Source organism: Nocardia sp. CS682, assembly GCF_004634405.1.
Taxonomy (GTDB): domain Bacteria; phylum Actinomycetota; class Actinomycetes; order Mycobacteriales; family Mycobacteriaceae; genus Nocardia; species Nocardia ninae.
This window is the reverse complement of sequence record NZ_CP029710.1, coordinates 1,953,573-2,011,243: the sequence shown is the minus strand read 5'-3', so window position 1 is coordinate 2,011,243 and position 57,671 is coordinate 1,953,573. Positions and strand designations below refer to the sequence as shown.

54 protein-coding genes and 1 pseudogene (2 of these 55 cut by a window edge) are annotated in these 57,671 nt (G+C 67.8%); 34 read left to right on the top strand and 21 right to left on the bottom strand.

Annotated elements, in window-relative coordinates:
* The 3 genes from DMB37_RS08835 to DMB37_RS08825 all read left to right on the top strand — a co-directional run.
* Positions 1-804, top strand: partial view of a glycosyltransferase gene (locus tag DMB37_RS08835; protein WP_135232279.1) — the 3' portion only. The gene continues 360 nt to the left of window position 1, outside the view; the window shows 804 of its 1,164 coding nt (coding positions 361-1,164); its start codon lies off the left edge, out of view; its stop codon occupies positions 802-804.
* A gap of 119 nt (positions 805-923) precedes the next feature.
* Entirely contained in the window at positions 924-1,115 is a 192-nt protein-coding gene (locus tag DMB37_RS08830; protein WP_135232278.1) for a DUF3046 domain-containing protein, read from the top strand.
* Entirely contained in the window at positions 1,112-2,356 is a 1,245-nt protein-coding gene (locus DMB37_RS08825; protein WP_240772309.1) for a phosphotransferase, read from the top strand. The genes DMB37_RS08830 and DMB37_RS08825 overlap by 4 nt, the downstream gene beginning before the upstream one ends.
* Before the next feature lie 3 nt (positions 2,357-2,359).
* Here DMB37_RS08825 and DMB37_RS08820 read toward each other — a convergent pair whose 3' ends face one another.
* Positions 2,360-2,878, bottom strand: a complete 519-nt coding sequence (locus tag DMB37_RS08820; RefSeq protein ID WP_135232277.1) for a CGNR zinc finger domain-containing protein — start codon at positions 2,876-2,878, stop codon at positions 2,360-2,362.
* Positions 2,879-3,032: 154 nt separating this feature from the next.
* Here DMB37_RS08820 and DMB37_RS08815 point away from each other — a divergent pair, with 154 nt between their 5' ends.
* The 3 genes from DMB37_RS08815 to DMB37_RS08805 all read left to right on the top strand — a co-directional run bounded on the left by DMB37_RS08815 (position 3,033) and on the right by DMB37_RS08805 (position 4,932).
* On the top strand, positions 3,033-3,494 hold the full coding sequence (locus DMB37_RS08815; RefSeq protein ID WP_135232276.1) for a VOC family protein: 462 nt from the start codon (positions 3,033-3,035) through the stop codon (positions 3,492-3,494).
* 70 nt (positions 3,495-3,564) lie between these two features.
* Entirely contained in the window at positions 3,565-4,452 is an 888-nt protein-coding gene (locus DMB37_RS08810) for a pyridoxamine 5'-phosphate oxidase family protein (RefSeq protein WP_135232275.1), read from the top strand.
* A 30-nt stretch (positions 4,453-4,482) separates the two neighbouring features.
* Entirely contained in the window at positions 4,483-4,932 is a 450-nt protein-coding gene (locus DMB37_RS08805) for a nuclear transport factor 2 family protein (RefSeq protein WP_135232274.1), read from the top strand.
* A 164-nt stretch (positions 4,933-5,096) separates the two neighbouring features.
* On the opposite strand, the gene DMB37_RS08800 is transcribed toward DMB37_RS08805, so the two are convergent.
* On the bottom strand, positions 5,097-6,503 hold the full coding sequence (locus DMB37_RS08800; RefSeq protein ID WP_240772308.1) for an MFS transporter: 1,407 nt from the start codon (positions 6,501-6,503) through the stop codon (positions 5,097-5,099).
* Positions 6,504-6,601: 98 nt separating this feature from the next.
* Between DMB37_RS08800 and DMB37_RS08795 the strand changes: the two genes are divergently transcribed.
* From DMB37_RS08795 to recX, 3 genes are all read left to right on the top strand, one after another.
* Positions 6,602-7,651, top strand: coding sequence for an Lrp/AsnC family transcriptional regulator (locus DMB37_RS08795; protein WP_135232273.1), 1,050 nt, complete (start codon positions 6,602-6,604; stop codon positions 7,649-7,651).
* Positions 7,652-7,948: 297 nt separating this feature from the next.
* Positions 7,949-8,992, top strand: a complete 1,044-nt coding sequence (recA, locus tag DMB37_RS08790) for a recombinase RecA (protein WP_107658191.1) — start codon at positions 7,949-7,951, stop codon at positions 8,990-8,992.
* A gap of 343 nt (positions 8,993-9,335) precedes the next feature.
* The gene (gene recX / locus DMB37_RS08785) at positions 9,336-9,890 is read left to right on the top strand and encodes a recombination regulator RecX (RefSeq protein WP_135232272.1); all 555 of its coding nucleotides are present in this window, start codon (positions 9,336-9,338) and stop codon (positions 9,888-9,890) included.
* A gap of 40 nt (positions 9,891-9,930) precedes the next feature.
* Here recX and DMB37_RS08780 read toward each other — a convergent pair whose 3' ends face one another.
* Positions 9,931-10,260: a hypothetical protein gene (locus DMB37_RS08780; RefSeq protein ID WP_206055216.1), complete on the bottom strand. Its 330-nt coding sequence runs from the start codon at positions 10,258-10,260 to the stop codon at positions 9,931-9,933.
* Between the two features lie 347 nt (positions 10,261-10,607).
* Here DMB37_RS08780 and DMB37_RS08775 point away from each other — a divergent pair, with 347 nt between their 5' ends.
* From DMB37_RS08775 to DMB37_RS08765, 3 genes are read left to right on the top strand one after another with little or no spacing between them, the layout of a single operon-like run.
* The gene (locus tag DMB37_RS08775) at positions 10,608-10,829 is read left to right on the top strand and encodes a hypothetical protein (protein WP_135232271.1); all 222 of its coding nucleotides are present in this window, start codon (positions 10,608-10,610) and stop codon (positions 10,827-10,829) included.
* A 46-nt stretch (positions 10,830-10,875) separates the two neighbouring features.
* Positions 10,876-11,328, top strand: coding sequence for a DUF6879 family protein (locus tag DMB37_RS08770; RefSeq protein ID WP_206055215.1), 453 nt, complete (start codon positions 10,876-10,878; stop codon positions 11,326-11,328).
* Positions 11,309-12,163, top strand: a complete 855-nt coding sequence (locus tag DMB37_RS08765) for a helix-turn-helix transcriptional regulator (protein WP_135232269.1) — start codon at positions 11,309-11,311, stop codon at positions 12,161-12,163. The genes DMB37_RS08770 and DMB37_RS08765 overlap by 20 nt, the downstream gene beginning before the upstream one ends.
* Here DMB37_RS08765 and DMB37_RS08760 read toward each other — a convergent pair.
* The 5 genes from DMB37_RS08760 to DMB37_RS08740 form a co-directional block, all read right to left on the bottom strand.
* A complete protein-coding gene (locus DMB37_RS08760) occupies positions 12,158-14,413 on the bottom strand; it encodes a M20/M25/M40 family metallo-hydrolase (protein ID WP_135232268.1) in 2,256 nt (751 codons plus the stop codon). The genes DMB37_RS08765 and DMB37_RS08760 overlap by 6 nt on opposite strands.
* A gap of 245 nt (positions 14,414-14,658) precedes the next feature.
* The gene (locus DMB37_RS08755; RefSeq protein WP_135232267.1) at positions 14,659-15,549 is read right to left on the bottom strand and encodes an amino acid ABC transporter permease; all 891 of its coding nucleotides are present in this window, start codon (positions 15,547-15,549) and stop codon (positions 14,659-14,661) included.
* On the bottom strand, positions 15,546-16,226 hold the full coding sequence (locus tag DMB37_RS08750; protein WP_107658185.1) for an amino acid ABC transporter permease: 681 nt from the start codon (positions 16,224-16,226) through the stop codon (positions 15,546-15,548). The genes DMB37_RS08755 and DMB37_RS08750 overlap by 4 nt, the downstream gene beginning before the upstream one ends.
* A gap of 95 nt (positions 16,227-16,321) precedes the next feature.
* A complete protein-coding gene (locus tag DMB37_RS08745) occupies positions 16,322-17,158 on the bottom strand; it encodes a glutamate ABC transporter substrate-binding protein (protein WP_135232266.1) in 837 nt (278 codons plus the stop codon).
* A 92-nt stretch (positions 17,159-17,250) separates the two neighbouring features.
* Positions 17,251-17,979, bottom strand: coding sequence for an amino acid ABC transporter ATP-binding protein (locus DMB37_RS08740; protein WP_107660733.1), 729 nt, complete (start codon positions 17,977-17,979; stop codon positions 17,251-17,253).
* A 371-nt stretch (positions 17,980-18,350) separates the two neighbouring features.
* Between DMB37_RS08740 and miaB the strand changes: the two genes are divergently transcribed.
* On the top strand, positions 18,351-19,910 hold the full coding sequence (gene miaB / locus DMB37_RS08735) for a tRNA (N6-isopentenyl adenosine(37)-C2)-methylthiotransferase MiaB (protein ID WP_135232265.1): 1,560 nt from the start codon (positions 18,351-18,353) through the stop codon (positions 19,908-19,910).
* Between the two features lie 440 nt (positions 19,911-20,350).
* Positions 20,351-20,926 carry a hypothetical protein gene (locus DMB37_RS08730; protein WP_240772307.1) on the top strand — a complete coding sequence of 192 codons (576 nt, stop codon included), beginning with the start codon at positions 20,351-20,353 and terminating at the stop codon, positions 20,924-20,926.
* 71 nt (positions 20,927-20,997) lie between these two features.
* Here the strand turns inward: DMB37_RS08730 and DMB37_RS08725 are convergent, their stop codons facing one another.
* On the bottom strand, positions 20,998-22,359 hold the full coding sequence (locus DMB37_RS08725; RefSeq protein WP_135232264.1) for a DUF349 domain-containing protein: 1,362 nt from the start codon (positions 22,357-22,359) through the stop codon (positions 20,998-21,000).
* A 253-nt stretch (positions 22,360-22,612) separates the two neighbouring features.
* Between DMB37_RS08725 and DMB37_RS08720 the strand changes: the two genes are divergently transcribed.
* The 6 genes from DMB37_RS08720 to DMB37_RS08695 all read left to right on the top strand — a co-directional run bounded on the left by DMB37_RS08720 (position 22,613) and on the right by DMB37_RS08695 (position 29,061).
* Complete coding sequence (locus tag DMB37_RS08720; RefSeq protein WP_135232263.1) at positions 22,613-23,368, top strand: hypothetical protein; 756 nt, start codon at positions 22,613-22,615, stop codon at positions 23,366-23,368.
* Positions 23,369-23,438: 70 nt separating this feature from the next.
* A complete protein-coding gene (gene miaA, locus DMB37_RS08715; protein ID WP_135232262.1) occupies positions 23,439-24,371 on the top strand; it encodes a tRNA (adenosine(37)-N6)-dimethylallyltransferase MiaA in 933 nt (310 codons plus the stop codon).
* Positions 24,368-25,204, top strand: a complete 837-nt coding sequence (locus DMB37_RS08710) for an RNA methyltransferase (RefSeq protein WP_135232261.1) — start codon at positions 24,368-24,370, stop codon at positions 25,202-25,204. Before miaA ends, DMB37_RS08710 begins: the two co-directional genes overlap by 4 nt.
* A 33-nt stretch (positions 25,205-25,237) precedes the next feature.
* A complete protein-coding gene (gene dapF, locus DMB37_RS08705; RefSeq protein ID WP_135237440.1) occupies positions 25,238-26,119 on the top strand; it encodes a diaminopimelate epimerase in 882 nt (293 codons plus the stop codon).
* Between the two features lie 226 nt (positions 26,120-26,345).
* Positions 26,346-27,803, top strand: coding sequence for a GTPase HflX (gene hflX / locus DMB37_RS08700; RefSeq protein ID WP_135237439.1), 1,458 nt, complete (start codon positions 26,346-26,348; stop codon positions 27,801-27,803).
* A gap of 352 nt (positions 27,804-28,155) precedes the next feature.
* Positions 28,156-29,061 (top strand): lysophospholipid acyltransferase family protein, encoded by a 906-nt coding sequence (locus DMB37_RS08695; protein ID WP_135232260.1) that lies wholly within the window; start codon positions 28,156-28,158, stop codon positions 29,059-29,061.
* Between the two features lie 4 nt (positions 29,062-29,065).
* Here the strand turns inward: DMB37_RS08695 and DMB37_RS08690 are convergent, their stop codons facing one another.
* Positions 29,066-30,982 (bottom strand): glycosyltransferase family 39 protein, encoded by a 1,917-nt coding sequence (locus DMB37_RS08690; protein WP_240772306.1) that lies wholly within the window; start codon positions 30,980-30,982, stop codon positions 29,066-29,068.
* Between the two features lie 341 nt (positions 30,983-31,323).
* On the opposite strand from DMB37_RS08690, the gene DMB37_RS08685 reads away from it, so the two are divergent.
* Together DMB37_RS08685 and DMB37_RS08680 are read left to right on the top strand one after the other, a co-directional pair.
* Positions 31,324-32,469, top strand: coding sequence for an acyl-CoA dehydrogenase family protein (locus tag DMB37_RS08685; protein ID WP_135232258.1), 1,146 nt, complete (start codon positions 31,324-31,326; stop codon positions 32,467-32,469).
* Positions 32,470-32,598: 129 nt separating this feature from the next.
* Entirely contained in the window at positions 32,599-32,790 is a 192-nt protein-coding gene (locus tag DMB37_RS08680; RefSeq protein ID WP_135237438.1) for a DUF3072 domain-containing protein, read from the top strand.
* A gap of 116 nt (positions 32,791-32,906) precedes the next feature.
* Here the strand turns inward: DMB37_RS08680 and DMB37_RS08675 are convergent, their stop codons facing one another.
* From DMB37_RS08675 to DMB37_RS40945, 4 genes and pseudogenes are all read right to left on the bottom strand, one after another.
* Positions 32,907-33,626 carry an energy-coupling factor ABC transporter ATP-binding protein gene (locus tag DMB37_RS08675; protein WP_135232257.1) on the bottom strand — a complete coding sequence of 240 codons (720 nt, stop codon included), beginning with the start codon at positions 33,624-33,626 and terminating at the stop codon, positions 32,907-32,909.
* Entirely contained in the window at positions 33,623-34,384 is a 762-nt protein-coding gene (cbiQ, locus tag DMB37_RS08670) for a cobalt ECF transporter T component CbiQ (RefSeq protein WP_135232256.1), read from the bottom strand. Before cbiQ ends, DMB37_RS08675 begins: the two co-directional genes overlap by 4 nt.
* Positions 34,385-34,744 carry a PDGLE domain-containing protein gene (locus DMB37_RS40950; RefSeq protein WP_206055322.1) on the bottom strand — a complete coding sequence of 120 codons (360 nt, stop codon included), beginning with the start codon at positions 34,742-34,744 and terminating at the stop codon, positions 34,385-34,387.
* Positions 34,745-34,768: 24 nt separating this feature from the next.
* Positions 34,769-35,461: pseudogene (locus DMB37_RS40945) on the bottom strand (energy-coupling factor ABC transporter permease); the annotation flags it as partial.
* Between the two features lie 115 nt (positions 35,462-35,576).
* Here DMB37_RS40945 and DMB37_RS08660 point away from each other — a divergent pair.
* Both DMB37_RS08660 and DMB37_RS08655 read left to right on the top strand, forming a co-directional pair.
* Entirely contained in the window at positions 35,577-35,927 is a 351-nt protein-coding gene (locus DMB37_RS08660) for a metalloregulator ArsR/SmtB family transcription factor (RefSeq protein WP_240772503.1), read from the top strand.
* Positions 35,928-36,059: 132 nt separating this feature from the next.
* Positions 36,060-36,242 carry a DUF1508 domain-containing protein gene (locus DMB37_RS08655; protein ID WP_135232253.1) on the top strand — a complete coding sequence of 61 codons (183 nt, stop codon included), beginning with the start codon at positions 36,060-36,062 and terminating at the stop codon, positions 36,240-36,242.
* 1 nt (position 36,243) lies between these two features.
* Here DMB37_RS08655 and DMB37_RS08650 read toward each other — a convergent pair whose 3' ends face one another.
* Positions 36,244-36,738 carry an ABC transporter substrate-binding protein gene (locus tag DMB37_RS08650; protein WP_206055213.1) on the bottom strand — a complete coding sequence of 165 codons (495 nt, stop codon included), beginning with the start codon at positions 36,736-36,738 and terminating at the stop codon, positions 36,244-36,246.
* A gap of 180 nt (positions 36,739-36,918) precedes the next feature.
* Positions 36,919-38,400, bottom strand: coding sequence for an FAD-dependent monooxygenase (locus DMB37_RS08645; RefSeq protein WP_135232252.1), 1,482 nt, complete (start codon positions 38,398-38,400; stop codon positions 36,919-36,921).
* 92 nt (positions 38,401-38,492) lie between these two features.
* On the opposite strand from DMB37_RS08645, the gene DMB37_RS08640 reads away from it, so the two are divergent.
* Positions 38,493-39,140 carry a TetR/AcrR family transcriptional regulator C-terminal domain-containing protein gene (locus DMB37_RS08640; RefSeq protein ID WP_135232251.1) on the top strand — a complete coding sequence of 216 codons (648 nt, stop codon included), beginning with the start codon at positions 38,493-38,495 and terminating at the stop codon, positions 39,138-39,140.
* A gap of 112 nt (positions 39,141-39,252) precedes the next feature.
* Here the strand turns inward: DMB37_RS08640 and DMB37_RS08635 are convergent, their stop codons facing one another.
* A complete protein-coding gene (locus tag DMB37_RS08635; protein WP_135237436.1) occupies positions 39,253-41,208 on the bottom strand; it encodes a glycosyltransferase family 39 protein in 1,956 nt (651 codons plus the stop codon).
* Positions 41,209-41,381: 173 nt separating this feature from the next.
* Complete coding sequence (gene lexA / locus DMB37_RS08630) at positions 41,382-42,038, bottom strand: transcriptional repressor LexA (protein WP_107660727.1); 657 nt, start codon at positions 42,036-42,038, stop codon at positions 41,382-41,384.
* Positions 42,039-42,432: 394 nt separating this feature from the next.
* Here lexA and DMB37_RS08625 point away from each other — a divergent pair, with 394 nt between their 5' ends.
* The 3 genes from DMB37_RS08625 to nrdR all read left to right on the top strand — a co-directional run bounded on the left by DMB37_RS08625 (position 42,433) and on the right by nrdR (position 45,175).
* Positions 42,433-42,972 carry a hypothetical protein gene (locus DMB37_RS08625; protein ID WP_135232250.1) on the top strand — a complete coding sequence of 180 codons (540 nt, stop codon included), beginning with the start codon at positions 42,433-42,435 and terminating at the stop codon, positions 42,970-42,972.
* 200 nt (positions 42,973-43,172) lie between these two features.
* Complete coding sequence (locus DMB37_RS08620) at positions 43,173-44,429, top strand: hypothetical protein (protein WP_135232249.1); 1,257 nt, start codon at positions 43,173-43,175, stop codon at positions 44,427-44,429.
* Between the two features lie 275 nt (positions 44,430-44,704).
* A complete protein-coding gene (gene nrdR, locus DMB37_RS08615) occupies positions 44,705-45,175 on the top strand; it encodes a transcriptional regulator NrdR (RefSeq protein ID WP_135232248.1) in 471 nt (156 codons plus the stop codon).
* A 15-nt stretch (positions 45,176-45,190) separates the two neighbouring features.
* Here the strand turns inward: nrdR and hrpA are convergent, their stop codons facing one another.
* A complete protein-coding gene (hrpA, locus tag DMB37_RS08610) occupies positions 45,191-49,504 on the bottom strand; it encodes an ATP-dependent RNA helicase HrpA (protein WP_135232247.1) in 4,314 nt (1,437 codons plus the stop codon).
* 127 nt (positions 49,505-49,631) lie between these two features.
* Between hrpA and DMB37_RS08605 the strand changes: the two genes are divergently transcribed.
* Both DMB37_RS08605 and DMB37_RS08600 read left to right on the top strand, forming a co-directional pair.
* Positions 49,632-50,258: a Pr6Pr family membrane protein gene (locus DMB37_RS08605; RefSeq protein WP_135232246.1), complete on the top strand. Its 627-nt coding sequence runs from the start codon at positions 49,632-49,634 to the stop codon at positions 50,256-50,258.
* Positions 50,259-50,417: 159 nt separating this feature from the next.
* Positions 50,418-51,641 carry an aspartate aminotransferase family protein gene (locus DMB37_RS08600; RefSeq protein ID WP_135232245.1) on the top strand — a complete coding sequence of 408 codons (1,224 nt, stop codon included), beginning with the start codon at positions 50,418-50,420 and terminating at the stop codon, positions 51,639-51,641.
* A 129-nt stretch (positions 51,642-51,770) separates the two neighbouring features.
* Here the strand turns inward: DMB37_RS08600 and DMB37_RS08595 are convergent, their stop codons facing one another.
* The gene (locus DMB37_RS08595; protein ID WP_240772305.1) at positions 51,771-52,286 is read right to left on the bottom strand and encodes a GNAT family N-acetyltransferase; all 516 of its coding nucleotides are present in this window, start codon (positions 52,284-52,286) and stop codon (positions 51,771-51,773) included.
* 128 nt (positions 52,287-52,414) lie between these two features.
* On the opposite strand from DMB37_RS08595, the gene DMB37_RS08590 reads away from it, so the two are divergent.
* The gene (locus DMB37_RS08590; RefSeq protein WP_135237434.1) at positions 52,415-54,046 is read left to right on the top strand and encodes an acyl-CoA synthetase; all 1,632 of its coding nucleotides are present in this window, start codon (positions 52,415-52,417) and stop codon (positions 54,044-54,046) included.
* Positions 54,047-54,049: 3 nt separating this feature from the next.
* On the opposite strand, the gene DMB37_RS08585 is transcribed toward DMB37_RS08590, so the two are convergent.
* Complete coding sequence (locus DMB37_RS08585; protein WP_167768781.1) at positions 54,050-54,772, bottom strand: SDR family NAD(P)-dependent oxidoreductase; 723 nt, start codon at positions 54,770-54,772, stop codon at positions 54,050-54,052.
* A gap of 292 nt (positions 54,773-55,064) precedes the next feature.
* Here DMB37_RS08585 and DMB37_RS08580 point away from each other — a divergent pair, with 292 nt between their 5' ends.
* The 3 genes from DMB37_RS08580 to sigK all read left to right on the top strand — a co-directional run.
* On the top strand, positions 55,065-56,102 hold the full coding sequence (locus tag DMB37_RS08580; protein ID WP_135232243.1) for an AraC family transcriptional regulator: 1,038 nt from the start codon (positions 55,065-55,067) through the stop codon (positions 56,100-56,102).
* Positions 56,103-56,202: 100 nt separating this feature from the next.
* Entirely contained in the window at positions 56,203-56,925 is a 723-nt protein-coding gene (locus DMB37_RS08575; RefSeq protein ID WP_167768780.1) for a DUF5134 domain-containing protein, read from the top strand.
* A 187-nt stretch (positions 56,926-57,112) separates the two neighbouring features.
* A protein-coding gene (gene sigK, locus DMB37_RS08570; RefSeq protein WP_370465357.1) for an ECF RNA polymerase sigma factor SigK crosses the window boundary here: on the top strand, positions 57,113-57,671 show its 5' portion. The gene runs 68 nt beyond the window's last position; the window shows 559 of its 627 coding nt (coding positions 1-559); its start codon is at positions 57,113-57,115; its stop codon lies beyond the right edge, outside the window.

Sequence of the window (57,671 nt, the reverse complement as noted above, 5' to 3'; positions counted from 1 at the left end):
CCGCTCTACCTGCCGTCGAAAGCCTTGCCGCCCATCGGGAGTGGCTTGGCTCCCGGCGAAGGGCTGCGTGGCCGCATGCGCGACGGTGTGCTGCGCACCATGACCGCTCGCGACATCCGCAACGGTCTGCGCCAGCGCGAACAGGCCCGCGAAAGTGTCGGCCTGCCCGCCACCGACCCGGGTCCGGCCGCCCGCCTGATCGCCACCCTGCCCGCGCTCGAGGTGCCGCGTCCCGACTGGCCGGACAACACCCACGTCATCGGCCCCCTCTTCTGGGAACCGACCGAGGCGATCCTGGCGCCGCCGCCCGGGGATGCTCCGCTGGTGATGGTCGCCCCGTCCACCGCGCACACCGGCGTCGCGGGCATGGTCGAGACCGTGCTCGAAGCTCTGGCTGGTGCCGATGTCCGCATGGCGATCTCGATGCTCGACACCCCGCCCGCCGACCTACCGCCCTGGGCGACAGCCGGTTTGGGACGCCAGGATGAACTCCTCACGCACGCCTCGGTGGTCGTGGGCGGTGGCGGGCACGGCTTGCTCGCGAAGTCTTTGTCCGCTGCCGTTCCGGTCGTTACCGTTCCCGGCGGCGGCGACCAATGGGAACTCGCCAATCGAGCTGTCCGCCAAGGAAGTTCACTCCTGGTCCGGCCGCTGACCGCGACCGCCGTCCGCGCCGCGGTGCTGGAGATCCTGACGACTCCTCGCTTCGCCACCGCCGCGAAACACGCCGCGGCCGGCGCAGCGGACGTCGCCGACCCGATCGAGCTGTGCCACCGAGTTCTCGACTCGGTGCGCGCGGGATAGTGCCGTCATCGCGGCCGAACGGTTCGGGTAACCGCAGCCCACTACTGCTCCGCGCGGACGCGGTCGGTGAGCAATAGGGCAGGTGGGGCTCTCGGGGCCGCGCGAGTATCTTGGGCACAGTGCGATTGACGGAGTTCCAGGAGCTGTTGCATACCGAATTCGGGTCGGCGCGGGGCGATGCCCTGCTGGCCGATCATGTGATCCCGTCGCTGGGGCGGACGGGGGCCGATGCCATCGAAGCCGGGGTCGATCCGCGCGACGTGTGGCGGGCACTGTGCTCGGAGTTCGACGTGCCGCGGGGACGCTGGTGAGCACGTCGGGACGGGCCGTGGAGCAGGAGGAGCCGCTCTACCGGTTCGACGAGCGTGAGCGGATGATCCCGGTGGACCCGCAACGGCTGGCGGCGCGGCTGGCGAAGGCGCAGCCCACCGACTTCACCGGCTTCCGGCAGACCGGGATCGAAGCGATGCTGCTCGGGCGCTACGGCCAGGCCCTCGATCTGCTGGATCGGGCGTTGGAGCTGGTGGACACCGAGGAACGCCGGATCACGGTGTGGATCAATCTCGGCGACGTCTACCGCTACCACGGCGATGCCGGTACCGCCGAGACGCTGTATCGCCGGGCCGTCGAACACGCGCGGGTGGCCGCGCCGGAGGTGTTGTCGTTCGCCGTGCAGCATCTCGGTAAGGCGCTGGCCGAGCAGGGACAGCTGACCGAGGCGCACGTGCTGCTACGCGAGGCGTTCGACCTGCGGACGGCCGAAGGCGATCCCGAACTGATCGAATCCACCCGGGTCGCGCTGGAAAGACTTCCCGCACTGCCGATTCCGTTGCCGCCGAAGGTCGCCGCGCTGCTCGGCGCGGATGCCACCTGGTCGGTCGAGCACGAAGGGCAGAGCGGCGGAGTCGCTTTCGTCAACGACACCTACTGGGTCAAGCGGGGACCGAAGGCCGTCGCGGAACACGAGCGACTGAACTGGCTGCGCGACCGGGGGATTCGGTTACCGGAGACCGTCGTGTTCGACGGTGACGTGCTGGTGCTGGCCGACGCGGGCGCCGCGAGCCTGGCCGCGCGGGACGACGCGGGCGCGGGTGAATCGTCGGTGGGCGCGGTCATGGGGGCGTTGCTGCGCCGGCTGCACGACATTCCGATCGCCGAGTGTCCCTTCGACGGCAGGCTCGACGCGGTGCTGGCGCAGGCGCGCCGGCACGTCATCGAGGGCCTGGTCGATCTCGACAACTTCGATGACGAGAACGCGGGACTCGCCGCCGAGGATATCCTCGCGCGCCTGCTCGACGAACGTCCCGAGCACGAGGATTTGGTAGTGGCGCATGGCGACTTCACGCCACCCAACGTGCTCGAGGGTGCGATCCTGTTGGACGTCGGCGCGCTCGGAGTGGCGGATCGGTACCGCGACCTTGCGCTGGCCGTGCGCGATCTGCGTGACGACTTCGGCGAGGCCGAAGTGAGCGCCTTCTTCGCCGCGTACGGTCTCGGAGAACCGGATCGGAGTCGCCTGGAGTATTACCGGCTGCTCGACGAATTGTTCTGAGGCTCAACCCTTTTTCGCGTAGTGGCGGGCCGCTTTGGTGCGGTTGCCGCACGTCGCCATCGAATGCCAGCGGCGGGTGCCGTTCTTCGAGGTGTCGTAGAAGAACAGCACGCAGTCGGGGTGGGCGCACTGGCGGATGCGGTCCGGGGCTTCGGCGAGCAGGTGGAGCAGGTTGTCGGCCGCCGACCAGGCGGGTAGCCAGGTGGGGTCGGGGACGTCGATGACATCGGCGGGGCCGGTGTCGGTGAGGGTGCGCCGGATCCGGCCGTGTTCGAGCACCTCGTTCAGCGCGGTGTGGGCGGCGTTCTGCACCACGTCGTAGATGGCGGTGCGCGCTGACAAGAGCGCCTCGAGGGTCGCCTGGTCGGCGGTCGCACGATCGCTCAGTCCGGCCGAGGCCAGCCAGATGCCCAGACCTGCCACATCGGTGAGCAGGTCCTGTGGGTGTCCGTTCTCGTTCCACCGCGTGTCCAGCAGGTCTAGTGCCAGCGGTTCGCCGAGGTGGGGGCGTGGATCGTGCATGACTGAGGGTATCGAGCTCCTTCTGGTGGCCTAGACATCCCGCGCTTCTCTAACCGGTTAAAAACAGTTTACAGGTTGACGGCGGTGCTCGGCTGTGGCTATCTTCTAACCAGTTAAGCCGATATAGACGGTTTAACCGATTGAGGAGGTTTACATGACCACGGTTGCCGCACCCCAGCTCGTTACCGGGCACATCGGGCTGAACGTGTCCGATCTGGATCGTTCGGTCGAGTTCTACCGCCGCGCACTGGGTTTCGAGCAGCTCACCGCCAGCACCGACGGCGAACGGAAATGGGCGTTTCTCGGCGCGGCGGGCAAGCTCACGTTGACGCTGTGGCAGCAGAGCGCGGGCGCTTTCTCTGTCGAAACCCCGGGCCTGCACCACCTTTCGTTCCAGGTGGACACCATCGACCAAGTACGGGCGGTCGAGGCGGCGCTGCGCGAGCAGTCGGTGCCGATCGTGCACGACGGCGTCGTCGCGCACGGTGAGGGCGTGGCGTCCGGCGGCATCTTCTTCGCCGATCCCGACGGTATCCGGCTCGAGGTCTACGCGCCGACCGGTGCCGAGTCCGCGCCTGCGCCCAGCGGCGCGGCCCCGACCTGTGGATTCTTCTGAGCCGCAGCCTTGTTGAACGCTCCGGCGGCGCAGATCCGCCGGAGCAACGCCCGCGACAGGAGTAAATGTCATGGCGCCCTTCCACTCCGGCGAACTCGCCGTGCAGCAGCGCATGGGCCAGGCGGCGGTCGCCGACCGGGTCGGCCGGATGATCCGGGCCGACATCCCGGCCGTCGCCGCGTCTTTCCTGGCCGAGCAGCCCATGGTGGTGGTCGGGGCCGCCGACGGCACCGGGCGGTTGTGGGCCAGTGAACTGGCCGGTCCGCCGGGGTTCGTGCGCGCGGTCGACGCGGGCACCATCGCCGTCGACGCCCGGCCTGCGGTGGGAGACCCGTTGCGGGAGGCGCTGACTCGGTCGGCGCCCCTCGGCATGATCGCCCTGCAGCCCCAGCGACGCAGGCGGATGCGGGTCAACGGCACCGCGACCGCCGTGGGCGACGGCTTACGGATCGTCACCGACCAGGTCTATTCGAACTGCCCGAAGTACATCACCCGCAGGCAACTCGAGTCCTATCAGCCGGATGCCGAGCCGTCACTGCCGCGGCACGGCACCGAACTGGACGCACGTCAGCAGGCGACGATCGCGGCGGCCGACACCTTCTTCGTCGCCACCGCCGACACCGAGGGCAACGCCGACGCTTCGCACCGCGGCGGCAATCCCGGGTTCCTCGAGGTGCTTTCGCCGACCCACCTGCGCTGGCCCGACTACCGCGGCAACTCGATGTTCATGACGCTCGGGAACATCCAGGTGAACCCGCGCTGCGGCATCCTCATCCCGGGCTGGGCCACCGGCGGCACCTTGCAACTCACCGGCACCGCCGAGTTGACCTGGGCGCCGGCGACTTTCGCCGCCGGTGCGCAGTGCTCGATCGACTTCACCATCACCGAAGTCATCGAACGCTCCGGCGGGGGTCCGTTGCGCTGGGGCCCGCCCGAGCTTTCCCCCGTCAACCCCTGACACAACCCCGTTCACAGAGAGGAGACGTTCGTGCGACCTCCAGTGCCGCCGTTCGATCTGGAATCCGCCAAGGTCAAGGTGCTCGCCGCCGAAAATGCCTGGAACACCCGCGATCCCGAGCGAGTCGCCGCCGCCTACACCGCGGACTCGGTGTGGCGGAACCGCGACGAGTTCTTCACCGGTCGCCCCGCGATCGTCGAATTCCTCACCCGCAAATGGGCTTCGGAAAACGGCTACGCACTGCGCAAAGACCTCTGGGCGTTCGAAGACAACCGCATCGCGGTGCGCTTCCAATACGAATGGCACGACGAAGCAGGCCAATGGTGGCGCAGCTACGGCAACGAACAGTGGGAGTTCGCCCCCGACGGCTTGATGTCCCGCCGCGAAGCCAGCATCAACGACGTCCGCATCGCGGAATCGGACCGCCGCATTTTCGGCCTACGAGACCCGGGGGACGAGTCGGTCTTGCCGCAGCAGTAACCCACCGCCAACCAAGCCCCTTCTTGCCCGAAGCGCCTGCGACGCAATCACAGCCGGATGATCACTTGTGGCCGGCCGGTTCCGGTGGGGCTGATCGGGATCCGCACCCCGGTCTGGCCGTCCACTGCTGTGCAGGCCGGAGAGGGGTGCGGATCAAGGAGGGGTTAGGCGGCGACTTTGTGTTCGGTCGTGATGGATTCGGTGGCGGGGCGCTGGCGGTGGAACAGGGCGAAGGCGAGTAGTCCGAACACGACGCCTACGGCTGCGGCGACGGTGAAGGCTGCGTCCAGACCGGATACGAAGTGCGGCAGGGTTATCGGTTGGTCCGGGCCGGAGGCTGTGCGGAAGACTGTGCCCAGCACTGCGACTCCGAGTGCGAGACCGAGTTGCCGGGCGGTGTTCACGGCGCCGGCCGCGGTGCCTGCCTGTTGCGGGGGTACCGCGGCCATGCCCACCGATACGAGTGCGGGCGCGTTGATGCCGATGCCCGCGCCGAGCACTACGAACCCGGGAACCAGTGCTGCCCAAGACGATCCGGCATCGATCACGGTGAGCAGTCCGGTGCCGATTCCGACGACCACGAGACCCGCGCCGATCGTCCACTTCGGGGCGACGTCGTGCATGAACCGCCCGAACACCGCGGCGACCAGGAATGCGGTCGCGGCCATCGGCAGCAATGCCAGGCCCGCGTGCAGCGGCGACATCCGCAACTGCTGCTGGAGCCAGAGCGAGACCAGGGGAGTGCTGGCGAACGCCGCGAACGTTTGCCCGCTCGCTCCGAGTAGCGTCGCGCCGAAGTCGCGATTGCGCAGCAGTGACAGCGGGAACATCGGTGCGGCACTGCGTGACTCGACTACGCCGAACACTGCGATCGCGACCACGCCGAGTAGCAGTGTGGTCACCGCGCGACCGTCCGACCAGCCGTGCTCACCGCCGCGAATAACCCCGTAGGTGAGTGCGGTCGCCGCGGTGGCGAAGGACAGCATGCCCACGACGTCCACCCTGCGGTCCGCTCGACGTACCGATGGCGGAAACACGATGGCGGTCAACGCGATTGCCAGCACGGCGATCGGCAGATTGACGAGGAAGATCCACCGCCACGACAGGGCCTCGGTGAGCACACCGCCGAGCACCACCCCGATGCCTGCCGCCGCACCGGTCACCGCACCCCAGACGCCGAACGCGATGCCGCGTTCCCGGCCGAAGTAGGTCGAGTGCAGCAGCGACAGTGTGGTGGCGAACATGGCCGCACCGCCGATGCCCTGAAGTACCCGTGCGGCAATGAGATTCGAGGAGGTGTCGGCGATTCCGCAGCCGAGCGAGGCGAGGGCGAACAGGACGAGCCCGGCGAGGTAGGCGCGTTTCGCGCCGATCCGGTCGGCGAGCGAACCGAGGACGAGCAGCAGTGCGGCCAAAGCCAGTGCGTAGCCGTCCACCACCCATTGCAGGCTGGACAGCCCGGCGTGCAGATCGGCCGCGATGTCGGGCAGCGCGACATTCACGATGGTGACGTCGATGAGCAGCATCAGCGTGCCGAGGCACGCGGCGAACAGGGGGAGCCATTTCTTCACAGGGGCCTCCGTGGCGGATTCGAACGATATCGACGCCAAGAGTGCGGCAATCGAACGCATCCCCCTAGCCGGATGAGGTCCTGCGTTAGATTCCTCCTATGCAGCACGATGGGACTACGGAATCCTCCGCACTGGACGTTCTCGATCGGCAGATCCTGCACGCGCTGGTGCACGACGCCCGGATCCCCTTCGCCAAGCTCGGCGCCGTCCTCGACGTCTCCGAGCAGACCGTGGCGCGGCGCTACCGCGCGTTGCGCGAGCGCGGCATCATGCACGTATCCGGTCAGGTGAACGCCGTCCCGCTGGGCCACGCGCGCTGGGTGCTGCGGATCAGATCGACACCCGACAAGGCGCTGCGGCTGGCCGAATCGTTGGCCAGATTCCCGGATTTGAGCTGGGTCACGCTGCTGTCCACCGGCTCCGAGGTGACCTGCGTGAGCAGGCCACGCTCCGTCGAGCGACGCGACGCACTGCTGCTGCACACGCTGCCGCGAGCGAGTCAGGTGCGCGACGTGACCGCGCACGAGGTGATGCACCGGTTCCCGGCCGACGAGGAATGGCCGCGCGACAGCCACCTCTTCACCGACCGGCAACTGCGCGAGTTGGGCGTGCAGCGCGCCGGCTGCGCGGTGGGCCTGCGCCGTGCGGACGCGGAGCGCACCGGCCCGGACACCCCGCCGGATCTGACCCCCGAGGACGAGGCGATGCTCGCGCTGCTCGGCCGCGACGGCCGCGCGCCGTACGCGCAGATCGCGGCCGAAACCGGTTGGACCGCACCAAGAGTCGCGCGCCGCATGAGCGAGCTCGCCCAATCCGGCGTGCTGTATTTCGACCTCGACTTCGCCGTCGAGCGGATGGGCTACACCGCGCGGGCGACCCTGTGGCTGCGGGTCCGCCCGGCCGATCTCGACGCGGTGGGCCGCGCGATGGCGACCCACCCGGAGGTCGTGTTCGTCGCGGCGACCACCGGCCCGACCAACATGATGGCGTCGGTGATCTGCCGCGACACGCCCCACCTCTACCGCTACATCACCGAACGCCTCGGCGCGCTGGACGGCATCAACGACCTCGAGGTAACCCCAGCTCTCCGCGTGCTCAAGCAAGCCCAGACCTTGCTCACCAGCGACCGGGTGTCCCTGGTGCGTTGACCCAGGTCGCGCCCTGATTTCGCCACCACGCGGGTAGCTCGCCGAGGACCAGCTAACCTGGCTCGGCAACTCACCGCCGACTGCGAACGGCACCGCGACGCCACGTCGACCCGGCATGAATACTCGCTAGCGGCGGCGCGGCGAAGCGGAACAGAAGTCCGATCGCGTGTTCCCGGGCGCGTCGCTTGACTCGAACACTTGTTCGTCTAATCTTGGCGCCAGAACCTGTCGGTGCCGCCCTCTAATGTTGGCGCCAACCACAGAACGAGACTTACCCGTCGAAAAGGGGATCAGGACATGGCACCACAGGCGTACGACCGCGACAAGGCTCTCGAACTCGCGCTTGCCCAGGTCGAGAAGAACTTCGGTAAGGGCGCGGTCATGCGTCTCGGTGACGAGGTACGTCAGCCCCTCGCGGTGATCCCGACCGGGTCCATCGCGCTGGATGTCGCGCTCGGCATCGGCGGCTTGCCGCGTGGCCGCATCGTCGAGGTCTACGGCCCGGAATCCTCGGGTAAGACCACCGTCGCGCTGCACGCGGTGGCCAATGCGCAGGCCGCGGGCGGCGTCGCCGCGTTCATCGACGCCGAGCACGCGCTCGACCCGGATTACGCCAAGAAGCTGGGTGTCGACACCGACGCGCTGCTCGTCTCGCAGCCCGACACCGGTGAGCAGGCGCTGGAGATCGCGGACATGCTGGTGCGTTCCGGCGCCATCGACATCATCGTCATCGACTCGGTGGCCGCGCTGGTGCCGCGCGCCGAGATCGAGGGCGAGATGGGCGACAGTCACGTCGGTCTGCAGGCCCGGCTGATGAGCCAGGCGCTGCGCAAGATGACCGGTGCGCTGAGCAACTCCAACACCACCGCCATCTTCATCAACCAGTTGCGCGAGAAGATCGGCGTGATGTTCGGTTCGCCCGAGACCACCACGGGCGGTAAGGCGTTGAAGTTCTACGCCTCGGTCCGCCTCGACGTGCGCCGCATCGAGACGCTCAAGGACGGCACCGACGCGGTCGGCAACCGTACCCGGGTGAAGGTCGTGAAGAACAAGGTCAGCCCGCCGTTCAAGCAGGCCGAGTTCGACATTCTCTACGGCCACGGGATCTCCAAGGAGGGCTCGCTCATCGACATGGGTGTCGAGCACGGCTTCGTGCGCAAGTCCGGCTCCTGGTACACCTACGAGGGCGATCAGCTCGGCCAGGGCAAGGAGAACGCCCGCAAGTTCCTGCTGGAGAACACCGACATTCGCGACGAGATCGAGAAGAAGATCAAGGAGAAGCTCGGCATCGGCGCCGACGTGACCGCGGACGCGGGCACCGAGGTCCCCGCCGATTTCTGATCCGATGAACGGTCGACGCACGCCCCCACCGCGCCGGACCGCGCCCGATGAGTCGCGGTCCGAGCCGGTGCAGGAGATGCGGCGCCGACTTCACGAACTCCTGTCCGCCTCCGGTGCCGCCACCGATCCTGTTGGATCTCGGCCCGGCGAACAGGACCCCGGACGAGTCCGGTCGGCCGAAGGTGGTTCGGCCGAATCGGACACTATGGGAACTCGGCCGAGCGCGTCCGATCCGCAGCGGGCGCGTTCGGCTGGGTCCGGCCGCGGACGGCGAAAATCGTCCCGGCGCACAGACTCCCACTCGGCTGATTCCGAACATGCCGATGGCCGATGGGCGGATCCGGTGGCGGCCGGATCCGAGCGGGGTACCCGCTCTTCGGAGCTGGACCCGCCAGGCGGGACGGTCGAGCAGGCGAAAGAGGCGTGTCTTCGCCTGCTCGCCGTCCGCGCCCGCAGCCGTGCCGAACTCGCGCAGCGCCTGGCGACCAAGGGCTACGCAGAGGAAATCACCGACCGCGCCCTCGACCGGCTCACCGAGGTCGGCCTCATCGACGACGCCGCCTTCGCCGAACAGTGGGTGCATGCCCGGCACACCTTCTCCGGCAAGGGCAAACAAGCACTAGCGCTGGAACTCCGGCGCAAAGGCGTGGCCCAGGAGGACGCCGCCCCCGCCCTGGACGCCATCAGCTCCGACGACGAAGAATCCCGCGCCCGCGAACTCGTCCGCCGCAAACTCCGCAGCATCCCCGCCGCCCTCGATCGCGAGAAAACAATCCGCCGCCTGGTCGGCATGCTCGCCCGCCGCGGTTACAACCAATCCACCGCCTTCACCGTCGTCAAAGCCGAACTGGCCCAGGCAGCGTTCGACACCGACGACATGGACACCGACCAGGACTAGTCGCGGAGTCGACCGGAAGGTGGCGTGGCTCTTGCAGACCTCATTCCGGACGCTCCAAACCGTCTTGTCGCGGCAGTTGATGCCCCTTGCCGTCGCTAACCCCCCTTGCCGCAATGCCATCGGCTTCGGGTGCCAGCCAGCTGTTCGACGGCAGCACCCAGCGGGCGTAGGTGTTCTCCGGGTTCACCGTGATCACGTCGCACACCCGCACGACCAGGTCCAACTCGTCGGCCAGGTGTTGCAGGGTCGGCATTACCACGGCGTCCGCGCCGACCCGTTCGATCGTGTCGAGCAACTGCGATACCGGGTTGCCGGTCTGCGGGCCGAACACCACGATCTTGGCCAGCTCGTACCCGAGTCTCTTTGCCACGCTGCGAATCTGCGTCTCGTCCCAGACCTGCGAAACTCCCGACACATCGCGGCGCAGATAGCCGATCGCGGTAGGCCGTCCCCACATCCCCAGTTGCCCTCTCGTCGATGCTGATCATGCGTGCAACATCCGAGGTTAGAAGTGGCCGGTGCCACAGGGATAGCATGTTGCGAAAAGTTGCGGGCTTATCGATCGGTGCTGGTGGCAGAACCGAACTTCCGGTCGGATTTCCCTGCACCACATGCGTATTCGCCTGCTGACCAGCCCTTGACCGCCGGTCCTACATGGCGGGACAATCGACGGGCTCGGGGCAACAGTTCGCAACATCCCATGACAAGGGGTCAACGATGCGTCTGACTTTTATCGGCGAAGATCCGGGCTCGAATCCGAACGGTTCGCCCACGGTGTATCGCACCGACCGAGATTCGTGGATTGTGCAGGGATGGGTAGTCACCGACCCCGAGGCTCTTGCCCACATGAACATCCCGCAGGGTGAAACCTGTGTGGAGATCCCCGACAGAATGATTCAGTTCTTCAGGAAGGGAGACCGTGGCATCGATAGCCTATGAAGAGTTCGAGCGGCTACTAGGCGAGTTCGTTGTTGAATCAGTGCATTTGGAGACACGGGATACCTATCGAACGGCGGTCGAGCTACCGCACCTCGCCCAGTGGACAGCCGGGGAACTCGATGATCTGGCCTGGCTACAAGGCTGGTGCGCTACGGTCCGCGACCATGTGGCCGCAGGCCGCTCGGTCCGCCGGGCCAGAATCGTGTCGGAACCGCTGAGCGAGTACCAGCGCTGGTCCAACAGCATCGCAGGCCCGATGGTCGAGGCCGGTGAGGATATCCGCTGGGTGCCTCGGCGACTGATGTCCTCGGTGGCCATCCCGGGCAACGACTTCTACCTCCTCGACAACCGACTCGTGATCTTCCTCCACTACGCGGGCAGCGGCGTGGCCACCGACCAGGTCACTTCCCGCGATCCGCACGATATTCAGCTCTGCCGCAACGCCTTCGAGGCCGTGTGGCGGCTGTCCATACCGCACCGTGACTACCGGCCCAGCTAATTCCGCGCAGGAGGCCCGGCGGGCGCTCGGCAATCGGCTGCGGGATATCCGCAAAGCCGCGGGGATCACCATCCGGCAGCTTGGCGCGGAGACCGGCCAGCACTTCACCCGGGTGTCCAAGATAGAGAACGGCGTTCAGTTCCCGACCGATCGGGACATCCGGGCCTGGTGCCGAGTGTGCGCCGCCGTCGATCAGGAGCTCGACTTGGTCGCGACGCTGCGCGCGGTCGACTCGGCCTATCTCGAATTCCGGCGGCAGAGCCGGGCGGGCATGAAGCGGGTGCTCGGTGCCCACACACCCGAGCGCTACCAGGCGACGAAGGTGTTCCGGATCTACGAGCACAACGTCATCCCCGGCCTGTTCCAAACCGCGGAGTACACCGCCGCCATGTTGTCGTTCTGGATCCGCTTTCTCGACACCCCCAACGACCTCGACGAAGCGGTGGCCGTACGCATGGAACGTCAGCGCGTCCTGCACCGTGGCGGAAAGCGATTCGTGGCCGTGCTCGAGGAGCAGGCGCTGCGCACCTGGTTCGGCACGGCGGAGGTGCAAGCGGGGCAACTGGGCCGGCTGCTGGAGCTGATGTCGATGCCCAACATCTCGCTCGGCATCATCCCGCTGATGACCGAACGGGAAGCCGTCGCTTCCACCGGCTTCTGGATCTTCGACGACGCCATGGTCGCGCTCGAGACACCGACCGCGGGCATTCAGGTCACCCAGCCCGCCGAGTGCGCCATGTATGCCCGCATGTTCGAGGTCCTCAAAGGTGCGGCCGTGTATGGCCGCGACGCGCGCGGCCTCATCTTGCAGGTGCTCAGCGAGTTGGACTCATAGGCCGGGGACGGTGGTGAAGACGGCGCCCGCGCTGTCCTGCCGGAAGTAGATGTCCTTCGGGGGATTTCGGTAGGACTGCAGGCGGGAGTCGGGAAGCCACGTGTAGTCGACCAGTTGGAGTGGGAAGGGACCGGCGGGAACGACCAGATGCACGTCGATTCCGTCGGGTCCGGGTGCGTGGAACAGGAAGCCCGTTTTGGGTAGCGGAGTCACGTCCCGGCCTGCGACCCGCATCGAGATGGGCGGGGTGTCGTAGCGCAGGGCGATGCTGGTGGCACCGCGGGTGGAGCGCAGGCGCAGGTGGACCGCGCGCTGCCCCGATTCGGTGGTGTCGGAGACGATTTCAGCGGTCGGCGGGGAGAGTGGCTCGGCCGGGGCCGGGCCACTCGCGACGGCGGTGGGCCAGAGCTCGGCGAACCGCTCAGCGGGTGCGGTGGTGTCGACGAGGTCGCGGGTCCAGCGATCGGGGGATTCGCGGGAGAGCCACAGCGCCTCGTTCCGGTCGGCGTCGAGCGCGTAGATGAGCTGGGACGACATCGGATGGTTGGCATCGAAACGGTCCACCGCCAATCCCGCCGCCGTGAGGGCGAGGGTGAGCACGACTGCGGTCGATGGGATAGCCCAGCCGTATCGGGCGGGCCACGCCTGCGTGAGGGTCAGCATGAGCAGACCGCCGAGCAGCACCACCGCGGGTGCGACCAGGAACGGGGCTGTGGTGATGCCGGTTTGCAGCACGGGCCACGTTGCGCTGCCGAGGAATATCGCCGCGGGCACGAGGAAGACGGTCAGGACCGGCAACCGCCACCGCTGCGGCACCGCGAACGTAGCCGCCACTCCCACCGCCGCGGCGAAGGTCGGCACGACCAGTACGTGCGCGGTCGCGGGAGCGAGGAGCGCGAGCGCTAGGCCGAGTATGGCCAGGCAGCACAGCAGCCCGGCCGCGGCGGCCATGGCACCGAACAGTCGCCGTGCGATCACGAACCAGGCGGCGAGCACCGCGACGGACAGCACGAGAATCGCCACGTAATAGAACTCGGGTCGATACGGGTCGACGAACAGCGGCCGGTACTCGGGTCGGATAACCTTCACCACTTCCCACAGCCCGTACACCGCGCCGGTCGCGAGCGGTGCCGCGACGAGAACCGTTGCGGCGGCACCGACTATCCGCCGCAGGCTCGTCTCCCCGGCGCGCCGGAGTTGCCTGCTGAGCCAGGCCACGGCGAGGACGGTGACCACGGCGAGCGCGATGATCACCCAGAACGGCAGGACCACCAGCACCCCGAACGGCAACTGGAAGAACGCGCGATCGGTGTCGTCGGTGACGGTGAGGTCCTTGTCGCCGAATTCCCGGGCCAGCGCGAGGCTGTTGTTGCCCATCTGTTGCACCGTCGCCAGATTCACGTGGGCCGGATCGTCGAGGGGGCTGTGGTAGTAGGCGCTGTGACCGGCGAAGGCCCAGTCCAGTACCCGCAATCCGCCCGGCTCGAAGGCGGCGAAGTCGGTGTTGCTCGAGGTCTGCGCACCGGCCAGCGTGGTGGACAGCGAGTCGGTGTTCGGATACGGCGCGACCCGCTCGACGGCGCGGATCAGCGCGCCGTCGGGATGGGTGGTCCGCCACAACAACACCGGGCCGCCGGCACCGCGCGCCTCGTGGTTGATCACCACACCGGTGTCGCGGCCGTCCTTGCCCGCGGTGACGAACGCTTCCGCGCCGAGCAGGCCGGTCTCCTCGGCGTCGGTCAGCAGCACGACCACGTCGTTGCGCAATGCGGCGCCGCTCGCACGCAACGCGCGAACATCCTCCAGCACCGCGGCCACCCCGACGCCGTCGTCGTTCGCGCCGGGCCCGGAGGCCACGGAATCGTAGTGCGCGGTCAGGAAAACAGTTCCGGTCGAATTCGTGCCGGGCAGCCTGGCCACGATATTGGCGATCCGCCCCATCCCGAGCACGTCGCGCTGGAACGCGGTCGGATACTTACCGATCCCCTCGTGGATCTCGGTCTCCAGCCCGAGATTCCGCAACTCCGCCACGAGATGGTCGCGCACCCGAGCGTGCTCGGCCGTGCCGATCGGATGCGGCTGTCGCGCGATCTCCTCGACCACCCGAAACGCGCGCTCAGCACTGAACACATCCGCGGGCGCGGACTCCGGCCGATGTCCGCGCGGCTGCTGCTCCCACGCCGTCATCACCACCACCGCCAGCAGGACAGCACACGCCAGAAGACCGGAGATCCGTCGCCCTACTCGCACGAACGCGATCGTAGTCGGCCTATCCGACTGGTTGGTTGCGCCGGAGATCAATACCGCTGCGCTGAACCGCGCGTTGGCGATCGCAACGCCGATGCGGCCCGGCCTGCGCGTGCGGACGCTGCCGGACCGTGCGGCGCTCTGCACACGCACCACTCGCCGTAACCCGGAACGCGAACGGCGGTGCACCGGAGCGGATTACCGCATCCAGCGCACCGCCGTATCGCGTTGCGTTCGAAGTCGAACGGTTACTTCTTGGTCAGATCCATCCCGGGCGCGGCATCGGTGATGATCGAGTCGGCCGTGAGGACCGCCTTGCCCTTCTTGCGGGAGCGCAACTTCTTCTCCAGCTTGGTCGCGAAGATGGTCAACGCGCTGTTCAGGATGATCATGACGATGGCGATCACGATGAGCGAGGGCACCGTGTTCTGTTCCGCCGCACCGAGTTGCTGGCCGGAGCGCACGATCTCGGTGTAGGTGATCTGGTAGCCGAGCGCCGAGTCCTTCAGCGCGACAACCATTTGCGAGACCAGCGCGGGCAGCATGGCGGTAATCGCCTGCGGCAGCAGGATCAACCGCATCAGCTGGTTCTTGCGCATGCCGAGCGCGACCGCCGCCTCGGTCTGGCCCTTGGGCAGCGAGAGGATGCCCGCGCGGACGATCTCGGCGATGACCGAGCCGTTGTACACGGTCAGTGCGATCACCACGGCGGCCAGCGCCAGATCATCGACCTTGAACACCTTGTTCTGGGAGAACAGGGCGAACAGGAAGATCATCAGGATCAGCACGGGGATGGCCCGCGAGACCTCGACCACCGCGCCGGCCACCCAGCGCACCACCCGGTGCTCGGACAGCCGCAGGATGCCGAAGATCATGCCGATCAGCAGAGCGAACACGATCGACAGCAGCGCGGCGACGACCGTGCCCTTCAGGCCGGGGAGCAGGTAGGTCTCCCAGACCTCGAGGTCGACGAACGGCTTCCACTTCTCCGCCGTGAACTGTCCCTTGTCGGCGAAGCCGCTGTAGAGCACCCAGAGGAAGGCCGCGACGGCGACGACCACGACAACCGAGTAGATGTGGTGCCGGATACGCCCCTTGGGGCCGGGCGCATCGAAGAGAACCGAAGGCGCAGTGGTCATCGGGCCACCTCGAATCGTTTGGCGAGCCAGCCGAAGAGCAGCCCGGTCGGCAGGGTCAGGATGACGAAGCCGAGCGCGAAGATGGCACCCACGGCAACCACCGCTGCCTCGTTCTCGTTGATGTTCGCCATGAGGGTGGCGGCTTCGACCACGCCGATGGCGGAGGCGATGGTGGTGTTCTTGGTCAGTGCGATCAGCACGCTGCCCATCGGGGCGATGACCGCCCGGAAGGCCTGGGGCAGCACGATCAATCGCAGGTTCTGGGCAAAGGTCAGGCCGAGGGAACGGCCCGCCTCCGACTGCCCCATCGCCACGGTATTGATGCCGGAGCGCAGCGATTCGCAGACGAAAGCGCCGGTGTAGATGCTGAATCCGAGAATGGCGTAGCGGAAGTTGTTGTCCGCCACGGAATTCGGTCCCTCACCCGCGAGGTTCCAGCCCATCGTGGTGTACAGGCCGAGCGACATGAAGATGATGATCAGCGTGAGCGGAGTGTTACGGAAAATGGTGACGTAGGCGGTGCCGACCGCGCGGGCGATCGGTACTGGGGACACGCGCAGCGCGGCGACGAAAGTGCCCAGGATCAGCGCACCGACCGCGGACAGAACGGTCAGTTTGATGGTCACCCAGAAGGCGTCGAGGATTTGATCGTCATACCTCGAGATCAGGTCGAACACGGCGAACGTGTCCCTCCCATCGGGTCTCGATTGTCAGGGGATGTGCGGCGGGTGGCCCAACCGGCGCGGTCAGGCCACCCGTGCGAGGGAAGAACTCAGTACCGGTTGACCTTCGGCGGCTCCGGCGCCTGGTACCCGGAGATGCCGACGGTCGAGTCGAACGCCTTCTTCCAGGAACCGTCGGCGATGATCGCCTCGATCGCGTCGTTCACCTTGTCGCGGAGCTCCTTGTCGCCCTTCTTCAGGCCGATGCCGTAGTTCTCCGTGGTGAACGGCTTGCCGACGACCTTGAACGCACCGGTGCTCTGGGCGGCGTAACCGGCCAGGATGATGTCATCGGTGGTCACCGCGTCCCACGAACCGGCGCGCAGGCCCTCGAGGCACAGCGAGTAGGTGTCGTTGGTCTGCAGCTGGGTGTCCTTGAAGTTCTTCTCGATGTTCTGCGCGGGCGTGGAGCCCTTCACCGAGCAGACCTTCTTGCCCTTGAGGCTGTCCGGGCCGGTGATGTCGGTGTTGTCGGCGCGCACCAGCAGCGACTGGCCCGCTATGTAGTACGGGCCGCCGAAGTCGACCTTCTGCTTGCGCGCGTCGTTGATCGAGTAGGTGGCCACGATGTAGTCGACCTGCCCGTTCTCGATCAGCGTCTCGCGCTGGCCGGACGGGGATTCCTTCCAGGTGATGCCGTCGGCCTTCACGCCGAGCTTCTCCGCGACCAGCTTGCCGATCTCGACATCGAAGCCGCTGTAGGAGCCGTCCTTGTTGCGCAGGCCCAGGCCCGGCTGGTCGAACTTGATGCCGATGGTGAGCTTGCCGTCCTTGGCGTTATCCAGGGCGGACTTGGTCTCACCGCCGCCACACGCGGTGGCGGTCGCGGCGGCGAGTGTCAGTGCGATCGCACCGACACCGAGTCGCAGGGCACGGTTGATCCTCATCGAGTTTCCTTCTCTCATGGGTTTGCTGGCCGTGGACGTTTGGACTAGGCCGTCCATCGGTTCGGCACGGGCCAGCGGTCGATCTCTACGTTTCAGTGGGTCAGAATCTTGCCGAGGAAGTCCTTGGCACGGTCGGACTTCGGCGCGGTGAAGAACACCTCGGGTTCGGCGTCCTCGACCACCTGGCCGTCGGCCATGAACAGGACTCGGTTGCCCGCGCGACGGGCGAAGCCCATCTCGTGGGTGACGACCAGCATGGTCATCCCGTCCTTGGCCAGCGAGACCATCACGTCGAGCACCTCCTGGACCATTTCGGGGTCCAGCGCGGAGGTCGGCTCGTCGAACAGCATTACCTTCGGGTTCATCGCCAGGGCGCGGGCGATGGCGACGCGCTGCTGCTGTCCACCGGACAGCTGGGCCGGGTACTTGTCGGCCTGGTTGGCGATGCCGACCCGGTCGAGCAGTTCCATGGCGTGCTTGCGTGCGGCTTCTTTCTTGATCTTGCGAACCTTGATCGGCGCGAGCATCACGTTCTCGACGATCGTCTTGTGCGCGAACAGGTTGAACGATTGGAACACCATGCCGACGTCGGCGCGTAGCGCGGCGAGGCCGCGGCCTTCGGCAGGGAGTGGGACACCGTCGATGGCGATGTCACCGGAGTCGATGGGTTCGAGGCGGTTGATGGTGCGGCACAGCGTCGACTTCCCGGAACCCGAAGGCCCGAGAACAATGACTACCTGTCCTTTGGGGACTTCCAGGTCGATATCGCGCAGTACGTGCAGTTCACCGAAGTGCTTTTGCACGTTGCGCATCGAGATCATCGGCACGCTGGCGGCGCTGGCGTCCCCGGTTGAAGCGTTCCCGGTCGTATCGGGCGCGGCGGCGTCGTCGGTCATGATCCAAGACCTTAAAGGCAAAATCCGGATTTGCCCGAGTTTCGGCGACACACCGTTCCGCCACGCCGGGGCGACACGCCGTGTTAACCCGGGTGCCCGGTTCGTCCGAGTAGGCGTCGACGGGTCCGGCGGAGGGTCGGCCGGAGGCGTAGCGTGCCTGATCAGACGGTGTTAGCGCCGTTAGGCCCCGAGTGACCGTGCCAGCAAAAAACGTGCCGTTAAAAAATGTGCCGATGCCCCCGAAATTTGGGTCGCCCGAACGTCGTCCGATTCGGGCCTGCCCGTACCCTGGACGCGTGGATTCGATCGGACAGGCAGTGTTGGCACCCGCCCAACCGCCCGCAGAGGGCCTGCGCAGCTATGAGGTCCGCACCTTCGGCTGCCAGATGAACGTGCACGACTCCGAGCGCTTGTCCGGGCTGCTGGAGGACGCGGGGTACGTGAAGGCCGCGCCGGGGGCGACGGCCGACCTCGTCGTGCTCAACACCTGCGCGGTGCGCGAGAACGCCGACAACAAGCTCTACGGCACCCTCGGCCACCTGGCCTCGATCAAGGCCGATCAGCCCGGCATGCAGATCGCCGTCGGCGGCTGCCTTGCGCAGAAGGACCGCGGCACCGTCGTGCGCAAAGCGCCGTGGGTGGACGTGGTGTTCGGCACGCACAACATCGGCTCGCTGCCGGTGCTGCTGGAGCGGGCCAGGCACAACGCCGAGGCGCAGGTGGAGATCCTGGAATCGCTGGAGGCGTTCCCGTCGAGCCTGCCCGCCAAGCGCGAGTCCGCGTACTCGGGCTGGGTGTCGATCTCGGTGGGGTGCAACAACACCTGCACCTTCTGCATCGTGCCCGCGCTGCGCGGCAAGGAGGTCGACCGCCGCCCCGGTGACGTGCTCGCCGAGGTGCAGGCGCTGGTCGACCAGGGGGTGCTCGAGGTGACGCTGCTCGGGCAGAACGTGAACGCCTACGGCGCCTCGTTCGCCGACCCGGACGAGGCACGCGACCGCGGCGCGTTTGCCAAGCTGTTGCGCGCGTGCGGCACCATCGACGGATTGGAGCGGGTGCGCTTCACCTCGCCGCATCCGGCCGAGTTCACCGACGACGTCATCGAGGCGATGGCCGAGACCCCGAACATCTGCCCGCAGCTGCACATGCCGCTGCAGTCCGGCTCGGACAAGGTGCTCAAGGCGATGCGCCGCTCCTACCGCAAGGCGCGCTACCTGGGCATCATCGAGAAGGTGCGGGCGGCGATGCCGCACGCGGCGATCACCACCGACATCATCGTCGGGTTCCCGGGGGAGACCGAGGAGGATTTCCAGGAGACCCTGGACGTGGTCCGGCAGGCCCGCTTCACCAGCGCGTACACCTTCCAGTACTCCAAGCGGCCTGGCACCCCCGCCGCCGACATGCCCGATCAGCTGCCGAAAGCCGTTGTGCAGGAACGCTATGAGCGGCTCATCGCGTTGCAGGAGGAAGTCTCGCTCGACGCGAACCGAGCGCTCATCGGCGCCGAGGTCGAACTGCTCGTGGCCGACGGTGCGGGCAAGAAGAACGCCGCCACCGCGCGGATGAGCGGCCGCGCCCGCGACGGCAGGCTGGTGCATTTCCGGCCCGGCGGCACGCCCGAGTCGATCCGGCCCGGCGATATCGTGACCGTGGACATCACCGAGGCGGCGCCGCATCACCTGATCGCCGACTCGCCGATCAAGTCGCACCGGCGCACCGCGGCCGGTGATGCGCACGAACGCGGCGTCACGCCGAAGACCGAACCCATCGGTGTCGGCCTCGGATTGCCTCGCATCGGCGCCCCCGCGCCGGAACCGGTTGCGGCCGTAGGCTGTTCGACCGGTTGCGGGTCGTAGAACGCGACGTATGTGGCGGCGCGGGCGTCGAAACCGAGCGTCGGTGCGGCGGATCGGTGGGCAAGCAGGCCACTTGGCGCGCATGCTGAAAGACCACGGCGTCGTGGTGGCGGCATGAACCGGTCGACCACCGACCCAGTCGGATTGCTTGGTGATAGCCACGCCGGACACGACGCGCACAACAGCGAGCGAGCCAGGCACCGTCGCGCACCGGGCGAGGCGGAACCGAATGTCAGCGAAGGGGCGGCGTGAGCGAGAAGCCGAGCAGCAACAGCGACGGATCGGGCGAGAATTTCACGCCGGACCCGGCCGCGCAGCCGAAGAACACGAAACCTACTACCGACGGTAGTGGGTCGGCTGCGGCGAGCGAACCCGATGCTGGCACAGTGGACGCGGGCAGTGCAGCGAACCACGAACAAGCCGAACGAAACGAGGGTTCAGTGAACTCGGTCGAGAGCAGCAACTTCGAGCAGTTCCGCGACGAACTGGACGCGGTGGAACGTCGCATCGCCGGGGAGATCGACCCCGGTGTGCGCGCCATGGTGGTCGCGGGCGCGGTGTTCGTGCTGCTGCTCTCGCTGGTGCTGCCGCACGCAGGCGGCGCACGCGGCTTCGACGTGCTGCTCGGCACCGACGCCGCCCAGCTGGAGCACATCGGGCTGCCGTCGCGGATCTTCGTCTGGTTCCTCGTGGTCTTCGGCATCGGCTTCTCGATGCTGGCGCTGATGACCCGCCGCTGGTTCCTCGCCTGGATCGCCGTCGCGGGCACCGCCATCACCAGCGTGTTCGGCGTGTTCTCCATCTGGCACCGGCAGACGCCCGGCATCGGGAACTACCACGGCGCGGGCCCGGCCATCGGCCTGATCCTCGGCACCATCGCCGCGATCGTGCTGACGTTCCACTGGATTCGCGTGGTCTGGAGTCGTACCGCGGTGCAGCTGGCCGCCGAAGAGCAGCGCCGCAATGCCTCGGCTGCGGCCGAGGAACGCGACCGCCGCCGCCTCACCGGGGAGTAACCGAATTCGGACAACGACAAGGGTGGGCTGTCAGCGCAATGCCGACGGCCCACCCTTTGCCGTAGGTCGAACTAGAGGTTGGTGACCGCGCCCTCCGCGGCTTCGGCCCATTCACGCCACTGCTTGGCCTGTTCGAGGGCCTTCTCCGCGTCGCGTGCCTTGCCCGCGGCCTGGGCCTTGGCGGCCTGCTCCTCGAATTGCGCTACCCGCTCCCGGAATTGGGCCGCGCGGGCCATCGCCTCCGGGTCGGTGCGGCGCCACTGCGCGTCGACCGCGTCGCGGACCCGCTTCTCGATGGCGCGCAGCTTGCCTTCCAGTTCCTGGATGCGTTCGCGCGGCACCTTGCCGATGGCGTCCCACTTGTCCTGCAGCTCGCGCAGTGCGGCGCGGGCGGCTTCCAAGCCGTTGGCCGGGTCGATGTGCTCGTAGGCCTGCAGCAGTTCTTCCTTGGCGGCCGCGTTCTGGTCGAACTCGGCGTCGCGTTCGGTGACGGCGGCGTTGCGGGCGGCGAAGAACACGTCCTGCGCGCTCTTGAAGCGCCGCCACAGTGCCTCGTCGGCCTCGCGCGGGGCCCGGCCCGCGGCCTTCCACTCGGCGAGCAGGTCACGGAAGATGCCTGCGGTGCCGACCCAGTCGGTCGAGCCGGACAGCTCCTCGGCGCGCACGCACAGTTCTTCCTTGCGGGTCTTCGCGGACGCGCGTTCCCGGTCGAGCTCGGCGAAGTGCGCACCGCGCCTGCGGTTGAACGCCTCGCGGGCCTTGGAGTATCGCTTCCACAGCGCGTCGTCGACCTTGCGGTCCACACCGCGGATCGACTTCCACTCGTCGAGGATCTCGCGCAGCCGGTCGCCCGCGGCCTTCCACTGGGTGGATTCGGCGGCGATCTTCTCGGCCTCGGCGCACAGCGCTTCCTTGCGCTCGGTGTGCTCGTGGCGCGCCCGGTCCTTCTCCTCTTTGGCGTGCGCGGCCGCCTCTTCGGAGTGTTCGGCGATCGCCGCGAGCCGCTTGGCCAGCCCGTCGATATCGCCGATCACGGCGGCGGTGGGCAGCGATTCGGCGAGGGCGACGGCGGCGGCCTTGGTCTTGCGGGCATCCGCGCCCGCGGCCAGGCGCGCCTCCAGCAGCGCGACCTCGGTGGCCAGGTCGTCGAAGCGGCGGCCGAAGTGGGCCAGCCCCTCCGCGGCGTCACCGGCCTGCCAGGAGCCGACCTGGCGTTCGCCCTCGGCGGTCTTCACCCAGGCGGTGCCGTCCTCGTCGACCCGGCCCCAGGCGCTGGGGTCGGAGACGGTGGGCACCACGGGATGCGGGTGCTGGGTCTGGCCCGGCGTCGCGTGCGGCTTGGGAGGTTGGATCGAGCCGCCGGGTTTCGGGGCACCGGAAGAGCGCGGCATCGCGCCGGGGCTGGCTTTCGCGGTTCCGTTGCTGTCGGTCATTGCTCCTCGTCCCTGCCGCGCGTCACGGCTGCCTGGTTACGCCCTAGCTCATCCCATTGAACCCGGTCCGAGCTCTTGTGACCATCGACCCATGCCCTCACTCGGCGGAATCACGGGGATTGCAACCCCTGATGACCTGGGTTGTAGCTCCTCGAACAGTAGCAATCTCGGCCAGCTTTGCGGCAGAGACACTCGAAGCTGGGCGGTACCCGCGGTGCGTATCGGTGTCCCGCACAACGGTTACGGTTAGCCCGTGTTCCCGATTGCCGCCCTGGTCCCGTCGCCGCCGATCTTGGTGCCCGAGCTCTGCGGCGGTGTGACAGGCGCGGTTCCCGGTCATCCGGGCGATCCGCGGGCGGTGCTGCGGGCTGCCGTGCTCGACGCCGCGACCGCGCTCGCGCGGGTGTCAGACCGCTGGACAGTAATCGGTACCGGTGCCGCCGACCAGGTGTTCGGTCCGGAAACGGCCGGTACGTTTCGCGGCTTCGGGGCGGATGTCCCCGTCACCCTTTCCGCGACCGCTACGGCGCAACCGGATGCTCAGCTTCCGTTGCCGGTGTTGATCGCTGGGTGGTTGCGGGAGCAGGTGTCGCCCGCGGTCAGTGCGGAGGTGCGGATCGTGGCGGCTGATACCCCGGAGCACCGCTGCGTCGAACTCGGCGCGAAGTTGCGGGCGGAACTGAATGGTTCGGCCGGGCAGCACGGCGTGCTCGTGGTGGCCGACGGTGCCGCGACGTTGTCGCTGAAAGCGCCCGGCTACCTCGACGAGCGGGCCGCCGGCGTGCAGGACGATCTCGATCGCGCATTGGCCGCGGGGGACCGGGCTGCGTTGCGCTCGCTGGATCCGGCGCTGTGCGCGGAACTGGTGATGTCCGGGCGGGCCGCCTACCAGGTGCTGGCCGGGTTGTTCGACACTGATCCCATGGTCGAGACGCTGTACAGCGACGCGCCGTTCGGGGTCGGATACCACGTGAGTCTGTGGCGACCCGCCGCGACGGTGTCCGCATGAGCGCGATCAAGGGGCAGCGCACCGTGGGGAGCGGCGGAGCCGAGCTGCCACGCGTCGCCGGGGTGCTGTCGTGACCGATACCGGCATCACCCCGATCGCCGTGGTCGGCCCCACCGCCACCGGCAAATCGAACCTCGGCCTCGACCTCGCCGAACGGCTCGGCGGCGAGATCGTCAACATCGACGCGATGCAGCTCTACCGCGGCATGGACGTCGGCACCGCGAAACTCACCCTCGCCGAACGGCGCGACATCCCGCATCATCAGCTCGATGTGCTCGACGTGACCGAAACCGCGACCGTCGCCGCCTATCAAGCCGCGGCGAGCGCGGACGTGGCCGCGATCATGGCGCGCGGTCGCGTCCCGGTCATCGTCGGCGGGTCGATGATGTATGTGCAAGCGCTGCTGGACAAGTGGGAGTTCCCGGCCACCGACCCGGCCGTGCGGGCCCGCTGGGAGGCGGTGCTCGCCGAGGGCGGTGTCGCCGCCGTGCACGCGGCGTTGCGGCAGGCCGATCCGGCCGCGGCGGCCACCATTCTGCCCACCGACGGCCGCCGGATGGTGCGCGCACTCGAGGTCGTCGAGCTGACCGGTCAGCCGTTCGCCGCCTCCGCACCCGAGATCGGCAGGCCGCGCTGGGGCACGGTGATCATCGGTGTCGACCGGGAGACCGCCGAGCTGGACGAGCGGATCGAACGCCGCACCGAGTTGATGTTCGCCGCCGGGCTGGTCGACGAAGTGCGTGCCCTGATCGACCAGGGCCTGCGCGAGGGCGTCACCGCCCGGCGCGCCATCGGTTACGCACAAGTCCTGGCGTATCTCGACAGCGAATACGACATGAAGCACGCGCAAGAACGCACCCTGATCGGCACCCGGCGCTACGTTCGACGGCAGCGCTCGTGGTTCCGGCGGGACCCACGGGTGCGCTGGGTGGACGGTGCCGCCCCCGATCTGGTGGCGACCGCGCTCGCCCTGCTCGACGAGAAAGAACGGACTCCGCAGTGACCCGACGTGTGAGCACCCGCAATGCCTCGGTCCAGGTGTGGCAGGCCTACCTGAACAACCGGACCAAACGCCACCGCGACGGGCGCTTCCTGGTACAGGGCGTGCGCCCGATCACCCAGGCCGTCGCCAACGACTGGCCGCTGGAGACGCTGCTCTACCGCCTCGGCACCCCTGATCTGTCCAGCTGGGCCAGGGAGTTACTGGACACCAGCGACGTTCCGCAGGTCGGGCTGGTGCCGGAGTTGATGGCTGAGCTCGGCGAAAAGGTCGGCGGCATACCGGAATTGGTGGCCGTCGCGGTGTCGCGTCAGCAGGAGCTGGACACCTTCGAACCGGGGGAGCCCGGCGAGGATGCTCCCGTGGTCGTGGTGTTCGATCGGCCGAACTCGCCGGGCAACCTCGGCACGCTGATCCGGTCGGCCGACGCGTTCGGTGCCAGCGGGGTGATCGTCACCGGCCACGGCGCCGACCAGTACGACCCGCAGGCCGTGCGCGCGTCCACCGGCTCGCTGTTCGCGTTGCCGGTGCTGCGGGCGGCCGGCGCCGCGCAGGTGCTCGAATTCCGGGACAGGCAGGTGCGCCGCGGCATCCCGACTCGGATCGTCGGCACCGACGAGCACGGCCCGCGCGCGGCCTACGACTACGACTTCACCGAGGCCACCATCCTCGTCGTCGGCAACGAGACCACCGGGATGAGCGCCGCCTGGCAGGACGCCTGCGACGACATGGTGCACATTCCGATGGGCGGCACCGCCAGCTCGCTCGGTGCGCCCTCGGCGGCGGCCGTGGCACTGTACGAAATTTCCCGGCAGCGCCGGACGTTTGCCAAATGACGACAAGGTAGGGAGAACACGCACGTGTCGGATATCGAGTTCACCAAGGGGCACGGCACCCAGAATGATTTCGTGCTGCTGCCGGACCTCGAGGTTCGCCTGGAGCTGACCGCCGAGCGGGTCAGCGCGCTGTGCGACCGTCAGCGCGGTCTGGGCGCCGATGGTGTGCTGCGGGTGGCGCGAGCCGGTGCGTTGCATGCGGCAGGAGTGCTCGACGAACTGCCCGAGGGGGTGGGCGATGCGGATTGGTTCATGGACTACCGCAATGCCGATGGTTCGATTGCCGAGATGTGCGGGAACGGTGTGCGGGTGTTCGCGCACTATCTGGTGGCTTCTGGGCTGGCGGACAGCAAGGAATTCGTTGTCGTCAGCCGCGCGGGTGGGCGGCCGGTCGTGGTGCATTCCGCCACCGCGGTGGATGGTGAGGTCACCGTGGACATGGGGCCCGTTCGGGAACTCGGTGCATCCACTGCGACCGTCGCGGGCTGGGCGTACCCCGGGGTCGGCATCGATGTCGGGAATCCGCACCTGGCCTGTGTCGATCCCGAGCTGTCCGCGGAGGGGCTGGCCAAACTCGATCTCACGGTGCCGCCCGGTTATGACCCGGATCTTTTTCCGCACGGTGTCAACGTGGAGATTTTGACCGCACTGGACGCCGAGCGTTCGGTCGACATGCGGGTGTATGAGCGTGGGGTCGGCGAAACCCGTTCCTGCGGAACCGGAACCGTCGCCGCTGCCGCGGCGGCGCTGGTTCGCGAGGGATTCCGGATCGCTTCCGATACGGGGGAGGTGCGCGTTCGGGTCCCCGGGGGAGAGGTCACGGTCGGGTTCGCGGGCGGTAGCGCTCGGCTGCGCGGTCCGTCGGTGCTGGTTGCGTCGGGGACGATCTCCGAGGGTTGGTGGCAGCAGCTCTGAACCGGTCAGCTCGGTCCAACACGCTGTGCCGAATATCCGAATGCGCCATGTCGGTGCATCGTGGGATCATGGATCTTGTATGACGAAATCCAAAGTTTATGAATTCACTCCGGCCGACGACTTCACCGAGACGGCCGATGACGACATCCAGCTCGACGGTGCCGCAACCGACGCATCGGCCGACGAGGCCGAGACCGGCGATGTGGTCGCCGAGCACGCCGCGCGGATGAAGCGGTCCGGCGGCTGGACCGCCGCCGACCCCACCGTCGGCGAGATGCAGCTCGACGAGCGTAGTTCGCTGCGCCGAGTCGCCGGGTTGTCCACCGAACTCACCGACATCACCGAGGTCGAGTACCGGCAGCTGCGCCTGGAACGGGTCGTGCTGGTCGGCGTGTGGACCGCGGGCAGCGCGGCGCAGGCCGACGCGAGCATGACCGAACTGGCCGCGCTCGCCGAGACCGCCGGTTCCGAGGTGCTCGAAGGACTGATCCAGCGCAGGGACAAGCCGGACCCGGCCACCTACATCGGCTCCGGCAAGGCCGAAGAGCTGCGTGCCGTGGTGCTGGAAACCGGCGCCGACACCGTGATCTGTGACGGTGAACTGACGCCGGCGCAGCTGACCGCGCTGGAGAAGGTCGTCAAGGTCAAGGTGATCGACCGGACGGCGCTGATCCTGGACATTTTCGCCCAGCACGCCACCTCCCGCGAGGGCAAGGCGCAGGTCGCGCTCGCCCAGATGGAATACATGCTGCCGCGACTGCGCGGCTGGGGTGAGTCCATGTCCCGGCAGGCCGGTGGCCGGGCCGGCGGCAACGGCGGCGGTGTGGGTCTGCGTGGTCCCGGTGAGACGAAGATCGAGACCGATCGTCGGCGCATCCGTGAGCGGATGGCCAAGCTGCGCCGCGAGATCCGGGAGATGAAGACCGCGCGCGACACCATGCGGGCCCGCCGTAATTCCAGCGGCATCCCGTCGGTGGCGATCGTCGGCTACACCAACGCGGGCAAGTCCAGCCTGATGAACGCGCTGACCGGCGCCGGGCTGCTGGTGCAGGACGCGCTGTTCGCCACCCTGGACCCGACCACCCGCCGCGCCGATCTCGACGACGGCCGCGAGGTCGTGTTCACCGACACCGTCGGTTTCGTCCGGCACCTGCCGACCCAGCTGGTCGAGGCGTTCCGGTCGACGCTGGAGGAGGTGACCGGCGCCGACCTGCTGCTGCACGTCGTCGACGGTTCCGACGCGCTGCCCGCCGAACAGATCAAAGCGGTCCGCGAGGTGATCACCGACGTGATCAAGGAACAAGGCACCCCCGCCCCGCCGGAACTGCTGGTGGTCAACAAGATCGACGCACTGGACCCGATGGCGCTCACCCGCCTGCGCGGCCAGCTGCCCGACGCCGCCTTCGTCTCCGCGCACACCGGCCTCGGCATCGACACCCTCCGTGACCGCCTGGCCGAAGTGCTCGGCGGCCTCGACGTCGAAGTCAGCGTCCTCGTCCCCTACAGCCGTGGCGACCTCCTCGCCCGTATCCACGCCGACGGCCGCATCCTCGACTCCACCCACGAGGAGGGTGGCACCCGAGTCCACGCCCGTGTCCCCCACTCCCTCGCGGCCGCCCTGTCCGAGTTCGCCCACGCCGGTGGCGCGGTCGACCCGGAAACCAACGGGCACGTCGGGGAGTAGTCCAACGGGTCTGGACGGCGCAGCCGCCAGCAGGCAGCAGCCATGGGTGGCGGAGTCCGTTGCTCCACCTATGGCGCTGTGAGTGTCGGCCCGACGACTGGCATGCGCACACAGGGTGGTTGGCACATTCGAGCCATGCTCGTCGGGCACCGTTGTCTGGTTGCGCACGAATTGTCAGCAAACTCTGGGGTTGGGAGTCGGGGGCTGCGTGGCAGGCTGGCGGCGGTTTTGTCGCCGGGCGAGGGTGCGCCGGAGCTCATAGCAGACCGCGTGGACTGTGTTGGCGCTCACATGTGATGCGGCACAGTGGAATTCGTTACGGTATCGTTCGGGGCGACATCAGGAGGGATGTATGTCGCACGACCGTTCGGGTTCGGTTGGTTCCGTGGAGGGCGCGTCCGGGGCGTTGGTGCTGGAGAAGCCTGCGCTCAGTGACGGGGCTCCGCTGGCGGTTTCGCTGAGCGACAGCGATCTGCGGGTAATCGAGGCGCTGCTCTCGCCGTTGCGGGCGTGGACCAGTCCGCGGTTCTACGGACTCGACAACATCCCGACCGAGGGGCCCGTGCTGCTGGTCGGCAATCACAACCTGATGGGTGGCATCGACGCACCGCTGCTGCTGCCCGAGGTGCTGCGCCGCCGCGGCCGCCTGATCCGGGGGCTCGCCGAACACGTGCTGATCGCGGTCCCTGGCGTGCGTCACTTCCTGCACCGCTACGGCGCGGTCCGCGGCACTCGAGGCAACTGCCTCGCGCTGCTGAAGCGCGGCGAGGCCGTCATCGTCTTCCCCGGCGGCGGACGCGAAGCGGTGCGCCGCAAGAACGAGAAGTACCTCCTCAAATGGGAGGGCCGCACCGGCTTCGCCCGGATGGCGATCGAGGCGGGCGCGCCGATCGTGCCGATCGCGATGATCGGCGTCGACGACGCCTACGACATCGTGATCGACGGCGACCACCCGCTGCTGCGCCCGCTGCGCTGGACCGTCGAAGCCCTCGGCATCAACCCCGAACTGACACCCCCGCTGCTGCGCGGCCTCGGCCCGACCGTCCTGCCCCGCCCCGAACGCTTCTACTTCTCCGCAGGCACCCCGATCGACCCGGCTCCCTGGCGGGATACCGACGATATCGACACAGCCGCACAGGAATTGCGCGACGTAGTCCGCAAGTCCCTGGAGGAGGAGCTGAGATTCCTTTTCACCGAACGCGCACGCGACTCCGGCCGCACCCTGTTCGGGCGCATGCGGGACTGGGTCCAGCGCTGATCGTCTAATTCGGGTGCGGCGTCAGGTCGTAGATCGCGATGTTGCCGATGTGCGTCGCGGTGTAGTGGTGGCTCACCCAGGTCGCGATTTCCGGCTTTCCGGTTACCTGCCAAGGCTTTTCGGGAGCCGAGGGTGCGGCGGCGCCGGGTTGGCCGCCGACTTTCCAGGACGCGGGCAGCTGCATTTCCTGCACCAGGTAGTAGGTCAATTGATGGTCGGCCACGATCTGCTGGAACTCCTCTAGCGTTGGTACCGGGTCCTCTGCCGCGAACCCGCCGATGGCGATCACCGGGGTGCGGCTGGCCAATTCCAGCGCGGCGGCGATCGAACCGCGGTCGACCGCGGCCGACCATTTCGTCGTGGTGCTCATCAGCATGGTGACGAGCTGCGGGTTGGTGAACGCGCCACCGTCGGCGAAGTTCTGCGTCTGCCGATGGATGAGCGCCTCGATCCCGGTCTCGACGGGTTTGGCCGGTCCGACGACGGGACTGCGGCCGACATGGGCCTGCGGCAGGGTGGCCGCCGCATAGGCCGTCGACCCACCGAGCCCGGCGAACACGCCGACGATCACCAACAGCGCGGTCGCTCTGGCCCGAGCGGTTCGCCAGCCTGCCGTTGCCGGGATCGCCGTCACCAGCAGCCCGAGCGCCGCGACCACCGCCGCCCCGGCGATGGTCCAGCGCAACCACGGCAGCCATTCCGAATTGCGTTGCAGGACAACCAAAGACCACAATCCCATGGTCAGCACCAGCGCGGCGGCACCGAGCCTGCCGAAGAGCTCATCGCGCCGTCGCCACAGCTCGTGCACCCCGACCGCCACCAACCCGGCCACGGCGGGCGCGAGCGTCAACGTGTAGTACGAGTGCTCGATAGCCTTCATCGCGCTGAAGGCGCCACCCATGGTGATCAGCCACAGCCCGAAAACCAGTGCAGCACCACGTATCTGATCAGTGCGCGGCGCGCTCCACCGCGAAACCAGCACCACCACGAACGCCAGCAGAGCCGCAGGAACCAGCCATGAGATCTCGAATCCGCTCTCGCCCAGGAACAGTCGGCCGGCTCCGGGCGACCCGAAATCATTGAAGCTCTGCAAGAGCCCTGGCGGTGTTTGATAACCAGCAGGCAGCGCGATCTGACCCGACGCCGGGGTGTCACCCAGGAAGCGCCCGAATCCGTTGTAGCCGAGCACCGCGTCCATGAACGTATTGTCCGTCGACCCCGCCAGATAAGGTCGCGACGAGGCAGGCCACAGAATGGTCAGCAGCACATACCAACCGGCGGAAACGATCAACGCCGCAGTAGCACCGACCAAGTGCCACAACCGATTCCGCAATGAGGTAGGCGCGACCACGAGGTATACGATCCCCAGCGCGGGCAGCACCATCAACCCTTCGAGCAACTTCGTCAAGAACGCGAACCCGAGCGCGACACCGGCCAGCATCAGCCACCGCCCGTTCGCCCGCTCCAGCGACCTGATCGTGCAGTAGCCGCCCGCCGTCATCAGTAAGACCAGCACCGCATCCGGATTGTTGAACCGAAACATCAACGCCACCACCGGCGTTGCCGCCAGCACCACCCCGGCGAGCAGCCCGGCGCCCCGGCTGCCGGTCGCCCGCGCCACCGCCGCGGACAACAGCCAGACCGCGGCAACCGCCATCAACGCCTGTGGAACGAGCATGCTCGCACTGCTGAATCCGAACAGCTGCCCGGACAACCCCATCACCCACTGCGCCACCGGCGGCTTGTCGACGGTGATGAAGTTGCTCGGATCGAGCGACCCGAACAGCAGTGCCTTCCAGTTCCGCGAGCCGGCCCAGGTGGCGCCCGCGTAGAAGTTGTTGCCCATACCGTTCACGGTGATGTGCCACAGGTACGCGATCGCGGTTCCGAGCAGCAGCCCGGCCAACCCGAGACGCTCCACCGGTCGGACCGGGGGCAGTGCTGTCGGACTGGAGGATGAGGCAACGGAACCGGTCGGAGCCGTCGCGATGAGGGTCGCCGCCATGGCCCCACCGTCGCATGGTGATGTTCACCAAAAGTTGGACAGCGGGTGAACACCGCGTCGGAACTGTGTGGTTGCCGACACTGCCGCGTTCGCCGCGGTTTGTCGAGAATCTCGGTCTTCTTCCACGCGCCGCCTCTTCACGCCTGGTCACTTCGCGATTCTGCCCCAGAAGTGAACTGCGATTCTCGTTCCGGGTACCGTATTAGGCAACGACGGGTCGGTGTGGACCGGCCGGGTGTTGTCCCTAGGAGGTTGGTGTGGAGCGCACACTGTTCGAACCCGAGCACGATTTGTTCCGGGAGTCGTTCCGCAAGTTTCTCGATCAGCATGTCGCGCCGAACCACGCTGAGTGGGAAGAGCAGGGGATCGTCGACCGCGCGGTCTGGCTCGAGGCGGGCAAGCAGGGCTTCCTCGGTATGGCCATGCCGGAGGAGTACGGCGGCGGCGGGGTCAAGGATTTCCGCTACAACGCGATCGTGGCCGAGGAGTCGGTCCGCGGCCAGTACTCCGGTCTCGGCTTCGCCCTGCACAACGATGTGATCGCGCCGTACCTGCTGGAACTGGCCAACGAGGAGCAGAAGCAGCGCTGGCTGCCCGGCTTCTGTTCCGGCGAGATCATCACCGCCATCGCGATGACCGAGCCGGGCACGGGCTCCGACCTGCAGGGCATCAAGACCCGCGCGGTCCGCGACGGTGACGACTGGGTGCTCAACGGCGCCAAGACCTTCATCACCAACGGCATCAACGCCGACATCGTCATCGTGGTCGCGCAGACCGACCCCGAGAAGGGCGCGATGGGCTTCAGCCTGCTCGTCGTCGAGCGCGGCATGCCCGGCTTCGAGCGCGGCCGCAACCTGGACAAGCTCGGCCTCAAGGCGCAGGACACCGCCGAGCTGAGCTTCACCGACGTCCGGGTCCCCGCCGCCAACCTGCTCGGTCAGGAAGGCGCGGGCTTCATCCATCTGATGCAGAACCTCCCGCAGGAGCGCCTCTCCATCGCCGTGATGGCCGCGGCCGCCATGGAAGCGTGCCTGGACATGACCATCCAGTACGTGCGCGACCGCAAGGCGTTCGGCAAGCCCATCGGCACCTTCCAGAACACCCGCTTCGTCCTCGCCGAACTGGCCACCAAGACCACCGCGGTCCGCGTGCTGGTCGACCGTTTCATCGAGGACCTCAACAACGGCAAGCTCTCGGTCGAGGATGCCGCCATGGCCAAGTGGTGGAGCACCGAGGAGCAGGTCGAGCTCATCGACCGCTGCCTGCAGCTGCACGGCGGCTACGGCTACATGAAGGAATACCCGATCGCGAAGGCGTACATGGACGCTCGCGTGCAAACGATCTACGGCGGCACCACCGAGATCATGAAGGAAATCATCGGACGGTCGCTGAAGCTGTCCTGATCCGGAGGTCTGCATTCGGTTGCACCACATACCGGGTCGGGTGACTGCCGCACGGCTGCGGTGGTTGAGGGGCGATGATCCGGGTATGTAGGGGTCGAACATGCGTTCTGTCGAGTGTGAGGAGCGATGATGGTGCAGCCGAATCCGGAGAAGGATCCCGAGCAGTGGACCACCGGTGACGAGCCGATGACCGGACCGCAGCAGTCCTACCTGCAGACCCTGGCCCAGGAGGCGGGCGAGGAGGTGCCGGCGGGGTTGACCAAAGCGCAGGCGTCGGAGCTGATCGATGAGCTCCAGCAGCGCACCGGTCGCGGCGCCTGAGCTCGTTCGGGTCGGCGGACGGGCACTCTCGGGTCCATTGCCGGATCGAGGGGAGTGCCCACTCGGTCCGGGGCGCTCGATCACTGTGCCGTCGACCGGGCTCGGCTCCCAAGGGCTCAGCTCAGGCGGTGTTTGGCCAGCAGCGCTGCGTCATCGAGGATTTCGTCGGTGGGACCGTCGGCGACTATGCGGCCCGCGTCGAGGATCACCACGCGGTGGCAGATGCGCTGGGCGTAGGGGAGATCGTGAGTGACCATCAGGATGGTGGTCGGCAGTGTGGTCAGTACGTCGGCCAGCTCGCGTCGGGCGACCGGGTCGAGGTTGGCGGCGGGTTCGTCCAAGACGAGTACCTCTGGCCGGCAGGCCAAGACGGTGGCCAGGGCGGCGCGGCGGCGCTCGCCGACCGAGAGTTGGGTAGGGGAGCGCTCGGCTCGATCCGACATGCCCACCGCGGCGAGGGCGTCGCGGACGTTGTCGGTGAGCTGGGCGCCGCGGATACCGAAATTGGCGGGTCCGAAGGCGACATCTTGTTCGACGGTCGGCATGAAGAGCTGGTCGTCGGGGTCCTGGAAGACCAGGCCGACGCGTTGGCGGATGGCGCGAACGGTGCTGCGGCCCAATAGGATTCCGCCGATGCGCACCTCGCCGGATGCCGGGGTGAGCACGCCGTTCAGGTGCAGCATCAGGGTGGATTTCCCGGCACCGTTGGGGCCGAGGACGGCGACCCGTTCGCCGGGGGCGATGTCGAGGTTCACGCCGTGCAGGGCGCCGGTGCCGTCGGGATAGGCGAACGTCAGGTCGACCAGACGTACTGCGGGCGTTGCCGATTCGGTCATCGGATCACCTGGGCGGTGACGCAGAGGCAGACCGCGACGACAGCGGGTACACAGCCGAGCATCCATTGCGTCCGCGTCGCGGGCTGGGTGCCGAAATCCGGTACAGCGCCGGTGAACCCGCGCGACAGCATCGCCAAGTGGACGCGTTCCCCGCGTTCGTAGGAACGCAGGAACAAGGTGCCCGCACCGCGTGCGGTCGCACCTGCTTGGCGCAGGGTTCGCGGGTCGTCGCCGCGTGAAATCCGCGCCAAACGCATCCGACCGGCTTCCTCGAGCAGCAGGTCGACGTACCGGAGCATCAACACCACGATGGTGACGATCATGCCGGGCACGCGCAGCCTGGTCAGGCCGGCCGGCAATTCGCGTACGTTCGTCGTAGCGGCCAAGGTGAGCGAAACTCCCACGCCGATCGTCCCTTTCGCGACAATGCCCCACGCGGCATACAGCCCGGCCGTCGACAGCGACAGCCCGAGAAACGTCGTCCTCGGCGCACCCGCCGCGAACGGCAGCAGAATCGCGAGCACCACGAAGGGCAGTTCGATGAGCAGCCGCGGCGCGATCCAGCGCAACGGGATATCCGCCCAGCGCCAGAGCGCGACCAAGCCGAGCGCGTAACAGCCGAAGGGCCAGAACAGTTCTCGCGGCGTCGCCACGACGGCGAAGACGGCGAGCACCGCGCAGACGATCTTCACTTCGGCCGGTACCCGATGCGCCGGTGAACTTCCCGGCAGATACAGGCGGTGACTGGCGACCGTCACTTACGTCGACCCCGGCTCGGTCACCGCGGCCGTGTCTTTCCGTCGTCCCGCCCGGATCAGGTTCACCACCGCGAACAGCACCGCGAAAGCCGCGGCGACCCCGAGAATGCCTGCGACACCGGTCAGTTTGTCGTTGCCGTCGATCGTGTAGTCGGCCAGTGGTGAGTTCGCGAGATGGTGGTCTTGCGCGTTCTTGGCGATGCAGTCGCCCTGCAGCTCTTCGGTGCCGTCGACCTGGACCACGGTGCAGCCGCGCTGCGTGGTCGCGTCCAACCCGTCCGGCTGCGAACTCGCCACATAGGACAGCAGGCCCGCGACGAGCACGGCCACCGCGGCGAACGCCAACAGGAATCCGGTCATCGAGAGCCGGGGTCGCAGTGGTGTTGCGGCGGTGCGGCGTCGACCGCTGACCCGCAACAGATAGACGAGATCGGGTCGGGCGTTGACCACGGCGACGAGCGTGATCGCGGTGATGATCCCTTCTCCGACACCGATCAGCGCATGGGTGATCAGCATGTATCCGGTGACCGCGCCGACGGTCGAGCCCGCCGCACCGCCGATCAGGTACTCGACGACGAAACCCGAAGCCGCTGCGACGGTTCCGACGAACGCCGCGACGAATCCGACGATCCCGATCCCCGCGTCGGCGCGTCGCCGAGACAGCACCGGCAGCACGAGGCGAGCGACCGTGTAACCGACGGCGACCCCGATCAGCGCCATGTTCGTGATGTTCGTACCGAGCGCGGTCAGCCCGCCATCGGCGAACAGAAGTGCCTGCACGACAAGCACAATCGCCACGCACAGCGCCCCGACGTAGGGGCCGACCAGAATCGCGGCGAGCGCGCCGCCGAGCAGATGCCCGCTCACTCCCGGCAGGATCGGGAAGTTCACCATCTGCACCGCGAAAATGAAGGCCGCCACCAGACCGGCCATCGGTGCGGCCCGCTCGTCCAGCTCGGCGCGGGCCCGCCACGCCGCGAAGCCCAGGCCCGCGACCGCGATCACCGCGAAGATCAACGAGGTCGGCGCGTCGACGATGCCGTCGCTCATGTGCATGGCCTGGGTTGTGCTGCTCACTTGTCGAGACGATACCCGCGATACCTGATCAGCTGAACATATGTTCCGATGTTCACAAGCGCTGGTCGTACTCGCCCAAGAGCGGCAGAGTAGACGTGTGGCAGTGAGCATTCCGCTGGATCCCGATCACGCAGGCCGCGCCGCATCGGGTTTGGCTATCGCAGGCATCGAGCGCTGGGCGAACCGTTTCGAGCTCTTATCCGATGCCAACCGGCTCCGGCTGCTGCTGTGCCTGCACCACGCCCCCGACATCAGCGTCAGCGACCTGGCCGCCGCGGTCGGCATGTCCGGCACCGCCGTCTCGCACGCCCTACGCCTACTCCGCCAACAGGGTTGGGTCGCCGCCGCCAAACACGGCCGCATCGTCCGCTACCGCCTCGCCGACGACACCATCCACGACCTGCTGCACTGGATCGGCGCGACCCACGCGGACGACCCGCTCGCGAAACAAGCAGCGACCACCTGATCTCGCACAACGCCGCCCTGCTCTGCTAACGGTCAGCTACTGGGGTGACTCCGCCGCGAGGATTGAGAAAACGCTGGACGGTTACTCCTTCGAACGACAGGAGTTATCCGGTCGAGCGAAAGAAGAGCAACCATGGCCGCCAAATTCGAGTTGTACACGGACAAGGCATCGAAGACCCGTTGGCGTCTGAAAGCGCCGAACGGGGAGGTCATCGCCGCGAGCCAGGCTTACGAAAGCAAGGCCGCAGCCAAGAACGGCATCGAGTCGGTCAAGAAGAACGCCGCCGTCGCGACAATCGACGACCAAACCGAGTAGGTCACCCGGCACCGAGAACGACCTCGCCGCCGCGGACCGCCCAGCCGTTCCCGTCGCGGGTCGCACCACGCAGTCCATCGAGGACCCGGGCGCCCGCAAGTACCGCACACCTCGAATCAGTCAGCGACCCGAACGCGAACGTGCGGCGCGCGGTCCAATCCGTGGAGTGCACGAGCCGTCTGCTCAATTGGACGAAACCCGCGACTCCCCCCGCGACCACCCAGGCGTCGGGTGCCCCCGCGGTGAGCCGCCGCGCCTGCCGCAGCCAGGATGCGGCGTCCTCCGGCCAGTCGACGACGGCTGACACCTGGAAGCCACGCGCACGCCATGCGGCGGCGAATGCGTCCGCCGCGGCGACCGAGTTGGCATGCCGACTGTGTCCGATGCTGACGGTCGTACCGTTGCGCAGATCTCGCCGCACCATCGTCAGCAGGCGCTCCAATTCGGCTTCGGTGTGCGGTGGGGGAGCCGCACCAGTGAGAGCCAGATTCCGCAACCTCGGCGAAGGCTGACCCGCACCGGGTATCGCCTCGGCCACCCGCCAGGGGAGCTCAGCCGAGCGCGAAGCGTGGTTTTCGGACAATCCGCGTTGCAGGCTCACAGGAGGAAGACGCCGCCAACCCGTCCGCTGTGAGATTCCCAGTCGGAACTCGTGGGCGCTTCGCTCGCCGACGGCTCAGACCGCTGGGCCGAACCAGGTGGTCAGTGCTTCGGTTAGGCCGTCGGTACTGGGCTCGGAGCTGACCCAGGCTGCGTAACCGTCGGGTCGGATGAGGATGGCGGCGGGAACCGCGATGTCGCCTACGCCGGGGACGGGCCAGTGGGTGGCGCTGGGGTGGGCGTCGATCACGTCGACTCGGTCGAGCCACCCTGCTGCCGACGCGTTCTGGTTTCCGTTGAGGCGCAACAGGATCGGTCGGCCCGGGCGCAGCAGTTCGCATACCCGGGTGACACCCGCGGCGGTGGTGAGGTCGCCGTCGGGAACACGACGCCCGGCCAGCGGATGATCGCTTTTGACGTCATAGCGGATGTCGAGGGCGGTGATCATGAGCCCGAGCCGTTGCCGCACGACGTCCAGGTCGATCAGGTCGCCCAGCACAGCGCGCAGTGCCTCGGTATGCGCGCCGGGCCGCTGTAGCGCGGTCTGCGCCCTGGTGTTGTTCAGCACGCGGGCACCGACCGGATGGCGTTCGGACTCATAGGTGTCGAGCGCAGCGTCCGATCCGTTGCGGTGCAGGGCGATTGCCAGCTTCCAGCCGAGATTGACCGCATCCTGAGCTCCCAGGTTCTGGCCTTGGCCGCCTGCGGGGTAGTGGATGTGCGCGGCATCTCCGGCCAGGAACACGCGCCTGTCGCGGTAGCGCGTCGCCTGTCGGGAAGCGTCGCCGTAGTGCGTCACCCAGCGCGGGCTGTGCATGCCGAAATCGGTGCCCGCGATCTCAGCGAAGTTGGCCCGGAAGTCCTCGAACGTCAGGACTGATCCGCGCGGCATGACGAGGTCGTGTCGTTGGACGACCAGCCGGTACCAGCCGGGCTCGAACTGGACTGCGGAGAAATCGCCGCCCCCGCGACGGTGGCCGAAGAACTGCTCCGAAGGCGGCTCGGCCAGTTCGACATCGGCCAGCATCCCGGTCATCGTCGCGTCGGTGCCGACGAAGTCGATGCCTGCCAGCTTGCGCACCGCACTGCGCCCGCCGTCGCAACCGACCAGATACTCGGACCGAATCCGGTGGGTGCCGTCCGGTCCGCCGACTTCCACGTCGATCCCCGTCGCGTCCTGCTCGAACCCGATGACCGGCGATCCCCACCGCACCGGCGCCCCGAGTTCGGTTGCGTGCCGGTCGAGTTCGCGCTCGACCACCGACTGCAGCACGGCGAGCATGTACGGGTATCGAGTGTCGAAGTCGCTGAAATCCAAAGGGAGCGCGCCGAAATGGCCGGCTTGCCGGATGTGGCCCTGTGGCAGCAAGCAGTCGAGCAGTCCACGCTGATCGAGGATCTCCATGGTGCGGGCGTGGATGCCGCCGGACCGCGATTCGCCGGTGCGCTGCGCGAGCCCGTCGAGCAGGACAACGTCCACTCCGGCTAGTCGCAATTCAGCGGCCAGCATCAGTCCGGTAGGCCCGCCACCAGCGATAACTACCTGGGTCGTCTCCATGACCTTCTCCTTAACGATGTTAAGCTATTTAACGATGTTAGGGAGACATGAACATTGTTAAGCTGTCAACCGGTTCGAAACAGGAGGCGGCTGTGAAGCTCGATACCCAGGTCATCGCCCAGGCGGCGCTGAACCTGCTCGACGACGCCGGACTGGACGGCCTGACCATGCGCAAGGTGGCCGCCGCGCTCGACGTCCAGGCACCCGCGCTCTACTGGCACGTCAAGAACAAGCGCGAACTACTCGACGCGATGGCACGCACCGTCTTCGTCGCCGCCGTCGACGGCTTGGAGGCGCCGCGGCGCGGGCAGGACTGGCAGGACTGGACCATCCAGCTCGCCACCAGGCTGCGCCGGTCGATGCTGCGCTACCGGGATGGCGCGAAGGTGCTCGCGGGCACCTATGTCGACGACGAAGCAATGTGGCGCACAGTGGAATTGACGCTGCGCACGCTGGAGGACGCGGGCTTCGCGATGGTGCAGTCGGTCCGCGTCTTCCCGATCCTGCTGCACTACACCATCGGCTTCGTGATCGAAGAGCAGGCGCGAGCCGGCGCCGAATACGACGACAACCCCTACCGGCCCGAGCGCCTCGAAAACCTCATCGACGCAACGCGATACCCCTTGACCACGGCGCTGGTGGGCGAGCTCTTCACCGCCGATCCCGACGCCGAGTTCGACCACGGCCTGCGCGTCATCCTGGCCGGGGTCGTCGCTACCCGACCGGCCGAGGCAACCTGATTCGGTCCGGCGGCACCCACACGGGGATCGTCGGCAGCGCGAAGTCCCGCACGGCCGTAACTTCATGATCCACCGGGACATGACGGCGGCTATGTCCCGTCGATCATGAACGTCAGCGCGGCGGTGCTGTCAGGTCGTAGACAGCTATGTTGCCGAAGTGGACCGGGGTGTAGTGCGCGGCAACCCACTCCGCGATGTCCTTGTTTCCGGATGGTCGCCACAGGCCGTTGCCGGTGTGCGGCTGGTCCGGTTCCGGGATGATGCCCGGCTGATCGGCGACTTTCCATGCATCCGGCAACTTCACCTCCTGCGCGAGGTAGTACGTGACCTGGTGGGTGCTGACCAAGTGCTCGAAGTCGGGGAGGGTGGGCACCGGGTCGTCGGAGGTGAAGCCGCCGATGGCGATCACGGGGGTGCGGCTGGCCAACTCCAGGCTCGCGGCAGTCGAGGACCGATCGACGGCTGCCGACCAGGTGGTCGTGGTATTCCGCAGCAGTTCGACGACCTGCGGTTCGGTCGAGCCGTCGAGGAAAGCGGTGACGGCGCGGCGGACTTCGTTTGCGGGGGCGCCCTTTTCGGGTTCGGCGGGGCCGACGGTCGGGCTGCCGCCCACATGCGCCTGCGGCAGGGTGGCCGCCGCGTACGCGGTGGATCCGCCGAGTCCGGCCAGCACGCCCACGATCACCAGCACCGAGGTGGTCCGGGTGCGCAGCCGATCCGGCACGGTGAAGGTGCCGGCCAGCAGCCCGAGCGTGGCGAGTACGGCAATGGTGAGCAGGGCCCAGCGCAACCAAGGCAGCCACTCGGCGTTACGTTGCAGCAGCACGAAAGCCCAGCCTGCCGTAGCCAGCACCACCGCGGCAGCGGCAATTCGGCCGAACACCTCGTCGCGCCGCCGCCAAGCTTCGTGGACACCGAGCGCGAACGTTGCCGCGACGGCGGGCCCGATGGCCAAGGTGTAGTAAGCGTGCATGCCACCCTGCATGGTGGTGAACGCGATCCCATCGATGATCAGCCACAGTCCGAAAACCACTGCCGCGCCGCGTATCAGATCGGTGCGCGGCACTCGCCAGCGTGACACCAGCACAATCCCGAAGGCCAGCAGCGCTGCGGGCAGTAGCCAGGAGATCTCGAATCCGATCTCACCGGTGAACAGCCTCGACGGCCCCGATCCACCGAAGCCTGCCCCGAGGTCGTGTGGCATCTCGTACCCGGGCGGCAGCTCGAAGCGGTTGCCGACCTTGTGGTTCTGGCCGAGGAAGCGCGCGAATCCGTTGTAGCCGAGCACCAGATCCATGAACGTGTTGTTCGTCGACCCGGCGAGGTAGGGCCGCGACGAAGGGGGCCACAACATGGTCAGCAGCACGTACCAGCCGGACGAGACGATCAGCGCGACGGCGGCAGTGGTCAAGTGCCACAACCGATTACGCAGCGTCGTAGGCGCAACAAGGAGATAGGCGACACCCAGCGCGGGCAGCGCCATCAACCCTTCGAGCATCTTGGCCAGGAACGCGAAGCCGAGCGCGACACCGGCCAATGCCAGCCAGCGTGCGCTCGCTCGCTCCAGGGCCCTGATCGTGCAGTAGGCGCCCGCGGTCATCAGCAGGACCATCACGGCGTCGGGATTGTTGAACCGGAACATCAACGCCACCACAGGGGTCGATGCCAGCACCGCCCCGGCGAGCAGCCCGGTGTCCCGGCTGCCGGTGGCGCGGGCCACCGCCGCAGACAGCAGCCAGACCGCGGCGACCGCCATCAACGCCTGCGGGACCAGCATGCTCGCACTGCTGAATCCGAACAGCTGCCCGGACAACCCCATCACCCACTGGGATACCGGTGGCTTGTCGACGGTGATGAAGTTGCCGGGATCGAGCGAGCCGAACAGCAGCGCCTTCCAGCTCCGGGAACCGGCCCAGGTCGCGGCGGCGTAGAAGTTGTTGCCCATGCCGTTGACGGTGATGTGCCAGAGATACGCGACCGCCGTACCGAGCAGCAGCGCGGCAAGTCCGGCCCGCTCCCAGTGGCGAGCCGGAGGTAGGCCCGCCGTGGTGGTGGTTGCACCGGGCATGCTCGGTTCGACGCTGATCACGGTCACCGCAGGAGCATGACCCGCGCAGCGGTGAAGGCGCTGGGCGCTCGCTGGCAATGTGCTGTGAACGATGCCGCCGGATCCGCGCCGGCGGTATCGGACGCGAACGGCCGCACGGATCACCGTGCGGCCGTTCGCGTATGGAACTCCGGCTAGATCTTACGGATGACCGTGACGACCTTGCCGAGTACCTGTGCGTCATTGCCGGGAATCGGTTCGAACACCGGGTTGTGCGGCATCAGCCAGACATCCTTGCCGGTGCGCTTGAACGTCTTCACGGTCGCTTCGCCGTCGATCATGGCGGCGACGATGTCACCGTTGTCGGCGACGTTCTGCTGGCGCACCACCACCCAGTCGCCGTCGCAGATCGCCGCGTCGATCATCGACTGACCGACGACCTTGAGCAGGAACAGCGATCCCTCGCCGACCAGTTCGCGCGGCAGCGGGAACACGTCCTCCACGGCCTGCTCGGCCAGAATCGGTCCACCGGCGGCGATCCGGCCGAGTACCGGCACGAACGTCGGCGTCGGCCGGTTCGGATCGGCTGCGCCCGTATCGGATTCGTCGACGGCGGCGGCGTGCAGGGTGGTCACCGCGCGCCCCACCTCGTCGAGGCCGCGAACATCGACGGCGCGTGGACGATTCGGGTCGCGACGCAGAAAGCCCTTGCGTTCCAGTGCCCGCAGTTGATGGGCGACCGAGGAGGTGGACGTCAGCCCGACGGCGTCGCCGATCTCCCGGATGCTCGGCGGGTAGCCGCGCTCGCTCACCGAAGACCGGATAACCTCCAGCACTTTGCGTTGACGCACGGTGAGATCCGCTTCGGTAACCGCCGTGTCGGCGCCGCCTTCGCTCTCTACGCCCGTGTCGTCTGTGTGCCTCACCGCAACCGCCCTTCCGTGCTGTATCCGGGCTGATCCCGCCGCCCGGCATATCCCTGCATGGCCTGTCTTGAATTTCGTCTTTCGAATCTAGTCCGGTCGGGCCGATGTTTCAAACATCTGTTCGAGGAGTGTCGGGCGTTTCCTGCTGACATTGTCGGTGGCACGTGGTAGAAATCGAACATCAGTTCTTCGAACACCTGAGCGAACAATGCATCGAAAAGCGGCACTGAACAGCGGTACCGAGCAGCCCCACCGGTCCGCCCAGCTCGAACACCCCAGCTCGAACACAGACGGAGCACCCACCACGGAGGTTTGTCCGATGAGCACTGCGATCAGCGACATCAACACGGAGATCGGCGCGCCGGGCACGGATCTCGCACGGCGTGTCGACGATGTTCGCGATGTCGACACGCGTGAGGTCGGCTCGCGCGACACCGATTCGGCGGAGATAGATCTCGCGTTCGCGACGGTCCCGCGCGTGCATCGAGGCTCGTTGCGTACGCGCGCAGTGGATTCGGCGCATCGGTCGACCGTGGACCGGCGCCCGCGTGGCGCGCGGCCCGGTGGCGGCGTCGTCGTATACGACCGTGGCACACGGAATTCGCCGGTGCGCCAGGCCCGCGGCGCTCACCCGGTGGAGCTGGTCGAGCAGGCGCAGGTCGGTTTCGCCGTGCTCGCGGTGGCGGCGCTGTTGAGTGCGCTCGTGGTGGCCGCGTTGATCACGCTGGCGCACCTGCGGGCGGGGGACTGGGGTGGGGACGCCGGTCCGGGCGCGGTGCCCGCCGTGGTCGACGGGCAGTCGGTGGTCGTGGATTCCGTGCCCGGAAGTGTGCTGCCCCAAGGTGTCAGCACCCGTTGACGAGATCGGCCGACATTTCGGGCGTTGCTTCCCGGACCGGCGTGGCTACCACGTAGCACCGGCCTGATCGTGCGGACGCAGAGTGACCGAATTTGTTGATCATCAACTAGAACATGTTGTTAGTGTGCTGAACACGTGATCTGGCAAAGCTCTTTGCCACACACGGCCGTCGCCTACGCACGAGTTCGGGACATCTAGCAATGACGCATCTCGCCACCGCCGGACACTCCACCCGGCTGCTCGCCCGAACTTTCGGGATCGCCCTCTGTCTGGTCTTCGGGGTCGCCGCCGTACCGGCCGCCCATGCGGCGCCCGCCTACGCGGACTACCTCGACTTACCCGCCGTCAACGGTGACGGCGCGGGCGGCGGCGGGCTGAATCCGGCGCTCCCGCTGGATGAATCGACCCTGTCCGCCGCGGTGGACGCGGCCCGCGCCGACGGCGTGTCCCCGCGCCGGTACGCGACCCTGTTGCATCAGTACTGGCTGATCGTCGCGACCCGCAACGCCGCCATCGACCTCGCGGCCTGGGATCCGGCCCGCGGCGTCCGGGCCAACGAACGCACCTTCAATCAGGTGTACGTCAACTACCTGCGGCTCACCACGCAGCACCCGCAGTTCTACTGGACCGGCTTGGCCGGCATCGCGGGCGGCTCGTTCGCCTCCGGCTTCTTCGACATGAGCGACGTCGGCGGGGTGCTCGACGTGCCCGGCATCCACCAACTCGGTGACACCGTCGCCGACCTCTTGCGCCACACCCCACCCGAATTGGTGCGCGAACTGCCGGCCGACATCCGGCTGCTCGCCACCGAGGGCTCGCGCCTCACCGCCGAGGACGTCGCCTGGTACCAAACCCGGCTGATGATCATGCAGAAGCACATCTTCACCGACCTGGTCCCGATGCACGAGGCCTACATCGCGCTGGGCATGCGTGGCATCGACGAGATGTACGAGGCGGGCGTGCTCGACGACGACATCCATACCGCATGGCAATCCATCGCCCAGGGCACCCGCGAAGGCAATATCGACGCGCTGATCCGGATGACCGACCGCGAACAGAACAAGGTGATCGCCGACCAGTGGGATGCGACCGCCGCGGGCCGCGCCCCGATCGGCCGGGTCCTCACCTACGTGAGCACCATCGCGGGCAAGCCCGCCGTGCCCGGTGTCCGCGCCCCGGGCGTGTTCGCACCGGCCACCGTCCGCGCCGACCTGGGCGGCCGTACCCTGGCCCTGCGCACCTCGCTGCCCGACTTCAACTGGGCCGACCGCGACACCCGCTGGACCTACATCACCGGTGACCTCGTCCCGCGGCACATCGACATGGAGCTCGACCCCGCACTCGGCCCCGTCGTGCTCGGCGAGTCGTTCTGGAACAAGCTCGCCCGCGGCCGCCTCATCCCGCGCCTACCCGAGCTGATCGCCGATCTGACCTCGCAGTGGCAGATCGTCGAATAGGTTCGCAGCCCGCACCGGCGCGTGCTGGGTGAAGTGGAGATGATCAGCGGGAGCGGACCGGCGATCCCGCGGACAATGCCGGTGGGTACCGGGTGAGTGAGACATCCCGGGTACCCGGACGGGTATCCTCGAAGTGCTATGCAGGTATTCCGCATATCGCCTGAGGTTTACCTGGTGCCGGGGTCTAGGCCCCTGTACACGTGCTCGCCGGGACGGTCACCCCGATCGGTTGCCGGGCCGGCCGCGAGCACGCGCATCGACGAAGGATCCCCCGGATGCATTGCCCGTACTGCCGACACCCCGACTCCCGGGTGGTGGACTCGCGCGAGGCCGACGAAGGCGCGGCCATCCGCCGCCGCCGCGCGTGCCCGCACTGTGGGCGGCGGTTCAGCACGGTGGAAACCGCGATCCTGTCCGTGGTCAAACGCAGTGGCGTCACCGAACCGTTCAGCAGGGAAAAGGTCATCCGCGGTGTCCGCCGCGCCTGCCAGGGCCGTGAGGTCGACGACGACGCACTGAACCTGCTCGCGCAGAAGGTGGAAGACGCGGTGCGCGCCAAGGGTTCTCCCGAGGTGCCGAGCCACGAGGTCGGTTTGGCCATCCTCGGCCCACTGCGCGACCTGGACGAGGTCGCCTACCTCCGCTTCGCCTCCGTCTACCGATCCTTCACCTCCGCAGCGGATTTCGAACGCGAGATCCAGGAGATGCGCACCGCCCGCGAGGCAGCAGCGGTGCCCGCCGAATAGCAACGGCCGCTTCGGCTACCGGCGGATAGCGGCGACGGCTTTCTCGATGCGCTTGGCGGACACCGGATATGGCGTGCCGAGCTTCTGGGCGAACAGGCTGATCCGGAACTCCTCGATCATCCACCAGATCTCGGTGACGGCCGGAGCGTGGCGCCGGTTCTCCGGTAGCGAGTTGACCAGCCGGTCGTAGGCGGTGAGGGCGCGGTCCAGCTCGATCATGCCCTGCCGGTCGCGGACCGCGGAGCCTGGTAGCGCCTCCAGGCGGACGACGGCGGCTTGCAGGTAGCGGGGGAGTTCGCGCAGTCGGGCGCTGCCCCATTCGGAGATGAAACCGGGGAAGACCAGGTTGTCGAGCTGGTCGCGGACGTCGTCGGCGATGTCGCGTTCGGAGGTCTGCGCCAGCGCCACCGAAACCCGGTGTGCCTCGGCCAGAATCGGCACCACCAGGCGGACGAGTCGCGCCACCGCGGTGGCGAAGTCGGTGCGGATCTTCGCGACCAGTGCCGCGAAGTCATCCGGATTGTGCACCGGTCCGCCCGCGGCGGCGATGAGCTCGTCGGCGGCCGCGGCGCGGCAGTCCTCGACCAGCGCCTCCAGCGAACCGTACGGATTCTGGCTCAGCGCAAGGCGTTCCGTGGGGCGCAGGCTCGAGGTGACGGTGCGCACGGACGTCGGTAGCGCGTTCAGGACGAGCGCGCGGGTGCCTGCGCGCATCGCGGCGGCTTGCGCGGCGGGGGAGCTGAGCACCCGCACCGCCACACCCTCGCCCTCGGGTACGAGCGCGGGATAACCGGTGACGGTCTGCCCGGCGACCTCACGGCGAACCGTCGGCTCGACCGTGCCCAGCGACTCCGACGTCCACACCGCGGCGGGCGCGCGTTCGGCCCCAGCCGTCGCGCGCGCAACCGAGGCGGAAACCTGTTCGGCGAGCTGAGTTTTCAGCGCAGGCAGACTCTTACTCCGGGCCAGCACCGTGCCCGCGCTGTCTACCGCCGCGAAGGTCATTCGCAGATGATCTGGCAGTGCGGCGGTATCGAGGTCGGTCGGATCGATGGTGATCGCACCGAGCCGAGACAGCTCCCGCGCCAGACCGATGCGCAACGGTTCGGCGCGCGGGGTGAGCGCGGCCAGTGCCCGCGCCGCGAAATCCGGCGCCGGAACCACGCTGCGCCGCAACGCCTTCGGCAGGGTCTTGATCAGCGCCGCGGCCAGTTCGTCGCGCATGCCCGGCACCAGCCAGTCGAAGCCGACCGCACGCACGTGCGCCAGTTGTTCGACCGGGATCCGTACGGTGACACCGTCTTCCTCGTTGCCCGGCTCGAACTGATAGGTGAGCGGAAAACTGAGCTCGCCCTGCCGCCAGGCATCGGGGAAGGCGGCCGGATCCAGCGCCGCGGTGCCCGCGTTGACCACGGTCGAGGTCGAGAAGTCCAGCAGCGCGGGGTCTTTGCGGCGCGCGGACTTCCACCAGCTGTCGAAGTGCCGCACCGAGACGATGTCGGCGGGTAGGCGCTTGTCGTAGAACTCGAACAGCACCTCGTCGTCGACCAGGATGTCGCGGCGGCGGGCGCGGTGCTCCAGATCGGCGACATCGTCGATCAATTCGCGGTTGCGGTGGAAGAACTCGTGGCGGGTCTGCCATTCGCCCTGCACCAGTGCGTGTCTGATGAACAGTTCCCGCGACAGCTCCGGATCGATCCGGCCGTAATCCACCTGTCTGCCGGTCACCAACGGGATTCCATACAGCGTGACGCGTTCGTAGGCGCTGGCCGCGCCGCGCTTGGCCGACCAATGTGGTTCGGAATAGGTGCGCTTCACCAGGTCGCCCGCGAGCCGCTCGGCCCACTCCGGCTCCACCTTGGCCGCCATCCGCCCCCACAGCCGTGACGTCTCGACCAGCTCCGCCGCCATCACCCAGCGCGGCGGCTTCTTCGCGAGCGAGGAGCCGGGGAAGATCATGAACTTCGCGTTGCGCGCGCCGAGGAACTCCCGCGTCTCCGCTTCACGCAGCCCGATATGGGACAGCATGCCCGCCAGCAGCGCCTGGTGGATGCCGGTGGAATCCCACGGCATGTCATCGGAGTCGAGCGAGGAACTGTCGGCAGCCTGCGGCGCACCGCGCCGTCCCCGCTTCGCCCCCCGCTGCCCGCCGCCGGTCGCGGAATCGGTCCGTCCGTCGCGAGAAGTGTTGGCGTCCTGCCGGTTCGAGTCCGCAGTGCCGGGGCGTTCATCGCCTTGACGGCCTGCGGCGGATTGCGCAGGAGCCTGGCCGCTTGACCGCCCACGGCGCGAACCCCCCTCGGCCTGCTGCCGCACGTCGGACTGCCCGCCTGGTGCTCCTGCGTTTTGACCGCCCTTGCCGCGGCCTCGCCCGCGCCGCGAGCTGCCCGCGGCAGGTTCGCCCGCCGCGTCGGAGCGCTCCGACGAGTCGGCCGACCACCCGAGCCCCCTCGTGATGGTGCGCAACTGCCCGTGCAGGTCCTGCCACTCCCTGATTCGCAGGTAATGCAGGAACTCCTCCCGGCACATCCGTCGGAACTGGTTGGACGACAACGACTTCCGCTGCTCGGTCAGGTAGTCCCAGAGTCGCAGGTAGGCGAGGAAATCCGAGCCTTCCACGACGAACCGCACATGCTTGAGGTCAGCGGCCTGCTGATTATCGGCGGGCCGCTCGCGAACATCCTGAATCGACAGTGCCGCAACGATGATCAGCACCTCCGCCAGGCAGCCGTTGCTGTGCGCCTCCACCAGCATCCGCGCCATCCGCGGGTCGACCGGCAGCTGTGCCATGTCGCGCCCGATCGGAGTCAGCGTCAATCCGTAGTCATCGGTGCGGGTTTCGGCCGCGTCCTTCGACCCCGGCGCGGCGGTCCGCCGCCCCAGCGCGCCGAGCTCCTCGAGCAGCGCGATGCCGTCCCGGATGGCCCTTTTGTCCGGCGCCTCCACGAACGGGAAGTTCTCGATATCGCCGAGCCCGAGCGCGGTCATCTGCAGGATGACGGCGGCCAGGTTGGTGCGCAGGATCTCCGGCTCGGTGAACGCGGGCCGGGACTCGAAATCGTCCTCGGAGTACAGCCGGATGCAGATACCGTCGGCGACGCGGCCACAGCGTCCGGCGCGCTGCCGGGCCGAGGCCTGGGAGACCGGTTCGATCGGCAGTCGCTGCACCTTGGTGCGCATCGAGTAGCGCGAGATGCGCGCGGTGCCGGGGTCGATCACGTATCGGATGCCGGGGACGGTGAGTGAGGTCTCGGCGACATTGGTGGCCAGCACCACGCGGCGGCCGGGGTGCGGCGCGAACACCCGGTGCTGTTCGGCGGTGGACAGCCGTGCGTAGAGCGGCAGGATCTCGGTGCGCGGCAGCTTCAGATCGCGCAAAGCGTCTGCGGTGTCCCGGATCTCGCGTTCACCGGACAGGAACACCAGCACGTCCCCGTCGCCCTCGGCGAACAGTTCGGCGACCGCGTCGCCGATGGCGTCGACCGGGTCGCGGTCGACCACCCGGGTGTCCTCGTCGTCTTCGTCGTCGGCGCCGGGCAGTTCCAGGGACAGGGGGCGGTAGCGCAGCTCCACCGGATAGGAGCGGCCGGACACCTCGACAATCGGTGCGGGAGCGCCGTTCTCGTCGGCGAAATGCCGGGCGAACAGCTCCGGGTCGATGGTCGCCGAGGTGATGATCACCTTCAGGTCGGGTCGGCGCGGCAGCAGCTGTTTGAGGTAGCCGAGCAGGAAGTCGATATTGAGGCTGCGTTCGTGCGCCTCGTCGATGATGATCGTGTCGTAGCGGCGCAGCAGCCGGTCGCGCTGGATCTCGGCGAGCAGGATGCCGTCGGTCATCAGCTTGATCAGCGTGCGGTCGGAGGCGTGATCGGTGAAACGCACCGTGTAACCGACGACGTCGCCCAGTTCGGTGCCGAGTTCCTCGGCGATGCGCTCGGCGACCGTGCGCGCGGCCAGCCTGCGCGGCTGAGTGTGGCCGATGGTGCCGCGGATGCCGCGCCCGAGCTCCAGGCAGATCTTGGGGATCTGGGTGGTCTTGCCGGAGCCGGTCTCGCCGGCCACGATCACCACCTGATGCGCGGCGATGGCCGCGGCGATGTCCTCGCGGCGCTGGGTGACCGGCAACTGCTCGGGGTAGCGGATCTCCGGTACGGCGGCTCGGCGCGCGTCGATGCGGAGCTCGGCCGCGGCGATCTCGGCCTCGACCTCGCCGAGGTCGCCGCCGCGCGCCCGGTCGAGCCGGCGGCGCAGCCGGTATTCGTCGCGGAGGGAGAGATTCGCCAGGCGGGTGCGGAGCTCGCGGGGTCCGGTGTCAGCTGTCCTGGTCATTGCATTCATAAGCGTAGCGAAGGGCGGCAACTGGTATTTCCGTCAGGCGGTGCGGCCGGGTTGCCGGCAGTGTGCGGACTGTCCGGAAGTCGCGCGTCAACCAGGCTTGATATGCGAGGATCGGGCAATGGACGCCGATTCGGGCACGGCTTGGATATACCGAGGTCTGCGGATCGCCTTCGGTGTGCTCGCCGCCGTCGCGCTGGCCTGGATCCCGCTGCGCAATCTGCACGAGGCCGCGTTCTCCACCGGAAACTACTTCAGCTTCTTCACCATTCAATCGAATGTGCTCGGCATGCTGGTGTTGCTGATCGGCGGCCTGCGTGACCCGCAGGGGCGCCGCTGGGAGGTGTTGCGCGGGGCGAGCGCGCTGTATCTGCTCATCACCGGTGTGGTCTACGCGGTGCTGCTGGCCAATATCGACGTGATGCTCACCGATCGCTGGATCAACGACATCCTGCATCGCGTGCTGCCGATCGTGCTGGTCGCCGACTGGGTGCTCGTCCCGGCCCGCGAGCGGCTCGCCCTGTCACCGCGGCTCGTCCTGCTGTGGCTGATCTACCCGGTGGTCTATGGCGTCTACACGCTGATCCGCGGCCCGATCGTCGACTGGTATCCGTACCCGTTTCTCGACCCTCGGCAGCAGGGCTATATCTCGCTGACGATCGGCCTGATCGTGCTGCTCGGCGTCTTCACGCTGCTCGCCATCGCGATAGCGGCCGTCGGCGGGCGAGCGCGGCTCCGAACGCCGTGAGTCGGGTAGGGCTGCGGTGCAACGTGGTGATGGCCATAGGGCCGAGGTGCACTGCTAGCGGATTTTCCCTGGTTGACCGGGTGGCCGTCGGCTCGAGAGTCCTCGGCGGTGCCCGGCACGATTCGGAGGGCGACACCTCCCTCCGGTAAAGGTGGACACATGAACTCGCTATGGCATGGATTTGCCGACATGGGTGCGGTCGAGCGGGACGGCGCGTTCGTCGTCGCCCGTGGCGAGGGCGCCTACATCTACGACGCCGAGGACAACCGCTACCTGGACGCGACGGCCGGGCTCTGGTTCACCAACGTCGGCCACGGCCGCGGCGAGATCGCCGATGCGGTCGCCGCGCAGCTGCGCCGGGTCGCGCACTACTCCAACTTCGGCGACTTCGCCGAACCGGCCACCCAGGAGCTCGCCGAGCGGTTGTCCGCGATGGCGCCGGTGCCGGGTAGCAAGATCTTCTTCACCTCCGGCGGTTCGGACTCGGTGGACACCGCGGCCAAGCTCGCCCGCCGCTACTGGCACGAGCTCGGCAGGCCGGACAAGACGATCGTGGTCGGGCGCAGCAAGGCCTATCACGGCATGCATGTCGCGGGCACCGCGCTGGCGGGCATCCCGGCCAACCGCGAGGGCTACGGCGAGCTGATGGCCGATGCGCGCACCGTCGAGTGGGACGACGCCAAGTCGCTGCTCGCGTTGATCGAGGAGATCGGCGCCGAACGCATCGCCGCCTTCTTCTGCGAACCCATCATCGGCGCGGGCGGCATCTACCTGCCGCCGGCCGGCTACCTCGCCGAGGTGCGCCGCATCTGCCGCGACAACGACATCCTCTTCGTCACCGACGAGGTCGTCACCGGCTTCGGCCGGATCGGCGGATCCTGGTTCGCCTCCTCGCGCTTCGACCTGCAACCGGACCTGATGACCACCGCCAAGGGCCTCACCTCCGGCTACGTCCCGATGGGTGCGGTGTTCATCGCACCGCACATCGCCGAACCGTTCTTCGCGGGCGGCGTCTGGTGGCGCCACGGCTACACCTACGGCGGGCACGCGGGCGCCGCCGCGGCCGCGCTGGCCAACCTGGACATCATCGAGCGCGAGAACCTGCTCGACGAGTCGGCTCGCCTGGAAGCGACCCTGCACGAGAAGCTCGCCCCGCTGGCCGAGCATCCGCGCGTGGCCGAGGTGCGCAGTGGGCTGGGTGCCGTGGCCGCCGTTCAGCTGGTCGATCCCGCCGAGGGGCTGCCGATGGTGAAAACCCTTCGTGCGCACGGTGTTTCCAGCCGGGCGGCCGGGCAGGGCGCGATGCAGATCTCGCCGTCGTTCGTGATGACCGATGCCCAGGTCGACGAGATGGTCGAAGGATTCACCCGCGCCCTCGGGTGAGTGCTGCTCTCCCCGCACGTGAAACCCGTGCGGGGAACAGGCTCCTGTGCACGAATCATGGTGCGGAAGAACAGGTGCTGAGTACTGCGGAACTGCCCTGCCTCCGAAACCTGTGCGGGAGCACGAACCTCAGAGCGTGCGGGTCATGAAGACGCTGAACGGGTCGAGTTCGTAATCCCCGAACGGCCCGCAGAACTCGAAACCATGCGCGGCGTAAAGCCTTTGGGCCGGGACGAAGAACTCGGGCGCACCGGTCTCCAGGCTGACTCGCCGGTACCCGCGGGTGGAGGCCTCGGCGAGCAGGTGGCGCAGCATGATCGAGGCGATGCCGCGACGTTTGTGCGTCGCGGCGGTGCGCATGGACTTGATCTCCGCGTGCTCGGCGTCGAGTTGCTTGAGGGCCGCACAGCCGGCCAGGGTGTCGCCGTCCCATCCGCTCCAGAAGGTGATCTCCGGGCGGCGCAGTGCGTCCAGGTCCAGTGCGTGCATGCTCTCGGCGGGGGAGTGCGTGGCCATGTCGGTCAGGTGCTCGGTGAGCAGGGCCGCGATCTCCGGTCCCGAGAGGTCATCGACCACGATGCGGAGGCCGGGCATCGAACCGGTAGCAGCGCCCGCGGGAGCGGACTGGTCGGTGTTGCTAGACATTTGTCCATCATGCCCGGCGGCGCACTGTAGCGATCACTCGACGGACCTCGATCGGACAGGCTTTACTGAGAGGGCACTTGCCCGCACTTGCTAGACGGACCTCGCTGTCCGGCCAAGGGGTCCCGATGATGAAGCTTGCCAAGGTCACCGCGCTGGCCGCGGGCGCCGCCCGCCGGGTCGCCGACGAAACCTATTACGCCTCATTGGCGGTCCGTGCCGGGCTGGTTACCCTGGAACGGCCCGACCGGCTCGCCCAGATGGGTGCGGCGGTCGTTCGGTCCGGGATGCTCGGCGGGCTCGTCTCGGTCGCCGCGCTGCGCTACCGGGACCGGGCGGCGCTCATCGATGAATTGGGCTCGATCACCTTCCGCGAGCTCGACGAGCGCACCAGCGCCCTGGCCAACGCCTGGCGCGCCCGCGGGCTGCGCGACGGCGAGGGCGTCGCGATCCTGGCCCGCAACCATCGCGGCTTCCACTACGCGGTGTTCGCCGCCGCCAAGTGCGGTGCCCGAATCGTGCTGCTGAACACCGATTTCGCCGGCCCGCAGCTGCGTGAGGTGGTGGCCAGGGAGGGTATCGATCTGCTGGTGTTCGATGAGGAGTACACCGACATGCTCGGTGACCTCACCCCGCCGCGTGGCCGTTATCGCGCCTGGGCCGATCGGCCCGGCGTCGACACGCTGGACAATCTGATCGCCGGCGCGAGCCGTTCGGCACCGCGGCGCGCCACCACCACCGCGAAGGTCATCCTGCTGACCAGCGGAACGACCGGCACCCCGAAGGGCGCCCCGCGCGGCGAACCGACCTCGCTGGCCCCGCTCGGCGCGATCCTGGACAAGGTGCCGTTCCGTGCCCGCGAGATCACCGAATGCCCGGCGCCGCTGTTCCATACGCTGGGGTTCGCGCACCTGTCCATCGCGCTCGGCTTCGGCTCGACGCTGGTGATCCGCCGCCGCTTCGACCCGCAGGCGGTGCTGGACAGCCTGCACCGCCATCGCGCCACCGCCCTCGTGGCGGTGCCGGTGATGCTGCAGCGGCTGGTCGACCTCGGCCCGGGAGCCCGTGCCGGACATGACTTCTCGGCGCTGCGCATCATCTTCGTCGCGGGCTCGCAGCTGGGCGCCGAGCTGTGCACCAGGGTGACCGAGGCCTTCGGCCAGGTGGTCTACAACATGTACGGCTCCACCGAGGTGGCGTACGCGACCATCGCTACCCCCGCCGACTTGGCCGTCGAACCGGGCTGTGTGGGCAGTCCGGTGCCGAGTGCGACCGTGCGCATCCTCGACGAGGATGGTGCGGAGCTGCCTGCGGGCCAGACCGGCCGGATCTTCGTCGGCAACAGCTTCCAGTTCGAGGGGTACACCGGCGGCGGCGACAAGCTGCGGGTCGGCAATCTGATGTCCACCGGTGACGTCGGCCATTTCGACAGTGCGGGAAGACTTTTCATCGACGGCCGGGACGACGACATGATCGTCTCCGGCGGCGAGAACGTCTTCCCCGGCGAGATCGAGGAACTGCTGGCCGCGCACCCGGCCGTCGCCGAGGTGAGTGCTTTCGGCGTGCCCGACGATCGGTACGGACAGCGGCTACGCGCGGTGATCGTTGTGCGCGAAGAACATTCACTCGACGAGGACGAGGTGCGCGAGTACGTCAAGGCGCATCTGGCGCGGTTCAAGGTGCCGCGCGACGTCGTGTTCATCGATGAACTGCCGCGCAACCCGACCGGAAAGGTGCTCAAACGCGTTCTGCGCGAACTCTGATCGCTACTCGCCGTTGCGGGTGAACACGCGGCGCACCCGTCCCGGTGGCCGCAACGCGGCGCGCAGGAAGCTGGTGGGTGGCACGCTGATCAGGCCGCCCCGCCCGTGCAGGACGCAGTCGACCACGGAATCGGCGACGGCCGCCGGGTCCTCCAGTGACCCCGAGGCGACGGTGCTGACGGTGACGCCCTTGCCCGACAGTTCCTGGTCCAGCGCCGCGCCGAGACCGACCACGCCGTGTTTGGTCGCGCAGTACACGGCGACACCCAGCGCCGCGGTCACCCCGCCCGCCGTGCCGATGTTCACGATCTGGCCGTGTCCCTGACTGGCGAATCGTTCTGCGGCGAGCCGGGTTCCGATGATCACCGCCCGCAGGTTGATATCGATCTGCCGGTCCGATTCGGCTGCCGACTCCGCGAGAAAGGGGCCCGACGGCATCACGTCGGCGGCGTTCACCAAAACGTCGAGACCGCCGAGTCTGCGTTCGGCGTAGGTGAGGAAGCTGCCGAAGCGGGCGCTGTCGGTGACGTCGAGGGCGAGTCCGACGACGGTGCCGTCGCGGGATCTGCCGAGGTGATCGGCGACCGCTCGCACCGCGCCGACGTCCACGTCTCCGATGACGAGATCGGCCCCCTCGGCCAGGAACGCCGACGCTGTCTCGCGACCGATGCCGTGCGCGCCCCCGGTGATCGCGATCCGTTTGCCAGTGAGCGTCTTCCGAGACATATGGTTTCGCCTGCCTTCGTCTCTGTACAACGCTAGAGGGTCGCTGGGGGGTGCTCCATGCGATATCGGGTCAGCACTTTGCATAATGCGGCCAGGGCGAATAGGGTCGATCGCCAGTCGAGTGGCAGATTTGCTGTCCATCGCGACTTCGGCCAATAACCTTGCGGAGTGTGGCCATGGCGAACCGGTCGGACGGTTTGCTCGGCGGGATGAACCGCATTGGGAGAGCAGAACATACGATCTCCGGCCAGAAACCTTGCGCAAATCGGCCACGACAGGCAACGATGGATACGTGGCCTCATGGGAGTGGCGGCGGTCGGTAACAAACGCGGCGATCCTCGTCGAACTCGGGGACGATCACGGGCTCACCCAGGATCAGTGCCTACGCGGCACAGACGTCGATCCTCGGCTGCTGAAAACACCCGGTGGGGAGATCACCGCGGCGCAGGAACTCGCCATCGTCGGCAATCTCGTCACGCTGCTGGACGATCCGCCGGGCCTCGGCGTCGAAGCAGGCACGCGCACCCACCTCACCACCCACGGCGTCCTTGCCTTGGCGGTGCTCAGCAGCCCGACCATGCGCCAGGCCATCGATGTCGCCATGCGCTACTTCAGCCTGATGACCTCGTTCGCCCGCGCCTGGCACATCTACCGCGACGACGAGATTCTGCTCTACGGCGATGACCGCGACCTGCCCGGCGAGCTGCGCGGGTTCCTCGCCGAACGCGATGTGTCTGCGCTGCTGACCAATTGGTTCATGGTGTTCGGTGTGCCGCCGCCGGTGGTACGCGTCGAGATCGCGGGCGGCCTGCGCCCGCGGCTGGCGCCGCTGTTCGACAGCTTCGAGATTCCGAGCACGGAATCCGCGGAACTGCAGCTCGCGGTGTTCGACGCCGCCGGTATCGATGAGCCGATGCCGCAGGCCAGTCCGCTCACCGCGCAGCTGTTCGAAGAGCAATGCGACGATCTGCTGCAGCGTCGCGGACTGCGCCAGGGCGTGGCGGGCACGGTGCGGGAAATGTTGATGCACCGGATGAACAGCAGGCTCAGCCAGGAGGACGTCGCGGCCGGGCTGCACATGAGCCTGCGCACGATGCGCCGGCGGTTGGCGGAGGAGGGCACCTCCTATCGGCAGCTCTGCGCCGAAACGTTCGGCACGCTCGCCGAGGAGCTGCTCGCCACCGGGCTGACCGTCGAGGACGTCGCGTATCGGATGGGATATTCAGGCGCGCCGAGCTTTTCGAACGCGTTCAAGCAGTGGCGCGGTGTCTCGCCGGGGCGATTCGCTCGCTCGACGGTCGACCGGTACCGGCAGTCCGTGCCGCGCTGACGTCGCGGCGGCCGGGGTGCCGCCACCCTAAAAGGGCACCCTGATCGATCTCGGGTGCGACCATGGAATGGGCAGGTCCACGGTCGCCGTAGGAGGGGTGGTGGATGTGGCTCAGTTCGTGCAGGAGTACGCCGCGTTGCGGTGGTCGGTGGTGGCGGCGTTTCTGCTCGCGGTGGCGATCGTGCTCGGGCGGTTGGCTGCGCCACTTGCCGTGGGTAACGATGCCGCGGGCTCCGTTCTCGTTCCGGGGGCCGAATCCGACCGGCGGCACCGTGATTCGATCCGTGCGGCGGATGCCAGACCGACCGGTGGGTATCATGAATCCGATGCTGCGCACCTCATCATGTGCTTGGTGATGCTCGCGATGCTGGTGTTCCCGGCGGGCGCGAGTCCGGTCGCCGTGCGCGGCGTGCTCACCGCGATGACCGTGGTCTTCGCCATTCTGCTGACGAGCCGAATCCTGGAGTGGCGCAGCGCGCCTCGCGTGACCCCACTGGACCGGCTGGTGCCGCTGGGCTACCACACGGTAACCGCCGCCGCCATGCTGTATGCCATGTCCGGACACACGGCGCCGGGCCACACCGGCGGACCCGCCGTGATTCCGGCGCTCGGCCTCGCCGCACTGTTCGCGGCGGACGCGCTACTGGTCACCTTCGCCGTCGGCCGCCCCCACGTCGACACGCCGGGCCACCTGGGCATTCTGCTGCGCTCCGGTGGGTGTGTCGCGGCGCTGACCGGGCCGAGGCGACGCTCGGCGGTGGTGCCGCACGTCGTGATGGATCTCGGTACCGCCTACATGCTCATCGCGGCCGTTTCGAGTTGACCGGTGCCGCAGACCAATCCGCGCGCCATCCCATACCGAACCCCTGTCTATGCGGGCAGATTCGGTCATCGATGAGGTAGCGAACGAATCACGTGCCGACGTGCGGTGTGCACCCGACAAACTGGGGTGTGGGGGAGGGGCGGGTAATGAGCGCGTTCTCGCCGCGGTACACCGGGTCGGTGCACTCGTGCTGGACGGCCACTCTTTATGTGGATGCCCGCCACCCACCGCGGTCGACCGACAGCGATCGGCGTTGTCCGGTCGCACCCTCCTCGCACTGCTCGCCGCGATCGGCGACGGAGACCGCGGGGCCTTCACCGAGTTCTACCGGCTCACCAGCCCGCGGGTATTCGGGCTCGCCACCCGCATCGTGCGCAGCAGGGCCGCGGCGGAGGAAGTCAGCCAGGAGGTGTACCTCCAGGTGTGGTCGACCGCCGATCGCTACGAGTCGGCACTGGCCAGTCCGATCGGCTGGCTCATGATGCTCGCGCACCGGCGCGCGGTCGACCGGGTGCGCGCCGAAGCCGCCTGCGCGGTCCGGGAATCGGCCTACGCACACGCACACGGCGGCCGCGACCACGATGTCGTCGCGGAATCGGTGACGCAGCGCATGGACGAACAGGAGGTCCTCGGCTGCCTCGCCGCGCTCACCGCGACGCAGCGCGAGGCGATCACGCTCGCCTACTACACCGGGCGGACGTACCGTGAAGTCGCAGACCACCTATCGGTGCCGCTGCCGACCGTCA

Coding starts and splice junctions, on each gene's coding strand:
- DMB37_RS08820 (WP_135232277.1), bottom strand. CDS start 2,878: ATGCACGATCCACGCCCCCACCTCGGCGAACCGCTGGCACTAGACCTG.
- DMB37_RS08815 (WP_135232276.1), top strand. CDS start 3,033: ATGACCACGGTTGCCGCACCCCAGCTCGTTACCGGGCACATCGGGCTG.
- DMB37_RS08810 (WP_135232275.1), top strand. CDS start 3,565: ATGGCGCCCTTCCACTCCGGCGAACTCGCCGTGCAGCAGCGCATGGGC.
- DMB37_RS08795 (WP_135232273.1), top strand. CDS start 6,602: ATGCAGCACGATGGGACTACGGAATCCTCCGCACTGGACGTTCTCGAT.
- recA (WP_107658191.1), top strand. CDS start 7,949: ATGGCACCACAGGCGTACGACCGCGACAAGGCTCTCGAACTCGCGCTT.
- DMB37_RS08775 (WP_135232271.1), top strand. CDS start 10,608: ATGCGTCTGACTTTTATCGGCGAAGATCCGGGCTCGAATCCGAACGGT.
- DMB37_RS08755 (WP_135232267.1), bottom strand. CDS start 15,549: ATGACCACTGCGCCTTCGGTTCTCTTCGATGCGCCCGGCCCCAAGGGG.
- DMB37_RS08745 (WP_135232266.1), bottom strand. CDS start 17,158: ATGAGGATCAACCGTGCCCTGCGACTCGGTGTCGGTGCGATCGCACTG.
- DMB37_RS08740 (WP_107660733.1), bottom strand. CDS start 17,979: ATGATCTCGATGCGCAACGTGCAAAAGCACTTCGGTGAACTGCACGTA.
- DMB37_RS08725 (WP_135232264.1), bottom strand. CDS start 22,359: ATGACCGACAGCAACGGAACCGCGAAAGCCAGCCCCGGCGCGATGCCG.
- hflX (WP_135237439.1), top strand. CDS start 26,346: ATGAAGCGGTCCGGCGGCTGGACCGCCGCCGACCCCACCGTCGGCGAG.
- DMB37_RS08695 (WP_135232260.1), top strand. CDS start 28,156: ATGTCGCACGACCGTTCGGGTTCGGTTGGTTCCGTGGAGGGCGCGTCC.
- DMB37_RS08680 (WP_135237438.1), top strand. CDS start 32,599: ATGGTGCAGCCGAATCCGGAGAAGGATCCCGAGCAGTGGACCACCGGT.
- DMB37_RS08675 (WP_135232257.1), bottom strand. CDS start 33,626: ATGACCGAATCGGCAACGCCCGCAGTACGTCTGGTCGACCTGACGTTC.
- DMB37_RS40950 (WP_206055322.1), bottom strand. CDS start 34,744: ATGACCGGATTCCTGTTGGCGTTCGCCGCGGTGGCCGTGCTCGTCGCG.
- DMB37_RS08655 (WP_135232253.1), top strand. CDS start 36,060: ATGGCCGCCAAATTCGAGTTGTACACGGACAAGGCATCGAAGACCCGT.
- DMB37_RS08645 (WP_135232252.1), bottom strand. CDS start 38,400: ATGGAGACGACCCAGGTAGTTATCGCTGGTGGCGGGCCTACCGGACTG.
- DMB37_RS08635 (WP_135237436.1), bottom strand. CDS start 41,208: ATGCCCGGTGCAACCACCACCACGGCGGGCCTACCTCCGGCTCGCCAC.
- DMB37_RS08625 (WP_135232250.1), top strand. CDS start 42,433: ATGAGCACTGCGATCAGCGACATCAACACGGAGATCGGCGCGCCGGGC.
- DMB37_RS08620 (WP_135232249.1), top strand. CDS start 43,173: ATGACGCATCTCGCCACCGCCGGACACTCCACCCGGCTGCTCGCCCGA.
- nrdR (WP_135232248.1), top strand. CDS start 44,705: ATGCATTGCCCGTACTGCCGACACCCCGACTCCCGGGTGGTGGACTCG.
- hrpA (WP_135232247.1), bottom strand. CDS start 49,504: ATGACCAGGACAGCTGACACCGGACCCCGCGAGCTCCGCACCCGCCTG.
- DMB37_RS08605 (WP_135232246.1), top strand. CDS start 49,632: ATGGACGCCGATTCGGGCACGGCTTGGATATACCGAGGTCTGCGGATC.
- DMB37_RS08600 (WP_135232245.1), top strand. CDS start 50,418: ATGAACTCGCTATGGCATGGATTTGCCGACATGGGTGCGGTCGAGCGG.
- DMB37_RS08595 (WP_240772305.1), bottom strand. CDS start 52,286: ATGTCTAGCAACACCGACCAGTCCGCTCCCGCGGGCGCTGCTACCGGT.
- DMB37_RS08590 (WP_135237434.1), top strand. CDS start 52,415: ATGAAGCTTGCCAAGGTCACCGCGCTGGCCGCGGGCGCCGCCCGCCGG.
- DMB37_RS08585 (WP_167768781.1), bottom strand. CDS start 54,772: ATGTCTCGGAAGACGCTCACTGGCAAACGGATCGCGATCACCGGGGGC.